Below are 57,671 nucleotides of genomic sequence, written 5' to 3' on the forward strand. Positions count from 1 at the left end.
TGGTTGTTGGTTACTTTAGCAGTGAATTCATCAACATTCCTGTTTCCATTGTAGCCGGAATAATAGCTATTTTCTTTATTATAATGGCAAGAAGAAGTAGTGCTGTCGATACAAGAAGTGTTATTAAAGGAGCACCATGGAATATTGTATTTTTCTCAATTGGTATGTATGTGGTTGTATACGGACTAGGGAATGCAGGACTTACAAGTGTTTTAGCTGGCGTTATAGAAGTAGCTGCAGAACAAGGACTATTCGTAGCTACGATGTCGATGGGCTTCATTGCAGCCTTCCTATCATCCCTAATGAATAACATGCCAACCGTTATGATAGATGCTTTAGCAATTGCTGAAACGAATACTTCCGGAACTATCCGAGAAGCACTTATTTATGCTAACGTGATTGGATCTGACTTGGGACCAAAAATCACTCCAATCGGTTCACTTGCAACGCTAGTATGGCTTTATGTTTTATCCCAAAAAGGCGTAAAAATTTCATGGGGTACTTATTTTAAAACAGGTATTGTCTTAACAGTCCCTATTCTATTCATTACATTATTAGGTCTATATATTTCGTTATTGTTTTTCTAGTATGAGCAATCAATTAATGTAACTCTAAATAAACTAGTACTTTTTATAAAGTTGAAACCAAAGGAGATTTCTAACTATGTCAAAAAAAACACTTTACTTTTTATGTACAGGAAATTCATGCAGAAGCCAAATGGCAGAAGCTTGGGGGAAAAAATACTTGAGCGACGAGTGGGAAGTTCTCAGTGCAGGAATTGAGGCACATGGCTTGAACCCTAATGCTGTTAAAGCAATGAATGAGGCTGGAATAGATATTTCTAATCAGACTTCAGATATCATTGATATGGAAACATTAAATAATGCAGATTTTGTAGTTACACTTTGTGGGGATGCTGCAGATAAATGCCCAATGACACCACCTCATGTGAAACGCGATCACTGGGGTTTTGACGACCCTGCAAAAGCTCAAGGAACTGGTGAAGAGAAATGGGCCACTTTCCAAAGAGTTCGTGATGAAATTGCAGAGAGAATTAAGCATTTTGCTGAGACAGGTGAATGATTTAAGTACCAATGGAAAATGAAAGGTAACTGAACTCAATGCACAGATTTATTCAGTACCATTATTTAATGAGGTTAGAGCTATATTGAGTTATTTGAAAGAACTCATAAGCTGCGAATCTCGGTAATCCCAAAAGCAATAAACTCCTCTGGTGACCAGAGGGGTTTATTGCTTTTTTAAAGCCACATTTGAAATTGCAATTGATTTTCCCTGCTTTAAATATGAGGTTGACCAAAGAATTGCTAAGAATAAAAATAAAATTGACCCTCCCCAGTAGATGTAGGAGAAACCATATTCCAATCCTATGATCAAAAAACTAATAAATGGACCAATGGATGCCCCGAGATCCTGAGCCATTGAATATGTAGTAAGAAATGAAACTACATTTGAGTTCTTTGAAATGTCTAAGGCAATTGCATCAACTATTGTCGTAAGCGAAGTTGCCGCAAACAAGACAAGAAAAGTAAAGAAAATCAATACAAGAATTGGTAGTTCATTAGAAATGAAACCATACGTCAAACTTGCAAAAATTAATGAGATAATTAATACAGGTACTCTTCCTTTTTTCCCATCAGACCAAGTTCCAAAACGTACTCCTAAAAATGGTCCCCATACCCATTGAATCGATAAGATAATACCTGCTAGAAAAGTTGCACTGATCACAGTACCGAACAAGATGACACTTTCTCCATGGTTTTGCTCTATTACAGAACTTAATGTCGATATAAATATCCCTTGAAATAATAAAGTGATACAGAAACCAGTAAAAACAATTCTTCCTCTGCCTTGTTTGAGACTGTTTATAAATGAATTAACTTTAAAAATAACCTTCTTCGTATTATCTTGCTCATGATCTTTTAAAGGAGTGGTTTTAACATATAAGAAAATCAAAGGTAGAGCTAACAGAGTAAGACTCCCGAAAATAAACGAAACAATACTTAAACCCAATATTGGCACCAGTAACCCTCCTGCTAACATGCCTACCAAGCTTCCTAATCGATATAGTCCATTGAATAGACCAATTGATTTTCCCCTATTATTTTCTTCCGTATTAAAGGCCACAATCGATAAACCCCCAATCCTCAAAAAGGACCATGCTATACCCCATACCCCGCGGAGAATAATCCATGCTATAAATCCATTTAATATTCCATAGCCTAATGTCGTAATACTACCTAAAATGATTGCAATTACTAAACCTGTTTTTAGAGATATCCTACTATATATCCATCCAACAATCGGATTGAAGGGCAGACGGATAAAGCGGTTAATAGACAGGAGTACTCCAACTTGCCAAATCGAGTCGAGACCTACTTCTTTCCAATATAAGGGCAAGGCAATGTATAACATTGAATCGCCAAACAAACTTATTGCAGTGATCAAGGCAACAATCACAATTACAGACGGTTTACTTTCAGCTTTACTCGATTCGGACAATACTATCACTCCTAACTCAGCCATGAATTAACTTAAGATTCTTACTTGTAAGGGTATGCTAATTTCTTGTAAATTGCAACTAAATATTAAATGGAATTTTTGTTTACTTTCGCTTGTGCCATTAGCCTGTAGGATATTTGAACAAGAAAAATCTCGCTTTTTTAAGGAGTATTATTATTTTGGGGTATTGTTTACACTAAAAAAATGATTGCATTTTACAAATAAATAAAGTATAAATGTTTTAAGAGAAAAAATTCCGTCTTATTAAACATCTAAGTATTTTCCAAAATGGTGTAGCTTAAATAATGCACATGATATATTTTTTCTCTAAATTTACTTCTATTTTACAAATAAAAGGGGGTGTTAGGGTGAAAGGAATACTCGATACAATAGTCATTGGAGGGGGCCAGGCAGGCCTTACTTCGGGTTATCACTTACAAAAGAGAGGACTTAGATTTCTAATATTGGAGGCAAGTGCTCAGGAAGGTGGTTCTTGGCCACTATACTACGACAGTCTTAAACTTTTCTCACCAGCAGGATTTTCATCACTTTCAGGATTAAAATTTCCCGGAGAGAAAAATCGTTATCCTAATAGAGATGAAGTAGTTCAGTATTTAAAGGATTATAGGAGACATTTTCAATTGCCAGTTCGAACCAACCAACGCGTAGAAACCGTTGAAAAAGGTGGTGAAGGTTTTATTGTTCGTACGATGACAGGAGATATTTTTCAGGCGAGAACCATCATTAATGCGACCGGCTCGTTTAATAATCCATTCATACCAAGTATAGCGGGGCAAGAAGAGTTTAAAGGATTAACACTTCATTCCTCCGAATACAAAAACTCGTCGCGATTTGACAATCAAAGAGTGGTGATTGTAGGACGTGGAAATTCGGCAATACAAATTGCTGTTGAACTGTCCGATGTGAGTCAGACATCATTAGCCGTGCTTCGCCCTGTCCAGTTTGTCAAACAACGGATATGGGGTCAGGATTTGCATTTTTGGATAAAACTAATTGGCTTTGACACATTTCCATTTTGGAGATTTAAGAAAACTGCACCGAGTTCAAGTGCTGTAAACGATACCGGTAATTACAAAGAGAGATTAGAGGCTGGAAAACCGGATCAACAACCGATGTTTAAGTCCTTTTATCAAGATGGTGTTATTTGGTCAAATGGGGTAAAAGAACCGGTGGATACAATAATCTATGCAACTGGATACAGACCACAATTTCCATATCTTGAAAAGATTGGAGCGTTGGATAATGAAGGAACGCCTACACATAAAGCAGGTATAAGCAACATTCCTGGGCTTTATTATGTAGGGTTGGAAGGACAGCGTTCCTTTGCTTCTGCTACTTTAAGAGGGGTAGGACCTGACGCACAGTATGTTGTGAAAAAAATATTGCATTATCTTTATCATTGAAATTAAATGGCAAAGTGTTAAAACACTTCAATAAATGATTGAAGTGTACGGTTGATTGATATTAAATTGTTTCGTTTTTCTTAAGTTCTTCTACTAACTTATTAAGTCTGTCTATTTCTTTTTTATCTTTTCTAGCTCTGTTACTTTGGATATCATTTGATAATGAAATGAACAGTAGTGCAAGTGAATACAATGTCATAAAAGTTTGTATTTCCACAGCAGTCATTATTGATTTTGTTGTAAAGGTTACAGCAGCCATGTAAATTGATATCGGAACCGAAAATAATATTAACATTTTTGCTGAAAACCGTAGAAGCTTCAATATAGTCTTATTAAATCTATTCGGACTTGTAATTTTAATCTCGTCAAATATGTCGCTCAACATTACAGAAATAGCAAATATAGAAGCAAATACAGTTAATCCAACCATAATACCAATTGGAACTTCAATTCGTAAGATTGCCAGAGTAAAGAAACCCGCACCAATTGATCCTAACAAAATATTTGATTTTGGCATCTAAATTCAATCCAATCATTTTCTTCTAATGTTACCACTATTATCAAATGAAGTTATAGTAAGATTTTAGTAAAAATAATAGAATTCAATTGATCAAACTAATAGTGAAAATGGTTTTTAATGAAATTTTAATGTTATTTGTTGCACGTTGCAAGTAAATGGTGTATACCTTATATAAGAGGTGAGATCATGGAAAACAAACGTGAGCTATTTCAAGTACTTACTCGTAGGTTCGGACTCCTTAATAAAAATTGTTGTTCAATTGGAGCCGTGGATATATCATCCGTACAAAGTCACATTCTTTATGAAATAGATAAACAAACATCACCATCCATGCAACAAATTGCAGAGGCGATAGCAATGGATATAACGACTTTTAGTCGACAAATACAGACGCTCATTAAAATGGAATTAGTAAAGAAAACACCTTCCTCAGCAGACAAAAGGGTATCTATTTTATCTCTTACAGTACAAGGTAAATTTGTTGCTACGACCATTGACGAATCGATGAATGCTTATTTAGAGGAAGTATTCTCGCATATGAACGAATTTGAAAGAGAAACAGTTATTCGTTCTATAAAATTATTAAATCAAGCTATGTCCAAATCAAGTGTTTGCTGTACGCCTTTACTTTAAGCAAGAGTATGTCTTGCTTAAAAAAATACTAATTACTTGCATAATGCAATTAATTAGAACATTAATACTGGTAATACAACAACAAAATTTTATGGAGGTATTAGTATGAATACTATTGAATTGAAACAAGTAAAGACTGGCGGTTGCTGTGTACCTGCTGCAAAGACAAATATAGATTTTGTAAAATCTACAAACAAGGAATTACCGATAGCAATTATAGGTGCTGGCCCTGTAGGTTTAGCAGCGGCTGCCCATCTAGCTAATATTGATGAACGTTTTATACTACTTGAGTCTGGTGATCGTGTTGGAAGTAATATTCTAAACTGGGGACATGTGCGGTTATTTTCACCATGGCAATACAACATCGATAAGATTGCGAAAAAAATTCTAGAAAAACACAGCTGGAATGCACCATCCTTGGATCAATTACCTTTAGGTAAAGAGTTAGTTAATGAATATTTGGAGCCTTTATCGAAATTACCTGAAATAAAACCTTTTTTATCACTGAATACAAAAGTTGTTTCCATAAGTAAAAAAGGTTTAGATAAAATGAAAACTGCTAATCGTGACAATTCCCCCTTTGTTTTGTACCTTGAACAAAATGGGTTATCAAAAAGAATAGAAGTAAGGGCAGTTATAGATGCGACTGGAACTTGGTCCCACCCTAATCCAATTAATGCTGATAGTATTTGGACAAAAGAAGAAATTGAATTAAAACAACATGTTTATTATGGTATTCCTAATATTGAGGGGGAGCATAAAGAAAGATACAAAGGCAAACGAGTTGCTGTTGTAGGTGGTGGTCATTCAGCAATTAACACGATATTAGAATTATCACAGCTTGATAATATAGATATTACATGGATTATTCGAAAGAAAAATGTAGAGGATGCATACGGTGGAGAAGATAAAGATGCTCTTAAAGCAAGAGGTGAGTTAGGCAGCCGTATACATCAATTAGTTGATGCTGGTCAAATCAAAGTATATACTCCTTTTCATATTCACCAACTAACAAAGACCAACGATGGTATTGGAATAACTGGAGACTCGAATGGTAGCAAAATTACTCTACCTCCAGTAGATGAAATCATTGCAAATACAGGTAGCCGTCCTGACTTTTCATTTATAAGAGAAATCAGACTAAGTATAGATAGTGCTACAGAAAGCGTTGAAGCTCTTGCTCCTTTAATTGATCCAAACCTTCACAGTTGCGGAACAGTACGACCTCATGGTGAAGAAGTATTAAGACAACCTGAAAAAGATTATTATATTGTTGGAATGAAAAGTTATGGTAGGGCTCCAACATTCTTAATGGCGACTGGTTATGAACAAGTTAGATCCATTGTGGCTCATCTTTCGGGTGATTTTGAATCAGCAAATAAGGTAGAACTTGAATTGCCTGAAACTGGTGTATGTAGTATTAATTTAACTCAACAAAATTCTAATCAATCATGTTGCGGAATGGAAGCATCTAAATGTTAGAGGTGAAGCAACGTGACTGTAAATAATAGTGCTAATTTATCTAAAGAATACTTTATTTCCTACCTAAAACTGGTTATGGAATCCAGATCTTATTCTCTAGAACAAGCGCAAACTTATATGTTTAACAACTTTTTTAGAAAAAGTAATGACATTTACGGCAAAGACAGTTACCGCAATTTCTTGCAGTCAATTGAGGTATTAAAGGAAGAAAGAGTTTCTCAGCCAATGCAAAGATAAAAGTGACAGTATATAATATTATTAGGCTATGTTAAAGGTAAAGGGTGAATTAAATATTCGAATTATAAAATGAGCTTGGAAATGTATCTCCAAGCTCATTGTATTTTGTTGTCCTTTTTTTACTAAAGCACCCGTTAGCTTAATAAAGATCCTTCTGTAATTCCATTCGTTACTCTTTATTTGGAAAAAGAAATTGTTTTATTTACATATGATGTATCCTTTATCTCCTTTAATAAAAGATACAGGGTCTATAACATTTTTATATGGCGGTTTTATCTGCGTATTTAGACTTCCATGTTATTACTAGTAAAAATAAATATCAGTTTTCTTTGAGTCTTTTTTAACACGTTTAAAGCTTCTTTAAATAAAGCAATATACGGACAATGTGGTTTAAATGGAAGTTTCATTAACAATTCAAGGTCATGCTCAGAAACCTTGATCAACATAGGAACGTATTTATTTACGAAATATTCAAAATTACCCGATTATATTATTGGCATATCGAACATTCCTTTTCGTTTCGTTATGCGACCCTTGGTTCCGTTTTGCGATAAGTAAAAAGAACCCACCCAATATGGGAAGGTCCTTTGAATAATTCTTTTGAAGTCTAAAGATACTTGTACGAATCATTTTTTTTGCATTTCATTTGCAATCATCTTGCCAACAGAAGCTATATCACCTTTTACCTCTCTAATATATTCTGATAAAATTAGCTGTTTTCTTGGTAGATTAAAGAATTGTCTTTGGTTTGCTTCCAATCTTACTTTTTCGGCCGAAAATACTGCTTTTGGCATAGTTATTCCTCCTTAGCATAATTTTGAAAGAATTGATGATTAAACTCTGGACTAAAATAATGCTTACGTCTTATCCATACAAAACCATCTCCTTTAGTGATAACTGCTACATCAATGGGACCTCCAACCGTTTCCGCATCCATTGTGACTTTTCGTTTGAAAGATGTTAAGTTGACAAGTGCTTCAGCCATCGCAGCTAATTCTTCTTTAGGTAAAACATCTAAGATTTGCATTACAGGCTCTGTAAAATACTTTTCTTGAAAATCATTAAGACTTTCGGATATAGACATTAGTAAGGTATCGTGATGCTCTTCCTTAACTTTTTCCCAATCATCTACTTTTGATTCATCAATTAAATCGTCTATATAATCTAAATGTTGACTGATTCCTGCAGAAAAAAACTGTAAAATTGCATTACGTAATGAAGGTTCAATACCATTCATAAATGAATGAACCATTTCTTTTTGTGCAAATGGTCTCATAGCTGCAGTAATATGATTTTCGTCATTTACAGAACCAATTTTAATAGCTGGTCTTTCAATATACTTTAATTCTTGAAAAATAATTCCTTCAATATAGAATTCATAAAGACTTGGAAAGATCTCTTCTTCACCATATCCCGAAATAACTAACCCTGTAAATGAGTCAGAAAATATTTCCTTTTGAATTAACAAACCAGTATATGTACTCATTAAATTGATAAGATCCTCATCTATTTGGAAATTTACTGCCTCTTCAATAATTTCTTTAACAATAGAGTTGTAATTTTCTTGTATCTTTTCTAAGAAGCCGTCTTGTGTTATAGCATTCTTTTCAGTGTCAATCTTACTAATTTTTTGTCTTAATACATCTTTCAATACCTCAGATACATATGCTTCTTCAATTACTTCACCATTATTTATAAATCGATTTATTTCATTTGTTACTTCATTACCTAATATGTTGTTCAATGCGTTATTGCATATTCTTCCAACCAAAATTTGTTCTGCCGCATCATTGTAAAAACGAACATCACTTACAATAAAATCCAAAAAGTCATCGACATATTCTTTTATAGTATCAAATCTGTCTTTTTGAAGTTTTTTTCTGTAACTTTTTATTATTATTTCCCAAGGCACTCCCATAAATTCAGCACTACCGTATATCATTACCCCTACAGGATGATATTTGGAAAGCGAAAACAATTTATTAGCAGAGTTATACACTTTTTGATTAACGTCAGAACCGATTGTAACCGCACTATCTGCAGCTAAAGCTACACCCATTTTGTTTAAAATACCTATTTCTGCTGTCATTTACTCTACCCCTTTATAATTAAAATACAAATAATACTATTCGACCTTTTATTTTAGAATCCTTCCAAAATTAGAAAATTTATTAGTATTATTTGAGGGTTGTGTTATAAATGCAATTTTACGCAAATGCAATACATAAAAGCTTATAGTTAAAAAATGAAACGCCTTTCTATCTAGAGTATAATTAAATACCTACAGGAGGAATATCAAATGCAATTATTCGCATGTTAGCCTAAGTGAAAGGTTTTACAATATCTTTGCTCATACAAATTTACTTTACATATATTATTCCACAATCTGGCCAGATTGTTGAACACAAGTTAAGCAACACTCTTCAACTAACCTGCCGCGTTAGTTCAATAAGAAAAAGAGTTACCAATGGCAACCCCATGATTTTTTACTTTACATCTTCTTTATATTCTTCTCCATCTAAGTACGCTTGTTGTTTGGGCGAAGTAATGCTTAACATTTCCCTAATAGCTAGTGGTATTAGGGTAGTAGCATGCTTTATTGGATTGAAGCGGAAAGCGTCCGCCCTGCAGCGGAAATCCTAGCAGATACTTCATTCAACTCACTACCGCGCAGTTTCTCTATAAGCTATATAAAGAAAGACCATTTACAACTTTTTCAATTTTTAGCGGGAAACGCTTTCAAATTCTTAACTAGCTTCATAAGTTGGGGTATGATAAGATACTTCTTATGAAAAAATCAATAGTTAAAGAAGGAATGTAAATGGCAGTTCAAAAGAAGAAGGATTTAGGGGAAAAGTTAAGTCTATTTCATTTAACTTGGCCCATTTTTTTAGAAGTATTTTTATTTATGTTAATGGGAATTGCCGATACGTTTATGCTAAGCAGCCTATCAGATGATGCTGTATCTGGGGTAGGGGCGGCGAATCAGTATATTCATATCGCCATTTTAATATTAGAAGTAGTAGGAAATGGGGCAGCAATCGTTGTATCTCAGTATTTAGGCTCCAAGCGATTTCTCGAAGCTTCTAAAATTTCTGGTTTGGCGGTCACGTTGAATTTAGGAGTTGGAATTGTATTAAGTATTGGGTTTATACTGTTTTCTAAAAGTATGATGACGGCGATGAACTTGCAGGGAGACGTACTTGTTCATGCATATCAATATTTGTCCATAGTCGGAGGGGCCATTTTCCTTCAGGCAGTGATTAATGCATTGGCGGCAGTGATTAGAGTGCATGGTTACACGAAACAGACGATGCTAGTATCTTTAGGGATGAATATTATTCATGTAGTAGGTAACTATTTGTTGATTTTTGGGAAATTCGGTTTTCCAGAGTTAGGAGTGCAAGGGGCAGCTATTTCTTCAGTACTAAGTAGAGTGGTTGCATTACTTATTTTCTTCTGGCTGTTGTATCAAGTTATGGAATACCGTGTGAAAGTACGTTATTATTTCACAATATCCAAAGAATACATTGGTAAAATACTGCAAATAGGTCTACCATCTGCATTTGAACAGATTTTGTATCAAGGATGCCAAATCGTATTCCTTTATTACGTAACCTATTTAGGAGCAGAGTCTTTAGCGGCGAGACAATATGCAGTGAATATATCGATGTTCACTTATCTGTTTGCCATAGCAATTGGGATGGGAACGGCGATTATTGTTGGAAGACTTGTAGGAGCGAATGAGAAAGACGAGGCGTATAAGTCTGTATGGACAAGTGTGAAATGGGCGCTATTATTTACGCTAGTAATGGTTGCGATTGTTATGATATTCCGAATCCCACTGCTAAGCTTGTTTACGAGTAATGAAAAAGTTATTCAAATAGGTGCATCTGTATTAATCTTAAGTATTTTGCTAGAGACTGGGCGCACGATGAATATTGTCATTATTAATTCATTGCGAGCGGCTGGAGATGCAAAATTCCCTGTAGCTATGGGGGCATTGTCTATGGTAATGATGAGTTTGCCACTAGGTTATTTTTTAGTCTTTGTATTAGACTTAGGTCTTGTAGGAATTTGGTTAGCCATCGCAGCGGATGAATGGACCCGAGCTACTATTATGTACTTTAGATGGAAAGGCAGAAGATGGGAAAAGTTTGCCCTAGTAAAACCGATGGAAGAAAAAGAAAGACCAAGTGAAAGCTAAGTATACGCTTTCCTTGGTCTTTTTGTTCAATTATTCACTAATGTAGCACAATTTTCGAGATTTAATGTTTTTAACTGCTCTACTGCTTTTTTCAGTGTTTCAACATCTTGTACAAGCGCAACTCGTACGAAGCCAGCACCTTCTGATCCAAATACTGTGCCAGGTACAGTAACGACACCAGTTTGACGAATGACTTCAAAGGCAAATTCTTTGTCATCCATATCATAAGGATATTTAGCCCAAACGAACATACCACCATTAGAAGGTGCTACGGTCCAACCTAAATCCATTATGCCTTGCATTAACACTTGGTGGCGTTCTGCAAATAATTGTCGTAGACGATCCGTAATTTCCTCTGCGTTATTCAATGCCGTAATTCCTGCTTCTTGGATGGGACTGAAAATACCAAAGTCTAGATTAGATTTCAACTGCTTCATAATACTGATCATTTCCGCATTCCCTACGAGATAAGCAATACGAGTACCAGCTAAGCTAAAGCTTTTAGATAAAGAATTAATCTCCATTCCAACTTCCATTGCCCCAGGGGTAGTCAAAAAACTACTTGGTGCATCCCCAGAAAAATAAAATTCAGAATAAGCGGCATCATGCAAAATAATCACATTATACTTATTTGCAAAAGCGACTACTTTTCCGAAGAAAGCTTCATTAGGCATTGCTGGAACAGGATTCCCTGGCAGATTTAATATCATTAACTTCGCCTTATATGCGATTTCCTCAGGAATTGCATCTAAATCTGGTAAATAGCCGTTCTCTTCCGTTAGATTCATATAGTAGGGAACTGCACCTGCAAGCTTAATGCCAGCGTCATACGCAACGTATCCAGGGTTTGTTGTGAGCACAATGTCCCCTTCGTTGCAAAATGCAATTGGAAGATGAACTAGTCCTTCTTGGGAACCCATCGTTTGTAAAATCTCAGTTTGTGGATTTAAAGTAACGTTTACTCGTCGGTTATAATAATCTGCTACTGCTTCGTTAAAACGTTTTGTTCCACTCAGCATGTAGCCATATGAATGTTCAGAGAAACTTTGTTCAGATAGAACTTTTCTTATTTTTTCATCCGGAGGTAAGTCCGGACTACCTAAACTTAAATCGTATACTTCATAACCAGCTGCTTGTTTTGCCGCGGCGGCTGCTTTTAAATCACCGAAAATAGCAGGTTCAAATATGGACATTTTTTTAGATGGTTCGATATTCAATTAAAAGCACTCCTCGCGTAAGAAAATAATTTTATCATTCATTTTATCACAAGTTACAGCAGTATTGTGAAAAAGTTGAATGTAAATACTACCTATTTCGACTATTATGTTAATATAGTTTAGAAGTAGAGCCAAAACTAATATCCACAAGCGAGAAGTATAGATGTCTATAAGAAGAGATCAGTTTATCTTCCAATATTAAAAGAGCTACTAGGACTCTCAAAAGAGAGAACTAGTAGCTTTTAGTTGTTGGCTAATTCTATGAAAAATTGTTTATTGTTTTATTAAACTAAAGATCCACCATTTTTTAAATATTTTTCAATACCTTCGGCAGCACGGTATGCAAGTGCTCCAACCGTTCCTGTAGGGTTCATACCTGAATTGTGAGGAAAAGCATTAGCACCAGGTACAAATACATTTTCACAATCCCACATTTGAAGATAGTTATTTAATGCACTTGTTTCAGGGTCCGCACCCATAATAACTCCACCAGTATTATGAGTAGTTTGATATTTTGTCGTATCCCAATCACCTTGATCTCCAGGTGTGGTAATCATATCTGCACCCATTTCTTCAAGAATCTTCGTAGTTATTTCTCTTATATACTTTTGTTGATTTCGTTCATTATCTTTATAGTTAAATGTCATGCGAATTAAAGGATCTCCAAATTGATCTTTATAGGTAGGGTCTAGATCAATATAGTTTTCTTTATTTGGCATAACGGAGCCTTGAGATCCAACTGATAAGCTTCGATTAGCCCAAAAGATAGACTCATCTTTAAATTCTTTGCCCCAGCCTGGTGTTCCTTTAGGCACAGAATTGTTTGAGATAGGACGTTTTCCGTAATGGCCAAGTGCGATATTACCACCATGAATAAAGTTTAAATCAGTGTGATCAAAGTTATCACCATTAAAATCGTCGAGAACTCCCGCAAGTGCACCTGTGCCAGCATATAAATTGAATTCTTTGTCTTTAAAGAAACCAGTAGATGCAGCTGATGTCATTTGGTAGGCATAGTTCTTCCCAATGACTCCTGTTCCCGTTTCTGGATTATATGGACGGCCAAGTTTAGAGTTTAGCAGGATTCTAATGTTGTTAAGAACATATGCAGATACTACCACAACGTCTGCTTCTTGAATATATTCCTCACCAGTACGTGTATCAACATATAATACTCCAGTAGCTTTGCCATTTGTGTGTAGGACTTTACGAACCACACAGTGAGTTCTTACTTCAAAATTACCTGTTTCTTTTGCTACTGGTAGAACTGTTACTACCGGCGATGCTTTTGCCCCATACTCACAGCCAAAGCGCTCACAGAATCCACAATATTGACATGCTCCGCGCGAAATCCCATCTGGATTTGTATAGCTTTCAGAAAGTGTAGCTGCTGGCGCAATATAAGGATGATACCCTAAGTTTTTAGAGGCTTCTCTAAACATCTTCATAGAAGGTGTTTCTTTAAGAGGGACTGTAGGATATTTAACTTCTGGAACTTCGGGATGTGGATTAGCTTCCCCCGAAATACCGGCCATAGTTTCGAACTTTTCGAAGTAGGGTACTAATTCATCATATGTGATTCCCCAATCTTGAAGGGGCATATCTGCTGGTATTTTGTCTTTCCCATAACGTTCTACCGTTTTGGTGTAAATCTCAAAATCATATGGGAAAAAACGATACGTTAAACCGTTCCAGTGTTCTCCGGAACCGCCAACACCATCACCGATTAAGAAAGAACCGTGCTGACGATAAGGCAATGCTCTTTTTGTGCGGTCATGACGAACTGTTAATGTTTCTTTTGAAAGATCTTGCATCATTTCGTTTCTTTGCTGATATCTAAGCTCATCGTGAACCATTAAATAGTCTTCTGTTTTTCTTTCTTTTCCGCGTTCTAAACCTACTACTTTGTATCCTTTTCTAGTAAGTTCTGCAGCGATAATGCCACCTGTCCAGCCCACACCTGCCAAAACTATGTCTGTTTTCGGTAATTTTTTTGCCATGATTTATTTGCTTCCTCTCGATTAATGATTGTGTTGTGAATTTAAGCTCATTGGATCCATTTTTACAAATTCATCTTTTTCGATGATGTTCGCATAACTCATTTGATGGCCAGGGAAGTTTTTCATTTTCCAGCCTTCCATATTTTTATTGCCTCCGTAAAGAGGATCAGCATATACGCCTTCAATAGTCGCACTTTTTAATAATCTAAAAAAGAAGCCAGATGTTACCGCTCCGTTTAAGGTTACTTCGTCTGCTTCAAAAGCGGTTAAAATAGCAATTTGGTCGTCTTCATTTAGTGCAGCAAAGTTGTTATCATAATTCTTTTGGGCTTCCGCATTCAATGCCTCGATTCCTAAATTGAAGATTTGCTGTCTATTTAAATGCGTTTGATGACCAAACAAAGCAGTTGCTTCTGTCGGGAAGAAAGGTCCAGTCATGTATTCTTTCGCATTTAATCCCCAATTACTAGCTAGTTGGTGATCGATGAAATAAGCTACAAGTAGTTCTTTCGCACCCGGGCCTACATCTGTTTTAGGAAATATTTGTTCTGCTGCTGCTTCGATAGTATCGAATTGGGTTTTGTCAAAATACATCAATGCTTGGTTAAAGTTCACCGCAGTTGCTTCTGAGTGAACATGTGATTCAATTGTTTTAGTTTTTGTAGAATCCTTTCCTAAAAGACTACCAAGGGCACCGCCTAAAACAACCCCACCAACTGTTAATCCCGAATTTTTGATAAATGTACGTCTAGATGAGCGTTTATCTAAAATTGGAGTCTTTTTATCTTGTTCTGACATAATAAAACCTCCTAAATAAAATGAGTAAAAAATCTAATAATGTGTTTATCTAGCTAAATATAAAAAATTGTAATTTTGATTAATGAACAATTGAATGCCAATTATATACGATTGAAAATACAACGGTAAAAACTAATAAAGAGGCAATAAAGTATGTATGTTTTTTCCCAGTCCAGCAAAGAACTATGATAGCTAGACCAATACCAAATCCTAACAATGCAAACCAAGGAAAGGGATTGTTATAGAAAAAAAGACATAGTGCAAAATCGGCTACTATAAATAGTGCAAAAAATACTTGGTTCAGCATTTTCAGTTCTTCTATATTATATTGAGTCACACCAGATCTCCTTTCTTCCTAATAAAAATGAGTTTATTTTTCGAAAAAGATATCCTAAGATAACGATACAAAACAACAGAACCTATTCTACTCCTCTTGTTCATAAAATGTCCATTCTTTTTTGTGTCTTTCTAGAACCTTTTTACTATTTAATTTTTCTGAAAATACCTCATTAATGCTTATATTCCACACTTTTAACAAAGGAGCTTAATGCTAAATAATAGATAATTATTATTGTATTAAACAAGTGATTCGCCTTTTACTGTAAACCTGAAGAATGCTAAGCAGCATAAAAAGATAATGTACCTACTGTACTGGTAGAGTTTTATTCAGAACTTTGTGAGAGGGATGGAAGTGGATGTTGAATAAGGAGAGCTAGCTCGCTGCCTGCTTTTAATTATGCAAAACAAGGAAATGGATTATGATGTATTTACAAACTTCGACAAAGGAGTATAATATGTAGTTGATACAAAACAACCATAATTTATCAAAAAAACAACATTGCACCTAAAGCCAAGTGATTAATATATATTTAGTTATGAGGAGGAAAATACTATGCCAAATATCGGCATACCAGGTTTGATAATTATTTTAATAATTGCCTTAATCGTTTTTGGGCCAAAAAAATTACCTCAATTAGGTAGAGCAGTTGGACAAACTTTAAAAGAATTTAAAAATTCGACGAAAGACATTGTGGATGATGTAACGGAAGAATTTAAATTAGATGATAAAGAAGTAGATACAAAAAAGAAAATCTAATATAAAAAGCCAACTATTCTTTGTTAAATAGTTGGCTTTTCGCATATTTAGTAAATGCGAAATCAGACAATGGATTGCTGATTTTTTCTCTTCAAAAAAAATTAGCTTTTTACACGGAAAGAAGAGGGGATAGCAGGTTGTGCTCCCATTTGGGTAACAACGTATGCTGATATATTCGTTGCATATAAAATGCTGTCCTTTATGGAGCTCCCTTGGCATAGACCTACAGCTAAAGCGCCATTAAAAGCGTCCCCAGCACCAGTCGTATCTTTTGCAACCACTTTGTTTGCTTGAACATATCCATGCTCAAAGTGGTTCATGTAATAAGCCCCTTTAGCGCCTAGGGTTACTACCACTGCTCCTACACCTTTTTGTAATAGTGAAGAGCAAGCTTGAAACAGTTCCTCTTCCGTTTCTGTTTTCATCCCTGTTAGTATTGCTAATTCGGTTTCATTTGGTGTTAGTATAGAGATTTTACTCAATAATGAATCGCTAATTTGTTGAGCAGGAGCAGGATTTAAAATAATTGGTACGCCATTTTTGGAAGCAATGTTAGCAGCAGTTTCGACTGCTGACATAGGAATCTCCAATTGTAGAAGAAGGACTTCGCTCGAGACTATTCTTTCTGCATGTTGCTCTATCTGTTCTGGTGTGACGAGAAAGTTTGCACCTGGAAAAAGAATAATCGAGTTTTCGCCCGAATCTGCCAATTGGATAATTGCTTGTCCTGTAATACCTACGTTTTGCACTGCGGCAATATTTACACCTTTGTCTTGCAAATTTTGCTTTATCTGTTCACCAAAATCATCTGCACCAACATTGCCGATGAAGTGAACCTTTGCTCCTAGTTGACCCGCAGTTACAGCTTGATTTGCTCCTTTTCCACCGAAGAACAATTCATGTTTTGTGCTATGTAATGTTTCACCAGCTGCTACAATATGTGACACTAGATAGACAAGGTCGATATTGGTGCTTCCTACGACTGTGATGTTCATGTTTTTCTATTCCTTTCATGGACTACAAGGTACTTTAATCCGCACTCATTTGTTTTACAGCATGGAAAAATTGCTCAACAAACTTTTCTCTATTGATTGTATGCAATACCTTCACATTATGTGGAAGTCCAGTTTGTTGGGCATAATCTACAATTGTAGTTCCAGCGGTATATTTTCCTTCTAATTCAACTGCAACGTGACAGTTGTCCCCTTCAAAAAGCTCGGGTGTTAGTACATAAGACACTGCACACAAATCATGTAAGTGTATCTGGTTTTCAAAATTAGGTGCATGAAATGCAGTTTGCTTAGCTGAATGTATGTAAAAGCGAAGCATTTGACTAACTTTTGAAGCAAAGTCAGAGCCTATTGCTTCCATTTCATTTATCTCTTCTATTGTAACGTATGCTTTATGCGTCACATCCAAACCGCTCATGACAATTGGAATCCCTGAACGGAAGACAATATCTGCTGCATGTGGATCGACGTATACGTTAAATTCTGCAGTGGGAGACATATTTCCTCCAACAGCAGCCCCACCCATGTAGGAGATATACTTAATTTTCGATTTTACCTCTGGATGTGCTAATAGTAATGCACCGACATTTGTTAAAGGACCGGTTGCGATAAGTATTATTTGTTCATCGCTAGATAATAGAGTTTCTTTCATGGCTTCAATTGCTGGGCGATTACTTACTTGAATAGTTGGTTCTGGAAATTCGACATTGCCAAGTCCATTCTCGCCATGCACTTTATCGGCAATTTCAAGCTTGCGGAAAAATGGTTTATCGAGACCTCTTGCAATTTCTATATTTTTTTTCATATAGCTGGTAAAGGTAAGTGCATTGTGAATCGTTTTTTCTTGTGTTTGGTTGCCTGGCTCTGTTGTGATTAGTTTAATATCTAGTTCCGGATGTGCAAAAGCAAGCGTTAATGCCATTACGTCATCTATTCCTGGATCACAATCAATAATTACTGGTATTGTCATTTATCTACACCTCTTATTTAAAATGTTCCATGCTTTCACTGATTATAGTATGTTTAAAGACTACTTCTTCAGAAAATGTGCAATTTAGGTACAACTACAGAATCAATTACTAACCTAAATATTTAGAGTATTGCAGGCGATTACGTTTGTCAATTTATTTTCTGGTATTTTACAACCATAAAGAAGAACAGACCAATTCATTAAGAATTGGTCTTCTTTTTATAGCTGAACATTGGAATAGATAGTTTGTTCATATGGAAAGTAAGAGTGAGGAATCCATCTGAAGTTCGCAACTACAAATACTACGCCAAAAGCTGAATTCTATATTACTAATAAAAATTTACAAAATATTTACTTGACGTATTACTGACATATTCATTAGTTAAAGTATGTTTATCAGCAAGTTAGTTGATCTTTTTCAAAGCGTTTCAAATCTAATAAAAGGAGTGTATTCATGCCTATTCATACATCATTTAATCCGAATGGTAGACAAGAACTGAAATATGGCATCACATATATAGATTATATGTTATTAAAAAATAGACTGAAATATGTGATGAGTTTAGATACCCATTCTGGTCCAACAGGAAAATATTTAATTCGTTCGTGTTATTTTGATAACTTTGAAAACAAAGTAATGAACGAGAAAAAGGAAGGTTATTTAACTAGAGATAAATATCGTGTTCGTATTTATGGAAAAAGTGATGGGATTATTAATCTTGAACGGAAAAGTAAGCGTAATAATCTAACTTTTAAATCTAAGTGCAATATGACGAGGTCAGAATTTGAAAAAATTCGTATCGGTGATATTCAGTGGATGGAAAAAGATAATCGCCCGTTAATTTGTGATTTGTACTCAGAAATGACTAGAAACTTAATTAAACCTATGGCAGTAGTAGATTACGAAAGAGAGGCTTACGTTTATTTATACGGAAATGTAAGAGTGACGTTTGATAGTAAAGTGCAAACAAGCATACGGAATACGGATATGTTCAATAAGCATTTACCGATGGTAGACGTACTTGATCCGACAGAGGTCATTTTAGAAGTAAAGTTTGACGAGTACTTACCGGATGTTGTGAAAATGATGCTTCAAGGTATTAATACGAAACATGAGGCTTATTCCAAATATCAGTTAAGTCGTATGTATATATAAGGTAAATAATCAATCAGTTGGGGTTCTTCATCCCTAGCGAGATAAAATTAGGAGGAAATAAAATGGCAACTTCAACAACTTTTACAGATATTTTCAAATCAAGCTTTATAGAAAAAACAACTACCTTTTCATTAACTGATTCACTAATAGGTCTGATTTCAGCATTTCTATTGGGGATAGTTATTTATTTAGTTTATAAGAAAACATTTAATGGAGTAATTTACTCCCATACATTCAACATCTCACTGATGATTATGACAATGGCAACATCGCTAGTCATCATGGGTATCAGTCAAAATGTTCTATTATCACTTGGTATGGTCGGAGCGTTATCTATCGTTCGTTTCCGTACGCCGATTAAGGATCCAATGGATTTAGTCTACTTGTTTTGGTCGATAATTGTAGGGATTTTATGTGGTGCAGGTTTTATTCTGCTTGGAATTGTCGGCACAATCTTGATTAGTTTGGTTATTATCCTATTTGCAAATAAAATTGTAGTGGAAAATCCATATTTATTAGTTGTGAAATTTGCTAATGGTGAAGCAGCAGATTCTATTGATCAACTATTAAAAAATTCAACGAAGAAATATGCATTAAAATCAAAATCTCATATTTTAGAATATGAAACGGAAGTAACGTATGAAATACGTGTGAAAGAAAATGATACAAAAGTAGTTTCCGATATTTCACAAGTAAAAGGTGTTTCTTCAGCAGTAATGCTAAGCTACGATGGTAATTTTACAGCATAGTTGAAAACAAAGGTCTGTAAAATTACAGGCCTTTGTTTTATAGGAGGTAATAGGATGAAGAAAAAAATAGCACTACCGTTAATATTATCGGTAGTTTTGATTGCAAGCGGATGTAATGAAAAGAGGAATACAGAGAAATCTGTGGATACGGAAGCACTAATTTCCCAATATGTAGATTATGATACAGAAGATTACTACACTGCCTGGGAAGATGATATATTTACCAAAATAACTTTAAATAATGAGGCAACAACATTTGACGGCTCTGGTGGCGTTATTATAAATGGGCAAAATGTAGAGATTCATACATCTGGTACTTATGTATTAGAAGGAACCCTCTCTGATGGTCAAATTAAGGTTAATACAGAGGATACTGGAAATGTACGCTTAATATTAAATGGTGTAGAGATTACTTCATCTACTAATGCAACAATTGATATCGAGCAATCTGATAAAACGATTATCTCACTTGAAAAAGGTACAGAAAATAATTTAACGGATGCAACATCCTATGTTTATGAAGATGAAGCAAATACAGAAGTCGGGGCGGCTATTTTTAGTAAGGATGATTTAGTCATCAATGGTACTGGTACATTGACGGTTAATGGTCAATACAAAGATGGAATAACGAGCCGTGATGATTTGATTATTACAGGTGGTACTATTAATGTAACTGCAGTCGATGATGGTGTTATCGGTCGCGATGTATTTGCAATGTCTAATGCTACGGTTAATATAACTGCAGATGGCGATGGTGTAAAATCATCCAATGATGAGGATGAAGGTCGAGGAAATGTAGTTCTCGAAAGTGGTTATTTAACAGTGGTAGCACAGGGTGACGGTATACAAGCCGAAAAGGAAATTATAGTAATCGATGGGGAGTATTCCATTAAAACAGGTGATGGAAGTCCAGAGGTTGTGTCTTCATCAGAATCAGGCATGGGAATGGGCGGTGGCCCAGGTGCAGGAGCGATGCCAGAAATGGGGATGGATTTCAGTTCAATGACAGATGACGAAGTAGAGGCATTTGTTGAGAATATGGAAAGTATGAATCTCCCGATTGATATTTCAACTGAAATTGAAGGCATGACAACAGAGGAAATTCGAGCGTATTTAACAACGACTTTAGAATCTATGAGGCCTCCAGGCGGTGGTGGAATGGATCGGCAAAACTCAGGGGGTAGTGAATTACCTGAAGATGGACAACTTCCTGATGAAAGTGCTGAACAAAATACTCCACCAGAAAGAAATTCAGAAGATAATAACACCAGTACTTCGAGTGTTGATACTACCAGTCAAAAGGGAATAAAAGCAGGAACAAATTTAAATATTGTAGGTGGTTCAATCACAGTTGATACAGTGGAGGATGCACTGCATAGTAATGGAGATTTAACCATTCGAGGTGGAGAAGAAAATCTTTCAACGGGTGATGATGCTATACATGCAGACGGTAAGGTATTTATTGCTGGTGGTGATATTACAATATTAAAAAGCCTAGAGGGTATAGAAGGTACTAATATTGAGATTTCGGATGGTTCCATTCATCTTAAGGCAGCAGATGATGGTGTCAATGTAAATGGTGGTAGTAGTATGAATGAGATGTTTGGGGCTTTTGATCGAACCTCCACTACAACAGAGACTGAGGAAATAGAAGAAGATGACTCTTCAATAGAGAATGGCCAGCTTACGATTTCTGGAGGATATCTATACGTCGATGCAGATGGTGATGGATTAGATTCTAATACAAATATTACGATGACGGGTGGAACCGCTATCGTTTATGGTCCAACCGAGAATATGAATGGGACATTAGATTATGATGGAACATTTTTAATGCAAGGCGGAACATTAATAGCTTCTGGTAGTGCAGGAATGCCGTTAGGTGTATCTGATGGATCAACACAAAATACGATTATGATGACATTCGATGAGTCACTTAAAGCAAACACACCTGTTACTGTAACAAACAGTAATGGTGAACCGATTATCACGGTCGCACCTGAAAAAAATTATCAAATGATCGTAATTAGTTCTCCAGACTTAGAGCTAAATGAAGAAACAACTTTAAGTCACGGGGGTACTATAACAGGTGAAATTATTGATGGGGTCTATACAAACGCCACTACCACAGATCCAACAGGTAGTGTGACCTATTCTCCTACAACAGTCATGACTTATTTAAATAGTAGTGGAGTGACAGAAGAAGGCTCTTCTACGATGGGCGGTGGAATGAGAGGTAATATGCAAGGTGGAGGGGGTTTTGGTAGAGGCCAAGAGCGACAACAACCTGACAAAACGGAGGATGCTACAAATGAGTAGTTCAATGTAGGCTCAATTATGTAGATATAACGAAGTATACGAATGACTTCATGAGAAAACAGCCTTCCAAGTCGAAAACTTCGATTTGGGGGCTTTTCTTTTTAAGCTGCCAACATACGGAATTCAATGTATGTAAATCATTTAATTTGGTGAGATTCCGGCCGACATTTCTCTGACTTAAATAGGTGGTATAATGTAAGAAATTTAGAAACTCTCAGGTAAGGGTGTGCTAGGCGGATGAAAAAAATATTAATAGTCGAAGATGAGTTTGCCATTAGCCAAGTACTGAAAGCGTATTTAACGAAACAAAATTATGAAGTAGTACAGTGCTACACTGGGGGAGAAGCAATAGAGGTATTTGAAAAGGAATGTCCTGATCTAGTATTGTTAGATATAATGCTTCCTGGGAAAAACGGCTGGGTTATTTTAAAAGAAATTCGTTCTCTAGGGAGTTGCCCAGTTATTATGTTAACTGCATTAGGAGATGTTAACTATCGCCTAGAAGGCTTTGGCGAAGGTGCAGATGATTATATTACAAAACCATTTATTGCTGATGAAGTTGTCGCAAGAGTAAAGGCGGTATTGCGAAGGGTATCTAGTGAAGAACCATCAACTATCAACTTTGGTAAGCTTCATATAGATTTTATTGGTCATTCTGTATGGCTAGATGGAAAAGAAATATTTCTTACACCAAGGGATTTGTCAGTATTACTATTTTTGGCTAAGCAACCGAACCAAACATTTACTAGAGATCAGTTAATTGAACATATTTGGGGATGGGATTACGACGGAAGTGACCGAGCAGTTGATTTATCTATAAAGCGTCTGAGAAAAGCACTCGCTGATTGGTCGGAAGATGAAGGCGAGATTAGAACATTACGAGGATTGGGGTATCAATTCAATGTTAGACAAAAATAAGAGAGTGACTCTGTTGTCGTATTGGACAAGTAGATATTTATTAACATTAATAATAGGATTGTTAATAATCTCTTTTATTTCAGCACTATGGATACGACATACGACACTCGAAAATCGTTTAGAAATGATGGAGTTTATGGCAGAAGAGATGGTGAATCGGATTACTGATGTAAGTATGCCTGGAATTCCTCCAAATGAAAGAGTGCCAGATTTTGCTGAAGATCGGTTTAGGATGCAAAATATTAACCCATCCATGTACATAGTCAATACGGATGGAGAAGTAATATCAAGTAATTTTCCATTAAAACAAGGGGAGCAAAGGACATTTAGTCAATTAATAAGTGGAAAAGATGAAATTGAAACATTTATTTCTCCCGAAAACAATAAAAAATATTATTCGGTAAAAAGGAAAATTGAGATAGATGATGAGCTTGTTGGCTGGATATTGATGGTTGAGTCAAAAGAAAAATTAACGATGGTTAAACAAGAGTATGGCCAGCTAGCTATATTGATAGTTGGACTTGCATTGCTTGGCTGGTGGGCTATATATTTTCTGTCGAGGAGATTAGCGCATCCGATAAAACAAGTAGCAGAAGCAGCTAAGCAAGTGCAAAGTGGTAACTATGAAATCAATTTATCGGACCATATTAAGGAAAAAGAAGTATACGAGCTTGTTTCTTCATTTAAACAAATGGCAGGACGGTTAGAGCAATTAGAAAAAACAAGAACTGAATTATTAGCAGGTGTGACACATGAACTAAAAACGCCAGTAACGTCGATTAGTGGATTATTGCAAGCGGTAAATGATGATGTCGTCACTGGACAAGAAGCAGAAGAGTTTATTCGAATGGCGCTTGTTGAAACGACCAAGATGAAAACAATGGTCGGTGATTTACTAGCGTTCAATTCCTTTGCAGTAGGCGCGGTACCTGTGGAAATTTCTCGTCTAGATATTGATAACTTTATGAAAGAATTAACTACTCAGTGGAAAGCGATACAGGAGCAATCAAATGTAGTGGTGAACCTACAATTACTTCATAAAAAAGTAATGATTTCTGCTGATTTAGTTCGTTTACAACAAATCATGACCAATTTATTAACAAACGCAGAACAAGCAATATCCGGGATAGGTGAAATAACAATCTCGCTTTCTGAAAAAGGACAGTATGTATCTGTCCTCGTTAAAGATTCAGGATCAGGAATACAAATTGGAGAGCAAGCTTTTATCTTCGAGCGGTTCTTTAGAGGAGAAAATAAAAAGTACGGTATTCGCGGGCTTGGTCTAGGATTGCCTCTGAGTAAAATGATGGCACAATCGATTAAAGGTGATTTACATTTAGTTGAAAGTACAGAAAAAGGCACATGCTTTGAATTGCTACTATTAAAAGAAGGCTAACGAGATTCCGTAGCCTTCTTTCTTCATATTTACTTTTTTAATTTACATAATAATACATCAACCATTTAAAAAAACAAAACAGAAATCAGGAGAGAATAGTGCAAAAGGGGAGAAATATGGTATGATAAAATTAGTAACTGGTACTAATAATAGGTATAGTATATTAGCATAATAAAATGGAGGTTCATATGAAAGACTTAATCCAATTGAAAGATAAGAATATTGTAGTTATGGGAGTTGCCAACGAGCGTAGTATTGCATGGGGAGTAGCAAAATCTCTATTTGATGTTGGAGCAAATGTTATTTTCACGTACCGTAAAGAACGTTCTTTAGGAAAACTTGAGAAAGCATTAGCGAATAATAACTTTGAAGCAAAGTTAATCGTGGAATGTGATGTTAATAGCGATGAAAGCATTAAAACTGCTTTCGAAAAAATTGGAAACGAAGTAGGGGTAATTCACGGAGTTGTCCATTCTGTTGCGTTTGCCCATGCTGAAGATTTGAAAAATGATTTCCTTCAAACAACGAGAGATGGTTATGCATTTGCTCAAGATACAAGTGCTTACTCTCTAATCGCAGCAGCTCGTGAAGCAGCGCCATTTATGACAGAAGGTGGCTCTATTGTAACGATGACTTACTTAGGAGCAGAGCGCGTATTAGAGGGCTATAACGTAATGGGAATTGCGAAAGCATCATTAGAAGCATCTGTTAGATATTTGGCACTTGATCTAGGGAAACATAATATTCGCGTGAATGCTGTTTCAGCGGGAGCAGTACGCACACTAGCAGCAAAAGGAGTTTCTTCTTTTAATACAATCTTGCATAAAATCGAAGAAACTTCACCACTTAAACGAAATGTAACGGCGGAAGAAGTTGGCGACATGACAGTTGGACTTCTAGGAAACTTATCTCGTGGAGTAACAGGGGAAGTCGTTTACGTCGATTCCGGTTACAATATTATGGGATAACCATTAGAAATCTTTTATAGTTGAACTACCCCGTAAAGTTAGAAATTAATCTAATATTTACGGGGTTTTATGCTTTATAAAAATTATATAATTCTATAAAAAAAGTGGTTAACTTTTTAAATGTAACACAAGTAAGTTATGTCATTTTTTGATCGAGCGTAGTATAGAGAAACTGCGTCGTAAAAATCCTATAATACGTCCGCTAAGATTTCCGCTCTGGGCGGACGCTTACCGCGGGGCGGGCGGTGAGCCTCCTCGTCGCTAATGCTCCTGCGGGGTCTCACCTGTCCCGCTGATCCCGCAGGTGTCGCCGCCCTGCGCTTCAATCAATTGAACTTGCTGACTAATCAAAGGTTTTCACCCATAGAATATGCAACATAGTACTAGATTTAGTGCATCTATACAGAGTAAATAGTAAACTCTATTGGATTGTAGCGAAAGGGCGGCGACTCCAGCGGGAAAAGCGTCAGCCGAAGACCCTGGACTGAGCGTAGCGAGGGAAGCGGCTGAGGCAACGCCCGCGGAAAGCGTCCGCCCTTGCAGTGGAAATCCCAGCAGACACTTCATTCCACTCTCTACGACGCATTTTCTCTATTAAGTGCGGCACCCTATTAATATTTATCATAGGAAGAGATGGGTGCTTTAGCGCTTTGTTCTGGCTTAATTTATAGTGATTAAGAAAGAAGTATTAGTATTTATAAAGAAATAGTTGGCTTTTAATTTATAAGGTATATTCTATTTAATCAGTGGAACATCTCTTTTAAATATATGAATATTCATGAGCAGTAAGCTTAAAATCATCAATGGCAACCCAATTACTATTCCTAAATGAAAGGGTTCCTGTAAAAAGAAAATACCTAAAGCGATTGTGATAAAAGGACTGACAAACGTAACCATTGATGCAAGAATAGGTCCTCCAATTGAAATAATTTGATAAAAAATAACATAGCCAAGCCCAGCGCAAAGACAACCTAATACGAGAAGTGGTAATATTGTTTCCCATGTTCCTAAGTGTTTATATGCATACGGTTCCATAAAGGCACTAATAATCCCATTTACAATGGTTGAAATTAAAAGTGTCCAAAAACCTAGTAGAATTGTAGGGATGCTTGTATAATACTTTTTTATCCATATAGAATTTAATGCGTATGCCATTGTAACAGCGAACATAAGAAAAGCGTGGAAAATGGAAAACTGAACGCCAGTAGATTGACTAGAAAAAAGTATTAACACGGTAACTGCCACAAATCCTATTAACAGGCTGATTGTTTGGTTCCAAGAAGGCTTTGTTTTCAGAATAACTATGGAAAATAATAAAGCAAATAAAGGTGTAGTGGCATTTAATATTCCGCTTAAACTTGTATCAATTCCTTGAAGAGAGAAGGCCATAATATTCCAAGGGATGGCAGCACCTAAAGCTAGCACGAATACAAAAAATGGACGAATTTTCAGATGCATTCGATTTTTTTTGAGTAATATAAATGGTAAAAGAGCAACTAAACCAAATAAGCAACGAAAAAAAACAATAGTAGGGGGCTTAAAAACATCTAAAAGCTCTTTTGTCCACATGAATGCAGACCCCCATAAAAAACTGAGAACGATTAAATAGATGATCGACTTCATTATTTGTTTACTCGAAAAGAATGGGGAATAGTAGGTTGTGCACCCATTTGTGTAACAACAAATCCTGCAACTTTTGATGCATATAAAATGCTTTCTCGTAATGAGTTTCCTTGACGTAAACCTACTGCTAATGCACCGTTAAACGCATCACCCGCGCCTGTTGTATCTTTTACTTCTACTTGATTTGCTTGTACATATCCATGTTCATTGATATTCATATAATAGGAACCTTTTTCTCCTAATGTCACGACAACTGCCCCTACTCCTTTATGAATCAATAGAGAACAAGCTTGGAACAGACCCTCTTCTGTGTTAGTTTTTAACCCAGTTAGCATCTCTAACTCGGTTTCATTTGGTGTTAGTATGGAAATTTTACCTAGTAATGAATCACTTATTTGTTGGGCAGGTGCTGGATTTAAAATAATATGTATCCCTTTTTGTGAAGCGATGTCTGCAGCAGCCTCGACCACAGGTATAGGAATTTCCAATTGTAAGAGAAGAACGTCACTTGCTTCTATTTTGTCTTTTGCTGCGGATATTTGTTCTCTTGTAACAAGAAAATTTGCACCAGGAAATAGTACGATAGAATTTTCTCCTGAATCCGCTACTTGAATAATGGCTTGACCAGTCAATCCGATTTTTTGTACAGCCTCGGTCTTTACCCCTTTTACTTGTAAGTTTTGCTTTACTTGTTCCCCAAAATCATCTGCTCCGACGTTACCTATAAATTCGACATTAGCCCCTAATTGACTAGCAGTTACCGCTTGATTGGCACCTTTTCCTCCGAAAAACAGTTCATGTTCTGTGCTGTGTAATGTTTCTCCGGCTTTCACGATATGTGGTACCGTGTATACAAGGTCTATATTTGTACTGCCTACAACAGTAATGTTCACGTATTATTTCGCTCCTTTCATAAACTGTGCTGTGCTAAAATTGCTTCGATTAATTGCTGCTTTGATAAAATGCCTGGAGAGAAATCAAGTAATTTTGCCATTTGGGCAACAGCGGGAGGTTTTAACATACTTTTTTCTAAAACTTCCGTATTATAAAAGACTTTTTGTGCATTGTCATCGGCTACTAATTGTCGGTTTGCCATTACAATAATGCGTGTAAAATAGTCTGTTACAAACTCCATATCGTGCGTAATTGTAATAACAGATTTCTGCTTTTCTTCTAACACTTGAAGTAGATTCCCTAAAACTTGTAAACCAATTTTATCTTGTCCAGCAGTAGGTTCATCCAAAATGATAATATCTGAATCCATAGCTAATACCGATGCTATTGTTACAAACTTTCTAACAGAGTAGGGTAAGTTATAAGGATTTTCTTCTGCGAACTCAGAGATTCCACATAATTTCATCGCCCAATCAGTAAGTTCATTTACTCGTTCAGGTTCAAATCCCATGTTTTTGGGACCAAAACGAACTTCAGATTCTACATCATTATGGAATATTTGATCATCCGGATTTTGGAAAACATAGCCTACTTTTCTCGAAACTTGTGCTGTTGTGTGATTTTTTGTATCCCAATCTCCTACTAGAACAGAGCCTTCTGTAGGTTTTAATAATCCATTCATTAACTTGACTGCTGTCGTTTTTCCTGCCCCATTTTGTCCTACAATGGCTACACGTTCTCCAGATGTGACAGAGAGTGTAAGGTTTTCTAGCGCCTTTGTTCCATCTGGATATGAAAAGCTAACATTAGTTAGATGAAGTTCAGTCATGTGCAGCTACCTCCGTTCTATTTAAAGCATCGGCTAGTTCTTCATCACGAATTGGTAGGAAAGTAAGGGGGATACCTGATTGCTGTAATTGAAGAGCAATTTCTGTAACATGTGGATATTGAATTTGATATTTTTCAAACTCAGGATCCGCAAATACTTCACGAACAGGACCTTGCATAACAAGTTCTCCTTTGTGCATAACAAGTAGATCATCCGCATATTCTGCGATCAGATCCATCTTATGTTCTACTAAAACAATTGTCTTTCCACGCTCTTTCATCAGCCGTATAATTTCAAATATTTGTTGTGTACCAATAGGATCGAGTTGAGAAGTTGGTTCATCTATTACTAAAATTTCTGGATCCATTACAATAATAGACGCAAGGGCTACTCTTTGCCTTTGCCCACCTGAAAGTTCAAATGGATTTTTGTCTCGTAAATATTCGATTTTGACAAGTTTTAGTACTTCTTCTACTCGAACTTTAATTTCTTCGACCGGAATGCCTAGGTTTTCTAAACCGTACGCTACTTCTTCAAATACATTGTCTTTTACTCCCGACACTTGAATGAATGGATTTTGAAATACATATCCTACTTTTTCTCCAAGTTGCCCTAATTGGTAATCTGTTATTTTTGTTTGATCGATTATTACTTCTCCATCTAATTCTCCCTTATAAAAGTGGGGGACAAAGCCTCGTATTGTATTACATAATGTTGTTTTTCCAGAGCCATTATTGCCGATAATTGCAGTGAATTTTCCTTTTTCAATTGAAAATGAAATATTTTTTAACACGGAGTCATCGCTGACTGGATAGCGGTAAGATACATTTTTTAAATCAATCATAGCTGTCATAAGAAAAACCTCCATACAATTAGACCAATAACAACCAATGCAAAGACAATTGGAAGAGCTCGGTCCATGTTACTTTTCGATAGTTGGTGTAAGCTTGTTTTTTTGACGGGAGCAGAAAATGCCCTAGATTCCAATGTAATTGCTCTCTCTTCTGTTCCTGCGATAGAAGATAATATAAGCGGAGTTAGCGTTGGTATAAAAGCTTTAGCACGTACAAATATGGAACCTTCCGTTTCGACACCACGTGTTTTTTGCGCTTCCATAATGGTATTTGCTTGGCGACGCATTTCTGGAATGATTTGAAGGGTTGATAATACGACATATGCTCCCATCGGTGGCAATCCTATATCTTCTAATGATTTCACGAAATCACGTACTTCTGTCATTCGGAAAAATAGAATAAAAGCAGATCCAATTGCAAGAATCCGGGATGTGAGTAATAGACCATATTTTATTCCTTCTTGTTTTATTTCAAAGATGCCCCATTCCCAAAGCACATTTTCCCCAGGATAGAAAAACATTTGCATAATGAAGATGAAGATTAAAACAGTAACCAAAGCTTTAATAACGATATTGAGGAACTCTTTTGCAACACCGGCAAGCATTGCTATTAGTATTAAAATAGGGAAGATGGCAAAAGAAAATATATATCCAGGCGATATGAGCACTACCGCAAAGATAAAGAGAGTGAAAAAGAACTTTGTCATTGGATGAAGTTGAAGTAATATATTTTGTTTCAAGTTACATACGCCCCTTATAAAAATAATTTCTTCCCGTTCAAGAAATGAATAGTTAAACGGGAAGAATAAGAATTATTTTCTGTTATTTCGTTTCATGTACAAGTCCCCATAATTCATCTTGGATAAATAACGATCTGACATGGCTTTTACGATAAAGTAAACGATTAAAACAGAAACAACTTTGTCTGCAACCTCTGTGATAAAGCTAGAAGAGAAGACTGCGGACCATAATTCCTGTCCTGACGCTAAGAAAGCTGCAGTAATAAGGGATGAAGTATTTCCTGTTACTCCACCAAAGACAAACACCGTGATAGGTGCTGAAACAATAACTGCTATAAAAGTAATAATGATTCCAGAAATAATTGTTTTTGGTACACTTTTGAAAAAACCGTATTTAGAAAGGTAACCTGCACCAACCCCAATTGCTATAGAAGTTAATGCGTAAGGAAAATAAACAGGATTAAAAATACCGTTAATTAAATTTGTAATAAGTCCTGTAAGTAGAGCAACCCAAGGGCCTGCAATAACCCCAACTATAATTGTGCCAATCGTATCTAAGAATATTGGTAAGCGAAGTACATTAGCTAACTGAAATCCTACTAGGTTCACTGCTACTGCAATCGGAATTAACAGCATTGCCATCATATTAAAATCATCTTTAAAGCTGCGTTTCATGAATTTTCCCCCTTTGCTTTTTTTAGCCGATTTGTCGGCTCATTGTTTGAACGGCACTCAGAAATTGTTCAACAAACTTCTCTCTATGAACCGTATGTAATACTTTCACATTATGCGGAAGCCCAGTTCGTTGTGCATAATCTACAACAGTTGTTCCGGCTGTCAACTTGCCTTCTAGCTCGATTGCCACATAACAGTCATCGCCTTCAAATAATTCAGGTGTTAATACATAAGACACTGCGCATAGATCATGTAAACGTATATGACTTTCAAAACCCTCCTCATGAAATGCTGTCTGTTTAGCTGTGTGTACATAAAAACGAAGCATCTGAACAACCTTATGTGCAAAATCAGTACCAATTGCTTCGATTTGGTTTAATTCTTCTTTTGTAACGTATGCTTTATGGGTTACGTCTAATCCGCTCATGATGATTGGAATGCCAGAACGAAAGACAATGTCTGCAGCGTGTGGATCGACATATACGTTAAATTCTGAAGTAGGAGTCATATTTCCACCTACTGCAGCCCCACCCATATAAGAGATATATTTAATTTTTGATTTTACTTCTGGGTGCGCCAGTAGAAGGGCACCGACATTTGTCAAAGGTCCTGTCGCAATGAGTACGATTTGTTCGTCACTAGATAAGAGTGTTTCTTTCATTGCTTCTATTGCGGTTCTATTACTTAATTGGATAGTTGGTTCTGGAAAATGGACATCCCCAAGTCCATTGTCTCCATGTACTTCATCGGCGATTTCAAGCTGACGGAAAAAAGGATTATCTAAACCTCTAGCAATCTCGATATCTTTTTTCATATAACTAGTAAAAGCAAGTGCGTTGTGAATTGTTTTTGCTTGTGTTTGGTTTCCTGGTTCTGTTGTGATGAGTCTGATGTCTAGTTCGGGATGAGCAAAGGCGAGTGTTAGCGCCATTACGTCATCTATTCCTGGATCACAATCGATAATTACTGGTACTGTCATGTGTTTACACCTCATTGTAATTTTTTTGTGCTTTCTCTGATTATTAAAGTAGGTTCAAATATTACACCTTCCGAAATCTCACCTTCTATTTTGTTAATAAGTAGGTCTATTGCTTTTCTTCCCATTTCATAAGTATCTTGTCTAACCGTAGTTAACTTTGGGATTAATGCGGTTACTAATGGAATATCATCAAAACCAACGATGGATAGTTGATCAGGTATTTGAATTCCCATTTCATGTGCAGCTTGGTAGATTCCACAGGCCATTAAGTCATTACTAGCAAAAATAGCGGTCACCGTATTATCCCGTAGAAACTTTTTTGCTACACGATAAGCAGTATCCATTTGAAAGTCGCCAACTAAAATGGAGGATGCAGGAAGATCTACAGTAGCTTCCTTTAGAGCTCGTTGAAACCCAGAAAGTCTTTGTTTGGAATTTTGAATTTCTCTTGGTCCCGTCATACAGGCAATTTGAAAGTGACCTAAATCTGTCAGGTGTTTCCCTGCTAGGTAACCACCTTTTTCATTGTCTAAAAAGACACCTGAATAATCGGTTCCATCTTCTCCACGGTCAAATAGTACATAAGGAATTTTGCCATTTTGTAACTGATTTTTACTAGTCTTTGATAAACGATCCTTACTAGAAAGTAATATGCCATCTACTTGTTGTTCTTTTAACAAGCGTATATAATTTTCTTCTTTCCCGGATTGATCGTCTGAATTACAAATAATGAGACTATATTGCCTATTGTTTGCTTCATCTTCTGCACCCCTACAAAGTTCAGGAAAGTAGGGATTGGTAATATTTGGGACTATTAATCCGAGCATATTGGAGCGTTTTGTTACTAAACCACGAGCTAACTTATTTGGTTGGTAATTTAGCTCTTTCATTACTTTCAGGACTTTCTCCCGAGTTTTTTGGGTCATTCCATCTTCCTTATTGTTTAATACTCGTGAAACTGTTGTGATTGAAACACCTGCCTCCCTAGCTATATCCTTGATTGTTAACTTTTCCATCTATAATCACCTGTTCCTACTTGTTAGGAAAACGTTTTACGAAAACGTTTTCTCTAATTGTTATTCAGAATATTGCAAACGGTTTCATTTGTCAATTGAATTTTCGAAAATATTAAAATAAAACAATCTATTGTATTAGATAAAGGCAGTTTCTAATGATAGAAATAGTATCTTAGCATAATAAAAAATAGATCAAAATCAAGAGTACATTATGAAAGGGGAGTTCCGTTGTAACGATGACTTACTTAGGGAATGCAATAATGTAGGGGAATGCAAATAAGCTATCTCCGGAAATTTTTTCACGGAAATAGCTTTAGAGTATGCAAATTCTTTTCTTTTTTATTATATTCTTTCCTCTAATTATTTTACTAGATTTCTATTTTGATCTTCTTCCAGTGCAGATTGCGCTAGCTTTTTTATCGTCATATCATCCATTGGTGGATTATGTAATCCAGCTCGAACGTCTCGGTAATAGCGCTGTAATGGATTTGTTCGTTGCAAACTTTTTGCTCCTACTAGGCGCATTGCTTTATCAACAATTGTGATAGCTGAGTTGGTTACGATATGCTTTGCAACGGAGATTTCATTAGATATAAGATCTCGTGAGGATACATTGTCATATGCGGAAGCGGCTCCGTAAATAACAAATCGTGCTTTCGTAAGCTCCAAATCAATTTCACCGATTAGCTGTTGGACGTTTGGTAGCTGAGCAATTGTTCCATTTAAACTATTAGGAGAATGCGTGTTGGCAAAATGAACAGCATAATCACGAGCTGCTTGTGCCACACCTAAATAAGTAGCAGGAATATGGAGTAACCAGCCGTTCACTTTACCGCCACTTACTAATTCAGGAAGCTCCACTAAATCAGTCTCATGCACGACTACATTTGTAAGTACTAGATCATTACTACTTGTGCCGCGCATAGAAATAACATCCCATGTTTCTTCTATGGAAACTCCTTCTATATCACGGTGAATAAGAAAAAATCCAACTTTTTCTTTTTCTTCAATCCATGCAGAAGTTAAAAAGTAAGTGAGTACTGGAGAAGCTGTCGTGAAAATTTTACGTCCATTCAGTACCCAAGTGTCCCCATTTTTTACAGCTGTAGTTCCTGGACGTCCACCACGTGTTGGGCTTCCCATTTGTGCTTCGCTAACAGATCGGTTTATGAGCGCGCCATTCAAAATTTCTTTAGAAAAGAAATCCAACTTTTCTTTAGTCCAAAGCTTTTTCTCAAAAAGGTCACCGACTACACCCAAGCTCCAGCCAATTGATAATGCAGTGTTTGCATCATAGCTTGCTAACGTCTCTTGTAGAAGCACCATATCATACACAGAAAGTCCCTCGCCGCCAAATTCTTTAGGCAATGTTATGCTCGTATAACCAAGCTTCCTTAAATCTTCTATATTTTCTTTTGGGAAAATGGAAAGTTCGTCAATTTCAGCTGCTTTACTTGTGAAATTTTCTTCTAATCTTGCCAAATTATTGAGCCAATCTTGTTGTTTCTTATTTTGCACAAACAACCTTTTCATAATTGCTAATCTCCTTTTAAATTTAATCCTATTTATGTATGTATTAAACTTATCGATTACATTGAAATGAGTCTACCTTTATCAGAAAAAGAAGTCAATTATAATACTTATTATTTTAGTAGGATTTATATGATATGTGAAACCTTTTGCAGATATTACCTCGCATTTTCACCTAATTTTCTATAAATCTCTCACTTTTTAGTCGAAAAATGTTTTTAAAAAGAGCCATAGGGTAGTAGTAATACAGAGGATTAGTAGCAAATAAAGAGGAGGAACCAGCTTGGATAAAAAAGTGAATGCAAACAGCAAAAATGAACAATTAGAACAGTTTCGTGTGGATGATAAAGACAAAGCAATGACTACGAATCAAGGTCTAAAAGTTTCAGAGGATGAATTTTCTTTAAAAAACGGTGAACGAGGTCCTACTCTCTTAGAGGATTTTCATTTTCGTGAAAAAATGACCCATTTTGACCATGAACGTATTCCGGAACGAGTAGTACATGCACGAGGATATGCTGCTCATGGAGAATTTGAATTATATGAATCAATGCAAGCTTATACAAAAGCGAAATTCTTGCAAAGCCCAGGAACGAAAACACCGGTTTTTGTAAGGTTTTCAACCGTAATGGGTTCACGTGGATCTGGGGAGCTCGCACGTGATGCACGTGGATTTGCGACAAAGTTTTATACGGAAGAAGGTAACTACGATTTAGTAGGAAATAATATTCCCGTTTTTTTCATACAAGATGGTATTAAGTTTCCAGATTTAGTCCATGCAATGAAACCAGAGCCACACAATGAAATTCCACAAGCTGCAACCGCACATGATACTTTTTGGGACTTCATAGCTAACAATCAAGAATCTGCCCATATGATCATGTGGGCAATGTCTGATCGGGCAATTCCAAGGAGCTTTCGAATGATGGAAGGATTCGGGGTTAATACTTTCCGATTCGTTAATGCAGAAGGTAAGTCTCATTTTGTAAAGTTTCATTGGAAGCCTGTTTTAGGCGTACACTCAGTTGTTTGGGATGAAGCACAAAAATTAAATGGTAAAAATCCTGATTTCCATAGACAGGACTTATACGAGGCTATAGCAGGCGGAAATTTTCCGGAGTTTGAATTAGGTGTTCAAATGATTGAGGAAAAAGATGAATTTCAATTTGATTTTGATATTTTAGACGCTACGAAACTATGGCCAGAGGAAGAAGTCCCAGTAAAAATTATTGGAAAAATGACATTGAATAGAAATGTAGACAATGTTTTTGCTGAAACGGAACAAGTGGCATTTCATCCAGGAAACGTAGTCCCAGGTATTGATTTTTCAAATGATCCACTACTACAGGGCAGATTGTTCTCTTATACAGACACACAGCTAATTCGACTTGGAGGTCCAAACTTCCATGAGCTACCGATCAACCGACCAGTGTGCCCATTCCATAACAATCAACGAGATGGATATGGCAGACAAACGATAAATGTTGGACAAGTCAGCTACCACAAAAACTCACTTGCGGGTAATACACCGACTCCGGTTAGTGAGGAAGAAGGTGGTTATGTACATTATCAGGAGAAAGTCGATGGTCACAAGGTTCGTGCCCGAAGCGAAAGCTTTAAGGATCATTTCTCCCAAGCGACAATGTTCTGGAACAGTATGAGTAATCCCGAGAAGCTGCATATTATCAATGCCTTCAGTTTCGAGCTTGGGAAATGTAAGGAAAAGAGCGTGCGCGAGCAAGTTGTAGAAATGCTTTTGAATATAGATGTAGATTTAGCAAATAAGGTAGCTAAAAACTTAGGTATTACTGTGCAGGCTACTAATACACCAACTAATAGCAAGGTCTCTCCAGCATTAAGCCAATTAAATTCAGCTAAGAAACCAGATACACGCAAAATTGCTGTACTCGTTTCGGAAGGATTTGATGGAGAACTGATCGCTATGTTAGATGCCCTAAAGGCGAAAGGGACAATGATTGAGACAGTAAGTGATCATCTAGGGGCGATTAAAGGTGCTGACGGAACCTTATTGGAAGCAAACCATACGTTCTCTACTGCAGATTCCGTATTATTTGACGCAGTGTATGTTGTAAGCCCACAAGGTACAACACCGACATATCAAAAAGAAGCCGCGTATTTTGTGAAAGAAGCATATGCTCATTTCAAGCCGATTGCTGCTTCGTTTCATGGAGACCAATTGCTGGATGAGCTCGGGTTTACAGGGCAAGCCGGTGTAGTAACAAAAGAGACAGGAAACAGCTTTGTAGAAAGTTTTACTAATGCAATTGCTGAGCATCGTTTTTGGAATAGAGTAGTATAAAATAGTTAAAAGGGATGCCCCTTCACGCAGGGGCATCCCTTTTACTTAGTTTTTGAGAGTCGTGGCCATATAAAGTAAGAAATGGAGATGACAAAGTCAATTCCAAGAATCAGTCCCCAAAGTTTTAATGTTCCCCATAAAACCTCAGATTTTGAGGTGTCATCCATGATGTAAATTAAAATGAGTAATATGATTCCCCCAATGATGTAAGCAAGTAAATGCTGAAAAGATCCTTTTAATGACTCTCGTGCAAACTCCATTCCCGTTTTACGTACAGGTTTAGTGCCTTCTTTTTGAACATAATATCGAAACCGTACATCTGCCCAGCGAATCATGCTCTTTCCAAAGGCAATCGAAGAACCGAGATAGACAGCTGCGATAGCATGTGCAAGCGTTGCAGTTGCCCCGTTATATAAATCTATAGATGTAATTGCAAGTAAAATTAGATCGATCACTGGCGTTAATGCAAGAAAAAATAAACCAAGACGTTCTTTTTTTAATATATATCTAGTTATGAGGCCTAGTAAAATAACTACCCAAAAGCCAACTTCACAAGCGATTATCGTCCATGCAATAAAATTCAAAACAACACCCCTTTCAAGGAAAAATTGCTATTTATTAAGTTTTTCAAAAACAGTCATCCTACTTCAGGCTCTAGTAAAGAGGTCAACTTCTTAAACATTAAAAAGTCCTCATTCGAAAAATCATCTAGCTTAGTTAAAAGCTTCTCATACTCCACTGAGTCCAATTTTTTGTGATATTCATAAACTATTTTTCCCTTTTCCGATAGTTCGAGGATGACTTCTCGATTATCTTTAGGGTTTTTATTTTTAATAATCATCCCTTTTTTGGTTAATTTATCTACCATTTGAGAGATTGCACCTTTTGTTTTTTTAGTGAGTTCTGTAAGTTCTGTGGAAGTGGTTTGTATTTTGTTCCCAATCAGATTAATTGTATGTGCTTCTACCATATAAAGTTCATCTTCCGTACCGTACTTCCTAGGCACGCTTTCATACGAAGCAATTTTCCTAGAAATCTCATAAAGTGATTCCATTAGTTCACTGAACACTTCTTCTCTAGACATTTTTTCCCCTCCCCAAGATTTTCGAAATTACCCTGTAACGTATTATGGCTATTGTAACATGAGAGTAATTTAACAAGTAGGTTAGATACGACAAAAATAAATTATCTGATTAGTTAAAAAATATAATTGACGTTATATTGTTTAGGTGCTAAACTACTTTTAAGTCAGTGACTGTTAGCAATATTAGGATAAGAAAGGGGTAATTGAAGTGAGATATAACTTTGATGAAATCGTAAACCGAAGAGGAACTTACTCTCTTAAATGGGATGGAGGCGAAATGATTAAGGAAATGGGATTGACTGAAAGATACGATGAGAAAACAATTCCTTTATTCACTGCAGACATGGATCTACCGGTACCACAACCCTTAATAGATGCCCTGCACAAAACGGTTGATCATAAAATATTTGGTTACTCTGTACTCCCAAATAAGTATTATGAATCGATTCAGCATTGGTTCAAAAAGAGACATGACTGGGAGATAAAAAAAGAGGAAATCGTTTATAGTCCAGGCACTGTTCATGCTTTAAATGTTGCTGTGAAAGCGTTTACTAATCCAGGGGATGGTGTTATCATTCAACGTCCAGTGTATCCGCCGTTTACTTCAGCGATAGAGGGAAATGGAAGAAAAGTTGTGAATAACGCGTTAAAATGCGACGAGGAAGGTTATTATTCCATTGATTTTAAGGATTTTGAAGCGAAAGCAAAGGAAGAAAATACGAAGCTATTCATCTTATGTAACCCTCATAATCCAGCAGGAAGAGTTTTTAATAGAGAAGAGCTTCAAAAACTTTCTGTTATATGTGCAGAAAATAATGTGTTAATAATCGCAGACGAGATTCATGGAGATTTAATGAGACGTGATCAAACATTTCTACCAATAGCAAAAGTAGTTGAGGATGTAGGTCATATTATTACATGTACCGCTATTAACAAAACATTTAACGTAGCAGGGCTTCATTGTACTAATGTGATTATTTCAAATCCAGAGCTTCGAAACACATTTAGTGAAGTAATGGGCTTTCAACTTGCATCGCCATTTACGATAGCTGCACTTATAGCGGTATATAACGAGGGAGAAGATTGGTTAGAGCAATTGAAAGAGTATATCGATGAGACAATCGAGTGGGTAGTCAATTTCTTAGCTGAAAAAATGCCGCAAGTAAAAGTGAGAATTCCAGAAGGTACGTATGTTATGTGGATGGACTTTAGCTCTTACGGACTTTCGCCGAAAGAAGTGCATGATCGAATTTACAATAGGGCTAATGTACTTCTAGAGGATGGAAGTATGTTCGGAGAAGAAGGTTTATCGTATCAAAGAATTTGTCTTCCGTCGCCAAGGTCAGTTATTAAAGAAGCATTTGAAAGAATTGCAAAGGAATTTGAGGATGTTCATGTAGATGTGAGAGTGAAAAGTGTAATCTCTTAAAATACAAAGTTAAAACTATAAAATGCAGCTTTCACAAAGGGGTGTAATATATGGCGAATCAAGAGGCAAATTTAAAGAAGGTACTAGGTCTAGGAGATGTAATGAGTATCGGTGCAGGACAAATTATCGGTGCTGGAGTCATGGCGTTAACAGGTATTGCAATAGGAATGACAGGTAGCGGGGTAACTTTAGCGTTTGTTATTTCTTCAGTCTTTACGTTATTTATGGTGTTACCAATAGCTGTTATGGGTCAGCTATTCCAACAACAGGGGGATTATATAGGTATACTAGCAGACTTTTATCTCCTAAAATAGGATTCTTTTGGCTAACGTTATTTATACTTGCGCAACTTACACTTGCGATGTATTCCATATCATTTGCAGAATACGTTCAAGGCTTGGTTCCGTCTGCTCCACTTAAGTTAGTGGCATTTACACTTCTTACTGTGTTTTTTATAGCGAATCTGGTAGGAGTAAAATTTGCAGCACTTGTAGAAAAATTTATGGTAATTATTTTGCTTCTCGCATTAATAGTTTTTGTTGTATGGGGTATGCCAGAAGTAAATTATGCTGTTTTTAATACGGGAGAAATGTTCTCGGGTGGATTTGTAGGATTCTTTATGGCGGTAGGTTTACTTTCATTTGCTACAGGCGGTGCACAAGTTGTAGCGGAGCTTGGTGGAGAAATGAAGAACCCAGGAAGAGATATACCGTTAACCATTATTGTAACTACATTGGCTATAGGGTTGTTATACGCATTTATGGCTACTATTGCAGTAGGTGTATTACCTATTGCGGATGTCGCTAATATGCCTTTAACAGATGTTGCAAGAACAATACTCCCAGGGCCACTATTCATTTTCTTTATGGTTGGTGGAGCTATGTTTGCACTAGCAACGACCTTAAATGCGACGCTTTCATGGGTTACGAAAGGGATAATGATTGCATGTGAAGATGGATGGTTACCAAAATCATTAGGAAAAGTGAATAAAAGATTTGGGACACCACACTGGTTGTTAACTCTATTTTATATTATTGGTGTTATACCAATAGTTACTGGGTTATCCCTTGGATTAATATCCGCATTAGGCACCGGAGTTTTTCTACTTTCCAATATTATTCCTGTATTTGCAGCAACTAAATTACCGAAGAAATATCCAGAACTTTATAAAAGGGCGCCATTTAAATTATCGCCTCTGGTTTTAAATACAATTGTATATATCGGAGTAGCTTTGTTATTATTCCAAGGATATTTATTAATGTCTTCCCTCTCTTACAAGATTATTATTGGAGCAGTCGTTTATATGGCTGCGGCAGCGATTTATGTAACTATTGTTGGAAATAGTCCGAAGTATGGACTTAATAAAACGCTTCATTTTGAAAACGCTTCGGACAGTAATGTTGGAAATGATTCGAATGTTAAGCTAGAGACAGCTGCAACTTTAGGAGAAGCTATTCCAATAGCAAAGCCTAATACACAACTGGATTAATAATGTATGATTTGCAAATCTAAATAATGGAGGCTATAAAATGACAATGGATAGTTTATATGTAAAATCTAATGCTAAACGATTAACAGAATTAGGAAAGCACGCTCCAGATACATTTAAAGCATTTGTAGCATTCGACCAATTAGCTTTAGCAGAAGGACTTATTCCAAAAAGAACGAAGGAATTAATTGCTATTGCAGTTGCTCATGTGACAGGCTGCCCTTACTGTATCGAAGCTCATGTAACTGCAGCAAAAAAATTAGAAGCATCTAAAGAAGAGATACTAGAAGCGGTGATGGTTGCTACTGCATTAAAAGCTGGTTCCGCACTCGCTCATGGATTGAATGGACTAAATGCGTTTGACGGTACACACGATGATGAACTTTACAAAAGATCGAATATGGTAAGATTTAAAGAATTGGGTGGAGCCAACCCAGACGCTTTCAAAGCATTCAATAAATTTGATATGGAAGCGATGAAACCTGGATTAATAAGTCAAAAAGATAAAGAACTAATGGCTATTGCCGTGGCACATGTAACAGGTTGTGCGTACTGCATTGAAGCGCATACGCAAAAAGCAAAACAATTAGGCATCTCTTTAGAAGAAATCACAGAATCTATTTTTGTAGCAACAGCTTTAAAGGCAGGATCGGCCTTGGCTCATAGTGTAAATGCTTTAAATGCATATGAAGGGTGAAAATAATTCGTCTGGAAAAAGCTCTGTCCTTCTGTGTTAGTTGTAAAATTCGTTTTAATTGGAAATCGTAACTTTTGTAGTGATTTCGTTGTTGACTATTTAAAACTTTTTGCATATACTAAACAAAATAATTTATGAAGCGTTAACAAGCGAAGAAAAGGACATGAATCATTATCATTTCTTATTAGAGAATAGGGTCAACGGCTGAGAGCCCTTAAGAAAAACGAATGATTTACCACCTTGGAGCTATTGCGGGGAAAGCAAAAGCAAACTATGCGATTATCCACAATCGGGAAAACCGTTATCTATTTATGAGCGCAATACAATTCTTTGTGTTGCAAAATTAGGGTGGAACCACGACCACACTCGTCCCTTTACCGGGGGATGGGTGTGTTTTTTTTGTATTCAAAATTAAATAATTTGGCTGAGAAAAGGACATGAATCATTATCATTTCTTATTAGAGAATAGGGTCATAGGCTGGGAGCCCTTAAGAAAAACGAATGATTTACCACCTTGGAGCTATTGTGGGGAAAGCAACTTTGCAATTATCCACAATCGGGAGAACCGTTATCTTTTTATGAGCGTAGTACAATTTTTAGTGCTACAAAATTAGGGTGGAACCACGACCACACTCGTCCCTTACCAGGGATGGGTGTGGTCTTTTTTTATTTCATTTTTAAAATTAGGAGGAATTTACATGTCAATTAAAGCAAAAGAAAGAATAAGTCATCAGAAGTTAGGTCAACAATTGGAGCTATTTATGTCCAGTGAAGAGGCACCAGGTATGCCGTTTTATTTACCAAAGGGAATGGTATTACGAAATGAACTGGAGAACCTTTGGAAAGTAAAGCACCAACGAGCGGGTTACCAGGAGATTAAAACACCTATCATGATGAAGCAAGAGCTTTGGGAGCAGTCAGGCCACTGGGATCATTATCATGAAAATATGTATTTTGCTAATGTGGATGAACAAAAGTATGCGATAAAACCGATGAGTTGTCCGGGGGCAGTACTTATCTTCAACAGCAAAAAGAGAAGTTACAGAGAACTTCCGATTCGCTACGCTGAGCTCGGGTTAGTTCACCGTCACGAGTTATCAGGTTCCTTAAATGGACTTTTACGAGTTCGAGCATTTACACAAGATGATGCCCATTTATTCGTACGAGAAGATCAAATAGAAATGGAAATCGAGAAAGTGCTCGATTTGGTGGATGAATTTTATTCTGAGTTTGGTTTTAGTTATAAAATCGAATTGTCAACTCGTCCGGAAGATTTTATGGGTTCTGTTGAAGCTTGGGACCAAGCAGAAGATGCGCTTGAAGCAGTGTTAAAGAAAAAACAAGTAGCATATCAAGTAAATGAGGGAGATGGAGCATTCTATGGTCCGAAAATCGATTTTCATATTTTAGATTCTCTTGGCCGCAGCTGGCAATGTGGAACAGTACAACTTGATTTCCAAATGCCAGAAAAATTTGACTGCAAGTATATCGATGAGGACAATCAGCTTAGACAACCAATAATGATTCACCGTGCAATTTATGGTTCTATCGAGCGCTTTATAGCTATTCTTCTAGAGCATTTTCAAGGTAGCTTTCCACTTTGGTTAGCACCTGTTCAAGTGAAGATTTTACCAATAGCAGACGCTCATGTTTCATATGCAGAAGATGTGAAGCAACAACTTGAACAAGAAGGTTACCGTGTGGAAATCGATGATCGTGTGGAAAAAATAGGACTAAAAATCCGAGAAGCGGCCTTACAAAAACATCCATATATGCTTATTGTGGGTGATCAAGAAATAGAGGATGGCAAGCTCTCCGTAAGAAAGCATAAAGTTGGAGTTATTGGTGAAATGAGTATGGATGAATTGCTGGAGCAATTAAAAAGCGAGTGATAACTGCATAACAAACCCTTCCTACAAAGGATTTTCGACTATTCTTCACGAATAAATCTTGTAGGAGGGGATTCTATGAAAACTTTAAATGATTTTCCGTATTTAGAAACAGAACGTTTTATATTGCGACCAATAGAAGTGAAGGATGCCGAGGAAGTATTCCATTATTTCTCGCAAGATGAAGTGACAAGATATTATGATTTGGATACATTTCAGGATAGCAAAGAAGCGATTCAGTTAATTAAAAACTGGCAAAAGCGATTTGCAGATAACGAGGGTATCCGATGGGGAATTGCGACGAAGGATAACGATAAAGTAATCGGTAGCTGTGGTTATCATAATTGGGAAAAAGAGCACTTCAAAGCGGAAGTGGGATTTGAAGTGACACCGGAGTATTGGCAAAAAGGAGTCATGACGGAAGTACTAAAGCATGTACTGCAATACGGCTTTGAGAAAATGGGACTCTTCCGAATTGAAGCCCTTTATGACCCTGAAAATACAGCTTCTAAAAATACGCTTGAAAAAGCTGGATTTATATATGAGGGGATATTACGAAAATCATCCTTTGAAAAAGGACGGTTTTGCGATGCCGCTATATGTTCTATTTTGAAGGAAGAGTATATGGATAAGGAGCTATGATTGTGGGTAGTCAAATGCCGAGGCATGTTCAAAGTTTTATGCAGAACTATGTAGAGCTGTTAAATAAGCACTTACCTTCGGACTTAGTAGAAGGCGTATACATATACGGATCGATTGCTCTCGGGGCATTCGATGAAGCGAAGAGTGATATAGATTTTATTGTTTTATTGAGAAGGGCAGTAAATGAACAAGAACTTGCGATGCTTCAAGATATTCATGTACAGATGAACAAATACGCATTTGGAAAAAGAATGGATGGGTTATACACCCAGGCTAGTATGATAGGCAAAACAAATGAAGAATTACTTGCGTATCCATATTGTACAGACGGAATAGTAGAAGTAGGTTATTGGGATGTTAATCATATTACTTGGTGGGTTTTAAAGGAGCATGGTATTACATTGCAAGGCATACCAATTGGAGACTTAAATATTCCTACAAAGTGGGACGATGTTTTAAAAACATTGGCATACAATATGAACAATTATTGGTTTAATAAATCGAAAAAGACCTATTTATTTTTATCTGACAGAATGGTCGAGTTTGCAGCTTGTACAATCAGCAGGATAATTTGTTCGCTTGAGCTAAGAGCTATTTTATCAAAGGACGAGGCAGTTAGGCTATGTATAGACTTGCTACCAGAAAGATGGCATCTCCTTTTAAAGGAAGGTTCTCGTATTCGGTTAAAAGCAAATACAAAATCATTGTACAAAAGCAAATTAAAAAGAGCCAAGGGTTGTAGAGATTTCATATTATATACACATCAATTATGCAATGAAAAATTTTTTATAAGGGGAGCAAGGAATGGAAATTAAATTATTAACGCCAATTGATGCAAGTGCATACTGGGAATTGAGGCTAGAAGCATTACAGCAAAGCCCGGAAGCATTTGCAACAAGTTACGAGGAAGCGATACAAAGAACCAATCCAATTGAACAAGTAGAAAAAAATCTACAAACAGAAGGCAACTACACTTTAGGGGCATTTCAGCAGGGTAAGCTAGTTGGGATGGTTACACTGTCTCAAGAAAGCTACCTTAAAATGAAGCACAGAGCAAATATTTTTGCGATGTATGTGAGCCCACAAGCTCGTGGATTAGGAGCAGGAAAAGCGTTGCTTATAGAAGCAATTGATAAAGCGAAATCCATAGAAAAAATCGAAAAGATAAATTTGTCTGTCGTGTCAACAAATGAGACAGCAAAGAACCTATATAGCCAATTGGGATTTAAAGTTTTTGGTATAGAGGAAAAAGCATTGAAAGTTGCTGATACATATTACGATGAAGATCATATGGTACTTAGTTTGAAGTAGAAGGATATACGTGAGAAGTGTCGAAGTAGTTATGGAATTATACAAAGGAGGTAAAAGGCTATAGAAACAGATAAGTTAGTTGATAGCTCAAATGTAAATGATAAGCAAGTGGTCTACCATTCTCCTATTCGGTCTATATTCGATAAATTCTCTCGCACCAAAGATGCTTCATTGGTTTATGGAGAGCCGATTGAACTCGAAGATAAACGCATACTCCCCGTTGCAAAAGTTAATTATTATGTTGGGGGTGGCGGTGGTTACTCCGATGCGAGTGAAAATACCGCTACTGCCCAAGGTGAAGGTGGAGGGGGCCATTTTGCTATTAAACCAATAGGAGTCTTTGAAATCACACCTGAAAAAGTGAAGTTTAAACCAGTCATTAATATTTATTTCATTTTAACGATTTTTAGTGTGGTTACGCTTGGACTTGGGTTTTTATTGAAAAGATCTCGAAAATAAATAATAGAAAGAACATCCGCTGAAGAACTAAGATTTAGCGGATTTTCTTCGTTTTCTTCTGACGTAAGTTAATAAAAGAAGTGCGGTAATGGCGCCAGCAGTATCCAGTATTACATCTTGAGCAGAAGCCGTGCGTCCACTTGTAAAAGATTGATGCAGCTCATCCGCTACTGCAAAGAGCATTGTGAGAACAATAGCTGTAATTGTTCGAAATTTACGAGTAGGTAAAGCAGCAAAGATTGCAAGTGCAATCACACCGAAATATAAGAAATGCGTCCCTTTTCGAATCAAAAACTCGACGAATGCATAGTATCCTCGTTCTTCAATGGAAACTAGAATGCCCCAGTAAGGGATTTGAAATAAGGATAGAAAAGACTCCAAAGGTTTACCTGGTAACCATTTCTCAAGCACTGGAATGAGAGATTGCTGCTCGGCTGTTTGTCCAGACGAAATGAAAACAACGATAAGTAAAAAAAGTAAAGGAATAATTTTTTTCATACCAAAACAGTAACATAAAAACAAGAAGTTTTCATAGGCCTGTTTAAATAAGCTATAGTAATTAGAGAAAAATAAAAACTGGAGGTATGGAACGACATGTCTAAACTTACACCATTTCTAATGTTCGAAGGTCGAGCAGAAGAAGCGATTAATTTTTACACATCCGTTTTCAAGGAATCGAAGATCATTCGTTTAGCTCATTACGGAGCGGAAGGACCAGGAGAAGAAGGAGAAGTATCGCAAGCGGTATTTTCCATTAATGGACAAGAATTTCTTTGTCATGATAGCTCTATTCAACACCAATTCACGTTTACACCTTCTATTTCATTATTTGTAGAATGTGATTCTGAGGAAGAACTCGATCATGCATATGCGCAGCTTTTGGAAGGTGGACAAGCCTTAATGCCGATTAACAATTATGGCTTCAGCAAAAAGTTCGGCTGGGTGCAAGATAAGTTTGGAGTTTCATGGCAATTAAATTTATCAAATTAAAGCATTTAAAAAAACCCGAAGAGCAACGAAATGCTCTTCGGGTTTCCTTTTACTTAATCGGTATCCAGATTTCTGAATAATAATCCTCGCTCGAAGCATTCCCATTTGAATACACTTCTAACTCAGGAGTTCCAGCAGGGACATACGGATTAGAAGGGAACCATTCGGAATAGATTTGTTTCCATGTATCCTGCATCGCATGGGGCATGGCGCCGTGTACTTCAAAAATAACCCATTTTGAAGCAGGAATTTCTAATGATGATAAATTTTCTGGAACATCTCCCACATGCGCAGAAGCAATCCAGTAGTCCATTAGGCCGCTATCTTTCCGACTCTCATCCACAACACATACACCGAGTACGCCTTCAATTACCCCATTGTTTAATTGGAAAAGCAGGTCATCTGTGCCGTTTGTGTTTACCTCATCCCAAAATAGCGGGATATTTTTCAAATTTTCACCTGTTTTACAGTTATACGTTCTTTTTACTCCAACAACTTGGAAACTTTCTTTTTCCACAATCTTATACTTCATTGGTTCTGCTCCTTTCAACCTCACCTGGATGACCAGGCGATTGTATGATTGTAAATTACCTAGTTTCTTTCGTGCATCACTCGGCGTCACGCCATGCTGCTTTCGAAAGGCCTTCGTAAAGGCTTCGGGAGTGTCGTAGCCATATTTATAGGATAGGTCGATGATTTTACTATCGCTATTTATTAATTCCTGCGCTGCTAATGTCAATCTTCTACGACGAATATAATCGGCGATAGACATATCAGTTAAAATGGAAAACGTTCGTTGAAAATGAAAGACCGATGAATTTGCCACTTTAGCAATTTGTTCCATCGTCAACTCATCCAGTAAGTTTGCTTCTATATAATTGATTGTTCTTTGTATCGATTCAACCCATCCTATGACCCTCACCTCTTATACATCATAAATAATAACTGCTACAGAATCCTGTCATCAAATGCTCACTTTGGACAGTTTTCATTTAGCTAAAAGATGATCCACAATCACTTTTGGGCGAACATCTAATGAAGGGAGATCATCCATATCAACCCAGATTGGTTCATATAGCCCTCTTTGAACAGAAGTGTGAGAGTATTCTTCGCCTGTACCCGTTCCAAATTTGCCACCAATAATATCAGCAAGGAAAAAGTGCTGCCTTCCGTTATACTCTAATACTTTAAAAGGACGTTGAATACGTACATGTACCCCTAGCTCTTCATACGTTTCTCGGATTGCCGCTTCCTCTGGTGTTTCCCCATCCTCAATACCTCCGCCTGGAAATACATAATAGGTTTTATGTGGTTTCGTTCTTTTGATCAAGGCAATTCGACCATTTTCAATAATGACAGTTGCTCCTCTGTTTCTTATATAAATACACCTTCCAATCTAATGATAGTAGACAGAACATTCGAACTCATACTAGTATTATTATATATCAAACTAAAGGGTGAGAGTTAATATGGAGATATTCGAAATTCAACAAAGGCCTGAATTCTTTAATGAAGCTGTGAAAGTATTTTGGGAACAATGGGGAAATGAAAGTAACTATAAATTTTACGAAGATTGTATGATTCATTCAGGTAAAGCACCCAATTCTCTGCCGAGATTTTATGTGGCGATCGAAAATGATGCCATTATTGGTACCTATGCATTGCTTCGAAATGATATTAATAGTCGCCAAGATTTGTTTCCATGGTTGGCCTGTCTATATGTAAATCCAGCTTTTAGAGGGAATTCTATAGGTGAACAGCTTTTAGAACATGGACTACAAGTGACTGCGAGGCTAGGGCATGAAAAACTATATTTATCCAGTGACTTAGAGGGATATTATGAGCAATATGGTTGGACAAATTCTACCAAAACCTATGGTCCTTTTGGTGGCTCGATCAAGGTGTATGAAAAAGTGGCTGACTAAGATAGGAGGATGAAAATGATTCACGTATTATTTGTTTGTCTAGGGAACATTTGTCGATCTCCTATGGCGGAGGCAGTTTTTAGAAAACTAATAGAGAAAGAGAAGTTAAGTGATCAAATTAAAGTGGACTCTGCTGCGACGAGTGCTTGGCACATAGGAGACCCGCCTCATCGAGGAACAATTACGAAGCTGGAGGAATATAATATTTCTACGGAAGGAATGACTGGACGACAATTACAAAAAGAGGACTTTCAGAAATTTGATTATATTATAGGGATGGATCACAGTAATGTAACCAATATTCGACAAATACTTGGACAGCCAGATCATCCAAAAGTTATGCGTTTCTTAGATTTAACTGAACATGAAAAAGATGTGCCAGACCCTTACTATACAGGAGATTTTCAAGAGACATATGATCTTGTAATAGAAGGTTGCCAAGCATTATTAGACAAAGTGAAAAGAGAACATAAAGAGCTGTCAAGATGATGGCTCTTTTTCATTAATGAAATTGTCTCATACAAGTTAGAAAGTGTTGAAAATGCGAGAGTGAGGAGACATTGAATTGAACTTATTTGTCATTGGGGATGTGCATGGCTGTTATGTAACATTTTTGAAGATGATAGATCGATGGGATAAAGAAACGGAAATACTGATTCAGCTGGGAGATTTAATAGACCGAGGAAACGGATCCCCGGAAGTTGTAAAACTGGCAAGGCACTTAAAGAAAACATACAGAGACCAAGCAGTTTTTATAAAAGGTAACCATGAATATGAGATGATAGAACATATAACAAATCCTCCAAATAATAATTGGTTAAAGCAAGGTGGTTCGGAAACATTGCACCAATACTTGGCGACTGGCCAAGACATTAAAGATGACGTAAGCTGGTTGCGGACTATGCCTTTGTATTGGGGGAATGATCACGTCTTTATAAGCCATGCGGGTATTTCTGAAACAGCAAATAATCCATTCAATGAAACGAGTGAATACGGTATTTTGTGGAATAGAGGTCCATTGAAAAATATACAAAAACTGCAGATTATCGGCCATACCCCAGGTGATTGGCCTATATATGATAGGCAAAGTAATTCTTGGAATATTGACACAGCCGCCGTCTTTGGCAATCAGTTAACTGGAATGAAATTAAAGCAATCTGGGGAATTAATTGATTGGATACACATTAATACAGACAAGAGGGATATGAGGAAAAGGAGATAAAAGGGGACAAGGGAGATGCCTAAAATTATTCATGAAACATATATGGAGGCGCCAATAGTAAAATGTTTTGACCTTGCTCGCAGCGTGGAAACACATATAGAAACAACTTCAAATACAAACGAAAAAGCAGTTGCAGGGGTCACAACAGGACTATTGCAACTAGGAGATAGTGTTACGTGGGAAGCAATTCATTTTGGTGTAAAACTAAAACTAACGGCAAAAATCGTAGCTATGGATGCACCGCAAACTTTTACGGATGTAATGGTTCGAGGGGCTTTTCATTCTTTTACGCATATCCATATATTTACTGAAAGTAAGGAAGGGACACTTATGAAAGACGTATTTACGTATAGAGCCCCTTTCGGAGTGTTAGGAAAGATAGCAGATTATTTATTTTTAGAAAAATACATGGAGAATTTTATTGTTTCTAGAGCTAGCGAATTAAAGAAAATAGCAGAAAAGAATATAGAAGAAACCTTTTAAAGGAGAACAAATAGATGGTATATATATATTATCAAGAGATACCGAAGACTCATGTACTTAATGGTATTATGGAACTTCATAAGCATGTTTTTGAAGGGGCAGAGCTAAAATTAGAAGAACTAACTGATAAGAAGAACCTATTAATATTTGTAGCAGTAGACAGTAATCGCATCGTGGGGTTCAAAATCGGATATGAGTATAATGAACAAACGTTTTATAGCTGGCTAGGAGGGGTACATTCAGACTATCGAGGGAAACGCATTGCATCTGAACTTATGCGACAGCAACATGAGAAAGTAAAATCTCTTGGCTTTTCTAAGGTTCGAACTATATCTCGAAACAAAAGGCGAGCTATGTTATTGCTAAACATTAAATTTGGCTTCGATATAGTAGAAACGTTTATGAGTGAAAAAGGGACACATAAAATTGTATTAGAGAAAGAACTTTCTTAATGAAGAGGCGTTCTGTAGGAGTCAGAGAGCCTCTGTATATATTTTACAAAAGATGAAAAGAGTTTTAATAACACATTGAAAGAAATACTGTATAATGATTTGAACACTCGACGAAAGCCACGGTATTACGTTAGAAAGAGGTGGAAGTAAATATGGAGATCATATTGCTTATTATTGTTATTAATGTTGTATATATGACATTAACTACTTTACGTTTGATATTAGTTATTAAAGGTTACAGAGTAGTAGCATCGTTCTTGTCTATGGCAGAAGTGTTTGTCTATTTAATGGGATTAACGATGGTTCTTGATAATCTGGACGAGCCTTTAAATATTGTTGCTTATTGTGCTGGATGGGGTCTTGGCGTGTATTGTGGAAGTATTATTGAAAATCGATTAGCACTAGGCTATGTCGTATTTGACGTAATCGTCGACTCATTAGAAATAGAAATTCCAATTCAAGTTCGTGCAAAAGGCTATGGTGTCACATCGTGGGTGGCGGATGGAAAAGACGGAAAACGTCTTTGTATGAAAGTACTAGCTAAGAGAAAAAACGAATTAAAGCTAAGAGACTACATTCTGTCGTTATCGCCGAAAGCGTTTATCATTTCATATGAACCAACTAGATTTAACGGTGGTTTCTTAATCAGACCATCTAAATAGAAAAAGAACGAGCTATTTTTCGAGGAATCGAGAAAGGCTCGTTTTTAGTAATAAAGAAATTCGTCAATAATGTTAATTGCCTGTAAAATAAGAGTAATATGCTAAAGGGGATGTTAACATGGCGAAATACGAAGCAAAGATGAAAGAAACAGAAAGCAGTGTCATTGAATTTATTGAAACTGTGGATAGTCCTAAAAAGAGGGAAGATGCCTATAAGTTGCTAGAAATTTTCAGTGAAGCAACTGGCTATGAGGCGAAAATGTGGGGACCAAGTATTATTGGTTTTGGATCGTATCATTATAAATATGCGACAGGTCATGAAGGAGATGCGCCGCTTGTTGGTTTCTCTCCCCGTAAAGCAAAAATCAGTTTGTATTTCGCGACTGGGGATACGGAACGTGAAATTATCCTAGAGAGATTTGGCAAGCATACGACTGGAAAAGCATGCGTGTATATTAATAAAGTAGCGGATATTGATGTAGAGGTGTTAAAAGAATTAATCAACAGATCTATTACGTTTTTGCAAGAAACATATGGAAGTTAATGTATTTATTTTGCTAAGGGATAAACAATTAATGTATAATACTTAAAGTAGGAAAATGAATCGAAAGAGAGTGGGACTTTATGGGTCGTAAATGGAATAATATTAAAGAAAAAAAAAGCTTCCAAAGACGCGAATACTAGCCGTATCTATGCAAAATTTGGACGTGAAATATACGTAGCTGCAAGACAAGGTGAACCTGATCCTACTTCTAACCAAGCATTAAAAGTAGTATTAGAACGTGCGAAAACATACAGTGTGCCAAAGCATATTATTGATAAAGCAATTGAAAAAGCAAAAGGCGGATCGGAAGAAAGCTATGACGAGCTTCGTTACGAAGGTTTCGGTCCAAACGGTTCAATGGTAATCGTCGATGCGTTAACTAACAACGTAAACCGAACAGCATCCGATGTGCGCGCAGCATTCGGTAAAAATGGTGGGAACATGGGTGTCAGTGGTTCGGTTGCGTATATGTTTGATGCAACTGCTGTCATTGGGATCGAAGGCAAGACAGCTGACGAAGTATTGGAGCTTTTGATGGAAGCAGATGTAGACGCTCGTGATATTATAGAAGAAGAGGATTCTGTTATCGTTTATGCTGAACCAGATCAATTCCATGCAGTGCAAGAAGCATTAAGAGCGGCTGGAATCGAAGAGTTTACAGTTGCAGAGCTATCAATGCTTGCACAAAACGACATTTCCTTGGAAGCAGATGCACAAGTACAATTCGAAAAAATGATCGATGCAATAGAAGATTTAGAAGACGTTCAACAAGTTTACCATAACGTAGATTTAGGAGAATAATAGAGAAAAAGGTTGTCTCATCAGTAGTTATACTACTAATGAGGCAACCTTTTTCTTTTTTTAGAATTGGAAAAGTGAAATTTTGAGTTTAGTTGGAAAAATAACAAATTTAGTTGGAATAATAGCAGGTTTAGTTGGAAAATTGAACTGCTTAGTTGGAATAGCAATATTCAAGGAGGAACTTTCGACGTGAATAAAGGGGGGATTAATAATGAAAAAATGGCCTCTATTTCTTGTAAGCATTTTCGTTTGTATATTAATGGGCTGTAGTGAGAATGAAAGGGAAGAAGTAGGAAAACTAACAAGAGTTGATGTTTTTAAAGTTAATGATGAGGTAATGATTATCGCAGACCAGGATAACATTGATGTATTAAGTCAGGTATTTGAAGAGATTAAATGGGAACAAAATGTAAAAGCAGAAATGTCGAGAAAAGAAGATGGTAAAGTTGTTTTGTTCATGGAAATAGATAAGAATATGCCAGAGCGTTTGAATACTTTATCCCGCATTAACGGGCAGTAAGACTCTTACTTCAAGATGTAAGAAAAGCGAAAAGATAAGTGGGAGATCAACTGCTGGCATGCGCCCGATTGAATGATCGCAGACTAAGTACGCAACATCGTGTTGCTCCTGCGCAAAGCTCGTCGCAAAATAAAAGAGCGTTTGCAACATCTGTGTGACCCACATCGTGTGGGGCTCAACTAACAATCAGTGGGGGATGACGGGGACTAAAAGCGCGACGTCCATGTTGCAACATCCTCACTAGCACGTCCTGTGCGTCGAAAACCCCCACTGATTGAAGTTTCACTTTATCTGGTTTGAAGGAAATGGAACAGCCATTATTTATGAACAGGAACGAAAACTCTCTTGCAAAACTAGAGGAAAAAAGCACCAACATATTAAAGAGTAATATTAACTTTGAGTAAAACAGCCAAACTGAAAATCAGTAGGCTGTTTTATTATTATGTTGCTGATTTTTTCCGACGATAATTCCATTGCTGATATTGAAAACGTACAAAGCAACCAATACAAAAACCAAGAATTGCAATGAGTGCAGCTAAACCAACCATGATTGTAGCTACATTAAATAATATAGACCAATTGAATAAAAAACTGACAGTTGCAATGAATAAGAAGCCTACTGCTAGCCACTGGTTAAACCTTAGTTGGGCATAATCTTCTTGAATATATTCATTTAAAGGTTTAGATAAAAACCGTTTTACAATTACTAAAATAGGATGAAACCCAGTTAATAAGCTAGAGAGATTTGCAATTAGAGGGAGGAATAGGATCCATGCTGATTGTGTAATAAGCGCAATGATTACGGACAAAACAATTGTCCATTGATTTACCATGACTAGAGGTTTTGGAATTGTTTTCATCTTAAAACCTACTTTACATATTGGATTTATTATATTATATGTTAGGTTTAGTTAAATGTAAATACAAATAAACTAATTACAGGTAGTAGAAAAATCGAAGGGGCTATCCCGGATTAGCTTGAAAGTGCTAGATAGTGAAGCGTGGCAATAAGAGAAGGAGGTATTCATAAACAGTAATAAGCCTTACTCAATTAAGAGTGAGGCTTATTACTGTAGACAAATTGGTCAAATGTATATGAGAAAAGTGAGGGGAGAGAATTCTTTGACACTTCTTGAGAGCAATTGTTGCGATCTCAAGATTTTTTTTCAAATTCACAAATATCAATCCATTTCTGTAAAGAAACAATCACTTCCTTGAAGGCAAAACCTTTTGCAGTAAGCTCATATTCTACTTTTTTGGTAGAGGATTCAAGTAGTTTTTTATTGACTAAGTTGGCATCAACTAAATCATTTAGTCTTTCAGAAAGTAATCGGTCAGAAATACCGGGGATGCTTGAAAGAATTTCGTTATAACGTTTTGATCCCGATAGCAATGTGTAAATAATCATCCCCATCCAACGTTTACCGATAAATTCAATGGCCTGATGATAGTTACTACAATAGCTATTATTTATATTGGTATCATTCGTTTTATCCAATAACAAAACCTCCATTAAATCATTCGTTTTCTTTTATTGTAGCATATAGTTCTTTTTTATTGACGAATAAACTTACTAATGGTAAGCTCTTTTAGTACAAAAACTTACTAATAGTAAGTTTCGGGAGGAAATAATATGTCGACAGAAAAAGATTCAAATCTATATACAATTATGCATGCTAGAAAATCAGTTAGAGTTTACGATCCCAATTTTAAAGTTTCACAACATGCGTTAGAGGAAATTATTAAAGAAGCAACCTCTGCACCGTCTTCGAGTAATCTTCAAGCTTGGAAATTCCTTGTCATTCAAGATGACAAAACAAAAGTAGAACTTCGCGCTATAGCGAATAACCAAGAACAAGTAGAAACTTCATCGGCAGTTATTGCAGTATTAGGAAATGCTGAAATGTATAAAAATGTCGAACAAATATATACACAAAATGTAGCTGAAGGCTATATGGATGAGGCTACAAAGGATTTAATGATTAACAATACAAATCGTACTTATCCTTTTGCTTCATTGGAAACGAGAAAAAATATTGCTACTTTTGATGCTGGTCTTATTGCAATGCAATTGATGTTAGTTGCAAAAGAAAAAGGATTAGATACGGTGACAATGGGTGGATTCGATAAAGTGAAGTTTGCAGAAAGATTCCAATTACCTGAGCATATTTTCCCTATTGTACTCATTGCCATTGGTAAAGCAGCTGCACCAGCATACGGGTCATCCCGTCTACCACTAAGTGAAATTGTTCAATTTACTTAATGTATCCAATTAACCTTTACATCTATTTTGTAGACTATTTTTTGTAGGATTTATAGGCTGTATACCAAACGATTAAACAGGTTGGTATACAGTTTTTTTTGTATGAGAAGCAGAATCCGACATAGAAATGTGTTATCTATATAAAAACATATAGTAATATTTTATAAGGCATACGACAGATGTCATTCATATATTTCCTGGGAAATTGACAAAAATCGATGCTTTACTACAAGTATGTTACTGGTGCAAGGCACCAGTAACATATCTGTAATCATTTTTTCTTTAGTTCATTGATTTGTTTAGTTAATGCTATAAACTGTTGATCCAACTCGTTATATTTGGCATCTTTTTTCTGCAAGTAGCTTAATTGTCCTAGCACTGCTTGTCGTTCGGTTTCTAATTTTAATAACTCTTTTTCACGTACAGATTCATTCTTTTTATGCATCCACTCGCTATAGCCCATTTCTACTTTCCGAATCGTTTTATTTTCAAAGACGAGTAGTTTATTCGTTAGCTTTTCTAAAAAATAACGGTCATGTGTGACTAATAAAATTGTTCCAGGATAAGACGACAAGGTTTTCTCGAGTTGTTCACGGGATGGAAGATCCAAATGATTTGTTGGTTCATCTAATAGTAAAACGTCTTTTTGGTCTAATATGAATTCCATTAGCTTTAATTTTACTCTTTCTCCCATACTCATTGTGCTAATCGGACGGAACCAGTGATCCTTCGAAAACCCTAAATTCATCATGAGGGTTTGGATTTGGCCACGTGTTTCAAAATCTGTAGGTCCAAAAAACTCAAATGGTGTTTTTTCTTCCGGTAAATCAAATACAGTTTGACGTAGGTAGCCTATATTCATCGCTTCTGACTTCCAAAGTTCTCCTTGGCCGTTTTCTTCGCCTAACAATATGCGGAAAAATGTCGACTTTCCACTCCCATTAGAGCCTAAAATGCCAATTCTTTCTTGAGATTGGACGGTAAAAGTGGCATTTTGGAACAACAATTGATCTTCAATTGTTTTACTCAAGCGTTTGGCTTCTATTACTCGCTTTCCTTTTTTCTTATTTCCTTCAATAGAGAAGGTCACATCTTTTTCTGCCTCCGGTTGATCGATAGTGTTTTTAGAAAGCTCGAGTTCTAAGCGTTTCTTTTTAGAGCGAATTTGCACATCCATTTTCTTTGCTTTCACTCGGTAATATTCTTTATTGAATTCATGTTTAGTTGAATCTGCATGTGCTTTAGCTGACCAGTTTTGTAGCGCAGCCATTTGCTTTTCCACTTGTTTGATCTTTGATTGTTGAGCATCATACATTCGCTGCTTTGTGAGTCTCATTTCTTCTTTCTTTTGACGAAAAGATGTATAGTTACCTGCGTAAACTATTAACTTTTTATTTTCCACTTCCCAAATCCAATTGGCTACTTCGTCTAAAAAATAACGATCATGAGATACTAAAATAATTGTTCCGTGGTAGGACTGAATCTGTTGTTTTAAGAAAGACAAGCTTTCTTGGTCTAAATGATTCGTCGGCTCATCCAATAATAGAAGCTGCGAATTTTCCGCAAATACTCGGGAAAGTCGTCTTTTCATCTTTTCTCCTCCACTTAAATCGTCATACTCTCTATGCACGGGGACAGACCATTTACTGAAATATGACTGCTCCTCATCTGCAAAATCATCGTTCTTAAATTGATCCTCCTCTTGTTTAAAATAGCTGATAGTAGGTGTA

The 57,671-nt window shown here is 36.5% G+C and carries 60 protein-coding genes, 2 pseudogenes and 1 other annotated feature (2 of these 63 running past the window's edge); of the genes and pseudogenes, 35 read left to right on the top strand and 27 right to left on the bottom strand.

What is annotated here, in order from left to right:
- Positions 1–587: pseudogene (locus OR571_RS01500) on the top strand (arsenic transporter) (it extends 723 nt beyond the left edge of the window).
- A 76-nt stretch (positions 588–663) separates the two neighbouring features.
- Positions 664–1,083: an arsenate reductase (thioredoxin) gene (gene arsC, locus OR571_RS01505; RefSeq protein WP_282241101.1), complete on the top strand. Its 420-nt coding sequence runs from the start codon at positions 664–666 to the stop codon at positions 1,081–1,083.
- A 165-nt stretch (positions 1,084–1,248) separates the two neighbouring features.
- Here arsC and OR571_RS01510 read toward each other — a convergent pair whose 3' ends face one another.
- A complete protein-coding gene (locus tag OR571_RS01510) occupies positions 1,249–2,544 on the bottom strand; it encodes an MFS transporter (RefSeq protein WP_282241102.1) in 1,296 nt (431 codons plus the stop codon).
- Positions 2,545–2,888: 344 nt separating this feature from the next.
- Here OR571_RS01510 and OR571_RS01515 point away from each other — a divergent pair, with 344 nt between their 5' ends.
- Complete coding sequence (locus OR571_RS01515; protein WP_282241103.1) at positions 2,889–3,944, top strand: flavin-containing monooxygenase; 1,056 nt, start codon at positions 2,889–2,891, stop codon at positions 3,942–3,944.
- A gap of 61 nt (positions 3,945–4,005) precedes the next feature.
- Here the strand turns inward: OR571_RS01515 and OR571_RS01520 are convergent, their stop codons facing one another.
- Complete coding sequence (locus OR571_RS01520; protein WP_282241104.1) at positions 4,006–4,461, bottom strand: hypothetical protein; 456 nt, start codon at positions 4,459–4,461, stop codon at positions 4,006–4,008.
- Between the two features lie 189 nt (positions 4,462–4,650).
- On the opposite strand from OR571_RS01520, the gene OR571_RS01525 reads away from it, so the two are divergent.
- The 3 genes from OR571_RS01525 (at position 4,651) to OR571_RS01535 (ending at position 6,816) form a co-directional block, all read left to right on the top strand.
- Complete coding sequence (locus OR571_RS01525) at positions 4,651–5,097, top strand: MarR family winged helix-turn-helix transcriptional regulator (RefSeq protein ID WP_282241105.1); 447 nt, start codon at positions 4,651–4,653, stop codon at positions 5,095–5,097.
- Between the two features lie 105 nt (positions 5,098–5,202).
- Entirely contained in the window at positions 5,203–6,579 is a 1,377-nt protein-coding gene (locus tag OR571_RS01530) for an NAD(P)-binding domain-containing protein (RefSeq protein ID WP_282241106.1), read from the top strand.
- Positions 6,580–6,591: 12 nt separating this feature from the next.
- Positions 6,592–6,816: a hypothetical protein gene (locus tag OR571_RS01535; protein ID WP_282241107.1), complete on the top strand. Its 225-nt coding sequence runs from the start codon at positions 6,592–6,594 to the stop codon at positions 6,814–6,816.
- 626 nt (positions 6,817–7,442) lie between these two features.
- Here OR571_RS01535 and OR571_RS01540 read toward each other — a convergent pair.
- Together OR571_RS01540 and OR571_RS01545 are read right to left on the bottom strand one after the other, a co-directional pair.
- Positions 7,443–7,610 (bottom strand): hypothetical protein, encoded by a 168-nt coding sequence (locus OR571_RS01540; protein ID WP_282241108.1) that lies wholly within the window; start codon positions 7,608–7,610, stop codon positions 7,443–7,445.
- A 2-nt stretch (positions 7,611–7,612) separates the two neighbouring features.
- Positions 7,613–8,905: an uL18 family ribosomal protein gene (locus OR571_RS01545; protein WP_282241109.1), complete on the bottom strand. Its 1,293-nt coding sequence runs from the start codon at positions 8,903–8,905 to the stop codon at positions 7,613–7,615.
- A gap of 732 nt (positions 8,906–9,637) precedes the next feature.
- On the opposite strand from OR571_RS01545, the gene OR571_RS01550 reads away from it, so the two are divergent.
- Positions 9,638–11,023, top strand: a complete 1,386-nt coding sequence (locus OR571_RS01550) for an MATE family efflux transporter (RefSeq protein WP_282241110.1) — start codon at positions 9,638–9,640, stop codon at positions 11,021–11,023.
- Positions 11,024–11,049: 26 nt separating this feature from the next.
- Here the strand turns inward: OR571_RS01550 and OR571_RS01555 are convergent, their stop codons facing one another.
- From OR571_RS01555 to OR571_RS01570, 4 genes are all read right to left on the bottom strand, one after another.
- The gene (locus tag OR571_RS01555; protein WP_282241112.1) at positions 11,050–12,240 is read right to left on the bottom strand and encodes an aminotransferase class I/II-fold pyridoxal phosphate-dependent enzyme; all 1,191 of its coding nucleotides are present in this window, start codon (positions 12,238–12,240) and stop codon (positions 11,050–11,052) included.
- 284 nt (positions 12,241–12,524) lie between these two features.
- Positions 12,525–14,240 carry a GMC family oxidoreductase gene (locus OR571_RS01560; protein WP_282241113.1) on the bottom strand — a complete coding sequence of 572 codons (1,716 nt, stop codon included), beginning with the start codon at positions 14,238–14,240 and terminating at the stop codon, positions 12,525–12,527.
- Between the two features lie 21 nt (positions 14,241–14,261).
- Positions 14,262–15,038: a gluconate 2-dehydrogenase subunit 3 family protein gene (locus tag OR571_RS01565; RefSeq protein ID WP_282241114.1), complete on the bottom strand. Its 777-nt coding sequence runs from the start codon at positions 15,036–15,038 to the stop codon at positions 14,262–14,264.
- 79 nt (positions 15,039–15,117) lie between these two features.
- Complete coding sequence (locus tag OR571_RS01570) at positions 15,118–15,375, bottom strand: hypothetical protein (RefSeq protein WP_282241115.1); 258 nt, start codon at positions 15,373–15,375, stop codon at positions 15,118–15,120.
- Between the two features lie 555 nt (positions 15,376–15,930).
- Between OR571_RS01570 and tatA the strand changes: the two genes are divergently transcribed.
- Positions 15,931–16,134, top strand: coding sequence for a twin-arginine translocase TatA/TatE family subunit (tatA, locus tag OR571_RS01575; protein WP_282241116.1), 204 nt, complete (start codon positions 15,931–15,933; stop codon positions 16,132–16,134).
- A 101-nt stretch (positions 16,135–16,235) separates the two neighbouring features.
- Here tatA and rbsK (OR571_RS01580) read toward each other — a convergent pair whose 3' ends face one another.
- Both rbsK (OR571_RS01580) and OR571_RS01585 read right to left on the bottom strand, forming a co-directional pair.
- Positions 16,236–17,129, bottom strand: a complete 894-nt coding sequence (gene rbsK, locus OR571_RS01580; protein WP_282241117.1) for a ribokinase — start codon at positions 17,127–17,129, stop codon at positions 16,236–16,238.
- Positions 17,130–17,163: 34 nt separating this feature from the next.
- Complete coding sequence (locus tag OR571_RS01585; protein WP_282241118.1) at positions 17,164–18,114, bottom strand: nucleoside hydrolase; 951 nt, start codon at positions 18,112–18,114, stop codon at positions 17,164–17,166.
- Positions 18,115–18,568: 454 nt separating this feature from the next.
- On the opposite strand from OR571_RS01585, the gene OR571_RS01590 reads away from it, so the two are divergent.
- From OR571_RS01590 to fabI, 6 genes are all read left to right on the top strand, one after another.
- A complete protein-coding gene (locus OR571_RS01590; RefSeq protein ID WP_282241119.1) occupies positions 18,569–19,270 on the top strand; it encodes a polyphosphate polymerase domain-containing protein in 702 nt (233 codons plus the stop codon).
- 62 nt (positions 19,271–19,332) lie between these two features.
- On the top strand, positions 19,333–20,019 hold the full coding sequence (locus tag OR571_RS01595; RefSeq protein WP_282241120.1) for a DUF4956 domain-containing protein: 687 nt from the start codon (positions 19,333–19,335) through the stop codon (positions 20,017–20,019).
- Between the two features lie 54 nt (positions 20,020–20,073).
- Positions 20,074–22,338, top strand: a complete 2,265-nt coding sequence (locus OR571_RS01600; protein ID WP_282241121.1) for a carbohydrate-binding domain-containing protein — start codon at positions 20,074–20,076, stop codon at positions 22,336–22,338.
- A gap of 237 nt (positions 22,339–22,575) precedes the next feature.
- The gene (locus OR571_RS01605) at positions 22,576–23,256 is read left to right on the top strand and encodes a response regulator transcription factor (protein ID WP_282241122.1); all 681 of its coding nucleotides are present in this window, start codon (positions 22,576–22,578) and stop codon (positions 23,254–23,256) included.
- Entirely contained in the window at positions 23,195–24,652 is a 1,458-nt protein-coding gene (locus tag OR571_RS01610; RefSeq protein ID WP_282241123.1) for a HAMP domain-containing sensor histidine kinase, read from the top strand. Before OR571_RS01605 ends, OR571_RS01610 begins: the two co-directional genes overlap by 62 nt.
- Positions 24,653–24,840: 188 nt before the next feature.
- The gene (fabI, locus tag OR571_RS01615; protein WP_282241124.1) at positions 24,841–25,620 is read left to right on the top strand and encodes an enoyl-ACP reductase FabI; all 780 of its coding nucleotides are present in this window, start codon (positions 24,841–24,843) and stop codon (positions 25,618–25,620) included.
- Between the two features lie 735 nt (positions 25,621–26,355).
- On the opposite strand, the gene OR571_RS01620 is transcribed toward fabI, so the two are convergent.
- The 9 genes from OR571_RS01620 to OR571_RS01660 form a co-directional block, all read right to left on the bottom strand.
- Positions 26,356–27,243, bottom strand: a complete 888-nt coding sequence (locus tag OR571_RS01620; protein WP_282241125.1) for a DMT family transporter — start codon at positions 27,241–27,243, stop codon at positions 26,356–26,358.
- Positions 27,243–28,136, bottom strand: a complete 894-nt coding sequence (gene rbsK, locus OR571_RS01625) for a ribokinase (protein WP_282241126.1) — start codon at positions 28,134–28,136, stop codon at positions 27,243–27,245. The genes OR571_RS01620 and rbsK (OR571_RS01625) overlap by 1 nt, the downstream gene beginning before the upstream one ends.
- A gap of 17 nt (positions 28,137–28,153) precedes the next feature.
- Positions 28,154–28,966, bottom strand: coding sequence for an energy-coupling factor ABC transporter ATP-binding protein (locus OR571_RS01630; protein WP_282241127.1), 813 nt, complete (start codon positions 28,964–28,966; stop codon positions 28,154–28,156).
- Positions 28,959–29,819 (bottom strand): energy-coupling factor ABC transporter ATP-binding protein, encoded by an 861-nt coding sequence (locus tag OR571_RS01635; RefSeq protein ID WP_282241128.1) that lies wholly within the window; start codon positions 29,817–29,819, stop codon positions 28,959–28,961. Before OR571_RS01635 ends, OR571_RS01630 begins: the two co-directional genes overlap by 8 nt.
- A complete protein-coding gene (locus tag OR571_RS01640; protein WP_282241129.1) occupies positions 29,816–30,559 on the bottom strand; it encodes an energy-coupling factor transporter transmembrane component T family protein in 744 nt (247 codons plus the stop codon). The genes OR571_RS01635 and OR571_RS01640 overlap by 4 nt, the downstream gene beginning before the upstream one ends.
- 72 nt (positions 30,560–30,631) lie before the next feature.
- Positions 30,632–31,234 (bottom strand): ECF transporter S component, encoded by a 603-nt coding sequence (locus tag OR571_RS01645; protein WP_142539282.1) that lies wholly within the window; start codon positions 31,232–31,234, stop codon positions 30,632–30,634.
- A 22-nt stretch (positions 31,235–31,256) separates the two neighbouring features.
- Entirely contained in the window at positions 31,257–32,213 is a 957-nt protein-coding gene (locus OR571_RS01650; RefSeq protein ID WP_282241130.1) for a nucleoside hydrolase, read from the bottom strand.
- A gap of 11 nt (positions 32,214–32,224) precedes the next feature.
- A complete protein-coding gene (locus tag OR571_RS01655; protein ID WP_282241131.1) occupies positions 32,225–33,229 on the bottom strand; it encodes a LacI family DNA-binding transcriptional regulator in 1,005 nt (334 codons plus the stop codon).
- Between the two features lie 360 nt (positions 33,230–33,589).
- The gene (locus OR571_RS01660) at positions 33,590–34,762 is read right to left on the bottom strand and encodes an acyl-CoA dehydrogenase family protein (RefSeq protein ID WP_282241132.1); all 1,173 of its coding nucleotides are present in this window, start codon (positions 34,760–34,762) and stop codon (positions 33,590–33,592) included.
- A gap of 280 nt (positions 34,763–35,042) precedes the next feature.
- Here OR571_RS01660 and OR571_RS01665 point away from each other — a divergent pair, with 280 nt between their 5' ends.
- A complete protein-coding gene (locus tag OR571_RS01665; RefSeq protein ID WP_282241133.1) occupies positions 35,043–37,079 on the top strand; it encodes a catalase in 2,037 nt (678 codons plus the stop codon).
- A 41-nt stretch (positions 37,080–37,120) separates the two neighbouring features.
- Here OR571_RS01665 and OR571_RS01670 read toward each other — a convergent pair whose 3' ends face one another.
- Both OR571_RS01670 and OR571_RS01675 read right to left on the bottom strand, forming a co-directional pair.
- The gene (locus OR571_RS01670; RefSeq protein WP_282241134.1) at positions 37,121–37,663 is read right to left on the bottom strand and encodes a hypothetical protein; all 543 of its coding nucleotides are present in this window, start codon (positions 37,661–37,663) and stop codon (positions 37,121–37,123) included.
- 53 nt (positions 37,664–37,716) lie between these two features.
- Complete coding sequence (locus OR571_RS01675; protein ID WP_282241135.1) at positions 37,717–38,163, bottom strand: MarR family winged helix-turn-helix transcriptional regulator; 447 nt, start codon at positions 38,161–38,163, stop codon at positions 37,717–37,719.
- Between the two features lie 208 nt (positions 38,164–38,371).
- Here OR571_RS01675 and OR571_RS01680 point away from each other — a divergent pair, with 208 nt between their 5' ends.
- The 9 genes from OR571_RS01680 (at position 38,372) to OR571_RS01720 (ending at position 46,079) form a co-directional block, all read left to right on the top strand.
- Positions 38,372–39,592 carry a MalY/PatB family protein gene (locus OR571_RS01680; protein ID WP_282241136.1) on the top strand — a complete coding sequence of 407 codons (1,221 nt, stop codon included), beginning with the start codon at positions 38,372–38,374 and terminating at the stop codon, positions 39,590–39,592.
- A gap of 50 nt (positions 39,593–39,642) precedes the next feature.
- Positions 39,643–39,906 (top strand): hypothetical protein, encoded by a 264-nt coding sequence (locus OR571_RS01685; RefSeq protein WP_282241137.1) that lies wholly within the window; start codon positions 39,643–39,645, stop codon positions 39,904–39,906.
- On the top strand, positions 39,849–41,081 hold the full coding sequence (locus OR571_RS01690; RefSeq protein WP_282241484.1) for an APC family permease: 1,233 nt from the start codon (positions 39,849–39,851) through the stop codon (positions 41,079–41,081). Before OR571_RS01685 ends, OR571_RS01690 begins: the two co-directional genes overlap by 58 nt.
- 40 nt (positions 41,082–41,121) lie before the next feature.
- Positions 41,122–41,778 carry a carboxymuconolactone decarboxylase family protein gene (locus OR571_RS01695; protein ID WP_282241138.1) on the top strand — a complete coding sequence of 219 codons (657 nt, stop codon included), beginning with the start codon at positions 41,122–41,124 and terminating at the stop codon, positions 41,776–41,778.
- Between the two features lie 417 nt (positions 41,779–42,195).
- Positions 42,196–42,422: a binding site (T-box leader), on the top strand.
- Between the two features lie 54 nt (positions 42,423–42,476).
- Positions 42,477–43,670, top strand: a complete 1,194-nt coding sequence (thrS, locus tag OR571_RS01700; protein WP_282241139.1) for a threonine--tRNA ligase — start codon at positions 42,477–42,479, stop codon at positions 43,668–43,670.
- A gap of 75 nt (positions 43,671–43,745) precedes the next feature.
- A complete protein-coding gene (locus OR571_RS01705; RefSeq protein ID WP_282241140.1) occupies positions 43,746–44,309 on the top strand; it encodes a GNAT family N-acetyltransferase in 564 nt (187 codons plus the stop codon).
- Between the two features lie 2 nt (positions 44,310–44,311).
- Entirely contained in the window at positions 44,312–45,124 is an 813-nt protein-coding gene (locus OR571_RS01710) for a nucleotidyltransferase domain-containing protein (protein WP_282241141.1), read from the top strand.
- A complete protein-coding gene (locus tag OR571_RS01715; protein WP_282241142.1) occupies positions 45,114–45,620 on the top strand; it encodes a GNAT family N-acetyltransferase in 507 nt (168 codons plus the stop codon). The genes OR571_RS01710 and OR571_RS01715 overlap by 11 nt, the downstream gene beginning before the upstream one ends.
- Positions 45,621–45,791: 171 nt before the next feature.
- Positions 45,792–46,079 (top strand): GerW family sporulation protein, encoded by a 288-nt coding sequence (locus OR571_RS01720; RefSeq protein WP_282241143.1) that lies wholly within the window; start codon positions 45,792–45,794, stop codon positions 46,077–46,079.
- A gap of 27 nt (positions 46,080–46,106) precedes the next feature.
- Here OR571_RS01720 and OR571_RS01725 read toward each other — a convergent pair whose 3' ends face one another.
- The gene (locus tag OR571_RS01725) at positions 46,107–46,577 is read right to left on the bottom strand and encodes a VanZ family protein (RefSeq protein ID WP_282241144.1); all 471 of its coding nucleotides are present in this window, start codon (positions 46,575–46,577) and stop codon (positions 46,107–46,109) included.
- Between the two features lie 96 nt (positions 46,578–46,673).
- Here OR571_RS01725 and OR571_RS01730 point away from each other — a divergent pair, with 96 nt between their 5' ends.
- Positions 46,674–47,069: a VOC family protein gene (locus OR571_RS01730; RefSeq protein ID WP_282241145.1), complete on the top strand. Its 396-nt coding sequence runs from the start codon at positions 46,674–46,676 to the stop codon at positions 47,067–47,069.
- Between the two features lie 49 nt (positions 47,070–47,118).
- Here the strand turns inward: OR571_RS01730 and OR571_RS01735 are convergent, their stop codons facing one another.
- Positions 47,119–47,982, bottom strand: a complete 864-nt coding sequence (locus OR571_RS01735; protein WP_282241485.1) for an AraC family transcriptional regulator — start codon at positions 47,980–47,982, stop codon at positions 47,119–47,121.
- 75 nt (positions 47,983–48,057) lie between these two features.
- Positions 48,058–48,447 (bottom strand): NUDIX hydrolase, encoded by a 390-nt coding sequence (locus OR571_RS01740; RefSeq protein ID WP_282241486.1) that lies wholly within the window; start codon positions 48,445–48,447, stop codon positions 48,058–48,060.
- A 91-nt stretch (positions 48,448–48,538) separates the two neighbouring features.
- Here OR571_RS01740 and OR571_RS01745 point away from each other — a divergent pair, with 91 nt between their 5' ends.
- The 9 genes and pseudogenes from OR571_RS01745 (at position 48,539) to OR571_RS01785 (ending at position 53,678) form a co-directional block, all read left to right on the top strand.
- The gene (locus tag OR571_RS01745) at positions 48,539–48,994 is read left to right on the top strand and encodes a GNAT family N-acetyltransferase (RefSeq protein ID WP_282241146.1); all 456 of its coding nucleotides are present in this window, start codon (positions 48,539–48,541) and stop codon (positions 48,992–48,994) included.
- 15 nt (positions 48,995–49,009) lie between these two features.
- The gene (locus OR571_RS01750) at positions 49,010–49,483 is read left to right on the top strand and encodes a low molecular weight protein-tyrosine-phosphatase (protein WP_282241147.1); all 474 of its coding nucleotides are present in this window, start codon (positions 49,010–49,012) and stop codon (positions 49,481–49,483) included.
- A gap of 76 nt (positions 49,484–49,559) precedes the next feature.
- Positions 49,560–50,216, top strand: coding sequence for a metallophosphoesterase family protein (locus tag OR571_RS01755; RefSeq protein ID WP_282241148.1), 657 nt, complete (start codon positions 49,560–49,562; stop codon positions 50,214–50,216).
- A gap of 15 nt (positions 50,217–50,231) precedes the next feature.
- Positions 50,232–50,699, top strand: coding sequence for an SRPBCC family protein (locus OR571_RS01760; RefSeq protein WP_282241149.1), 468 nt, complete (start codon positions 50,232–50,234; stop codon positions 50,697–50,699).
- Between the two features lie 14 nt (positions 50,700–50,713).
- Positions 50,714–51,151 (top strand): GNAT family N-acetyltransferase, encoded by a 438-nt coding sequence (locus OR571_RS01765; RefSeq protein ID WP_282241150.1) that lies wholly within the window; start codon positions 50,714–50,716, stop codon positions 51,149–51,151.
- A gap of 152 nt (positions 51,152–51,303) precedes the next feature.
- On the top strand, positions 51,304–51,813 hold the full coding sequence (locus OR571_RS01770) for a DUF2179 domain-containing protein (RefSeq protein WP_282241151.1): 510 nt from the start codon (positions 51,304–51,306) through the stop codon (positions 51,811–51,813).
- A 118-nt stretch (positions 51,814–51,931) separates the two neighbouring features.
- Positions 51,932–52,357 (top strand): DUF1801 domain-containing protein, encoded by a 426-nt coding sequence (locus OR571_RS01775; protein ID WP_282241152.1) that lies wholly within the window; start codon positions 51,932–51,934, stop codon positions 52,355–52,357.
- Positions 52,358–52,437: 80 nt separating this feature from the next.
- Positions 52,438–53,158 (top strand): annotated as a pseudogene (locus OR571_RS01780) (YebC/PmpR family DNA-binding transcriptional regulator).
- A 211-nt stretch (positions 53,159–53,369) separates the two neighbouring features.
- A complete protein-coding gene (locus tag OR571_RS01785; protein WP_282241153.1) occupies positions 53,370–53,678 on the top strand; it encodes a hypothetical protein in 309 nt (102 codons plus the stop codon).
- 440 nt (positions 53,679–54,118) lie between these two features.
- Here OR571_RS01785 and OR571_RS01790 read toward each other — a convergent pair whose 3' ends face one another.
- Positions 54,119–54,538, bottom strand: a complete 420-nt coding sequence (locus tag OR571_RS01790) for a DUF4395 domain-containing protein (protein WP_282241154.1) — start codon at positions 54,536–54,538, stop codon at positions 54,119–54,121.
- Positions 54,539–54,831: 293 nt separating this feature from the next.
- On the bottom strand, positions 54,832–55,191 hold the full coding sequence (locus OR571_RS01795; RefSeq protein ID WP_282241155.1) for a winged helix-turn-helix transcriptional regulator: 360 nt from the start codon (positions 55,189–55,191) through the stop codon (positions 54,832–54,834).
- Between the two features lie 120 nt (positions 55,192–55,311).
- On the opposite strand from OR571_RS01795, the gene OR571_RS01800 reads away from it, so the two are divergent.
- The gene (locus OR571_RS01800; RefSeq protein WP_282241156.1) at positions 55,312–55,941 is read left to right on the top strand and encodes a nitroreductase family protein; all 630 of its coding nucleotides are present in this window, start codon (positions 55,312–55,314) and stop codon (positions 55,939–55,941) included.
- Positions 55,942–56,212: 271 nt separating this feature from the next.
- Here the strand turns inward: OR571_RS01800 and abc-f are convergent, their stop codons facing one another.
- Positions 56,213–57,671, bottom strand: partial view of a ribosomal protection-like ABC-F family protein gene (gene abc-f, locus OR571_RS01805; protein WP_282241157.1) — the 3' portion only. The gene runs 197 nt beyond the window's last position; only the last 1,459 of its 1,656 coding nucleotides appear in the window; the start codon falls outside the window, past its right edge; the stop codon is at positions 56,213–56,215.

The sequence above is a fragment of the Psychrobacillus sp. NEAU-3TGS genome, assembly GCF_029955155.1.
Lineage (GTDB): Bacteria > Bacillota > Bacilli > Bacillales_A > Planococcaceae > Psychrobacillus.

What these genes read in the sequence shown, in the direction of transcription:
- arsC (WP_282241101.1), top strand. Translation starts at nt 664, where the DNA reads ATGTCAAAAAAAACACTTTACTTTTTATGTACAGGAAATTCATGCAGA.
- OR571_RS01510 (WP_282241102.1), bottom strand. Translation starts at nt 2,544, where the DNA reads ATGGCTGAGTTAGGAGTGATAGTATTGTCCGAATCGAGTAAAGCTGAA.
- OR571_RS01520 (WP_282241104.1), bottom strand. Translation starts at nt 4,461, where the DNA reads ATGCCAAAATCAAATATTTTGTTAGGATCAATTGGTGCGGGTTTCTTT.
- OR571_RS01525 (WP_282241105.1), top strand. Translation starts at nt 4,651, where the DNA reads ATGGAAAACAAACGTGAGCTATTTCAAGTACTTACTCGTAGGTTCGGA.
- OR571_RS01530 (WP_282241106.1), top strand. Translation starts at nt 5,203, where the DNA reads ATGAATACTATTGAATTGAAACAAGTAAAGACTGGCGGTTGCTGTGTA.
- OR571_RS01540 (WP_282241108.1), bottom strand. Translation starts at nt 7,610, where the DNA reads ATGCCAAAAGCAGTATTTTCGGCCGAAAAAGTAAGATTGGAAGCAAAC.
- OR571_RS01545 (WP_282241109.1), bottom strand. Translation starts at nt 8,905, where the DNA reads ATGACAGCAGAAATAGGTATTTTAAACAAAATGGGTGTAGCTTTAGCT.
- OR571_RS01550 (WP_282241110.1), top strand. Translation starts at nt 9,638, where the DNA reads ATGGCAGTTCAAAAGAAGAAGGATTTAGGGGAAAAGTTAAGTCTATTT.
- OR571_RS01560 (WP_282241113.1), bottom strand. Translation starts at nt 14,240, where the DNA reads ATGGCAAAAAAATTACCGAAAACAGACATAGTTTTGGCAGGTGTGGGC.
- OR571_RS01565 (WP_282241114.1), bottom strand. Translation starts at nt 15,038, where the DNA reads ATGTCAGAACAAGATAAAAAGACTCCAATTTTAGATAAACGCTCATCT.
- tatA (WP_282241116.1), top strand. Translation starts at nt 15,931, where the DNA reads ATGCCAAATATCGGCATACCAGGTTTGATAATTATTTTAATAATTGCC.
- rbsK (WP_282241117.1), bottom strand. Translation starts at nt 17,129, where the DNA reads ATGAACATCACAGTCGTAGGAAGCACCAATATCGACCTTGTCTATCTA.
- OR571_RS01585 (WP_282241118.1), bottom strand. Translation starts at nt 18,114, where the DNA reads ATGACAATACCAGTAATTATTGATTGTGATCCAGGAATAGATGACGTA.
- OR571_RS01590 (WP_282241119.1), top strand. Translation starts at nt 18,569, where the DNA reads ATGCCTATTCATACATCATTTAATCCGAATGGTAGACAAGAACTGAAA.
- OR571_RS01595 (WP_282241120.1), top strand. Translation starts at nt 19,333, where the DNA reads ATGGCAACTTCAACAACTTTTACAGATATTTTCAAATCAAGCTTTATA.
- OR571_RS01600 (WP_282241121.1), top strand. Translation starts at nt 20,074, where the DNA reads ATGAAGAAAAAAATAGCACTACCGTTAATATTATCGGTAGTTTTGATT.
- OR571_RS01605 (WP_282241122.1), top strand. Translation starts at nt 22,576, where the DNA reads ATGAAAAAAATATTAATAGTCGAAGATGAGTTTGCCATTAGCCAAGTA.
- OR571_RS01610 (WP_282241123.1), top strand. Translation starts at nt 23,195, where the DNA reads ATGAAGGCGAGATTAGAACATTACGAGGATTGGGGTATCAATTCAATG.
- fabI (WP_282241124.1), top strand. Translation starts at nt 24,841, where the DNA reads ATGAAAGACTTAATCCAATTGAAAGATAAGAATATTGTAGTTATGGGA.
- OR571_RS01620 (WP_282241125.1), bottom strand. Translation starts at nt 27,243, where the DNA reads ATGAAGTCGATCATCTATTTAATCGTTCTCAGTTTTTTATGGGGGTCT.
- OR571_RS01630 (WP_282241127.1), bottom strand. Translation starts at nt 28,966, where the DNA reads ATGACTGAACTTCATCTAACTAATGTTAGCTTTTCATATCCAGATGGA.
- OR571_RS01635 (WP_282241128.1), bottom strand. Translation starts at nt 29,819, where the DNA reads ATGACAGCTATGATTGATTTAAAAAATGTATCTTACCGCTATCCAGTC.
- OR571_RS01645 (WP_142539282.1), bottom strand. Translation starts at nt 31,234, where the DNA reads ATGAAACGCAGCTTTAAAGATGATTTTAATATGATGGCAATGCTGTTA.
- OR571_RS01650 (WP_282241130.1), bottom strand. Translation starts at nt 32,213, where the DNA reads ATGACAGTACCAGTAATTATCGATTGTGATCCAGGAATAGATGACGTA.
- OR571_RS01655 (WP_282241131.1), bottom strand. Translation starts at nt 33,229, where the DNA reads ATGGAAAAGTTAACAATCAAGGATATAGCTAGGGAGGCAGGTGTTTCA.
- OR571_RS01660 (WP_282241132.1), bottom strand. Translation starts at nt 34,762, where the DNA reads ATGAAAAGGTTGTTTGTGCAAAATAAGAAACAACAAGATTGGCTCAAT.
- OR571_RS01675 (WP_282241135.1), bottom strand. Translation starts at nt 38,163, where the DNA reads ATGTCTAGAGAAGAAGTGTTCAGTGAACTAATGGAATCACTTTATGAG.
- OR571_RS01685 (WP_282241137.1), top strand. Translation starts at nt 39,643, where the DNA reads ATGGCGAATCAAGAGGCAAATTTAAAGAAGGTACTAGGTCTAGGAGAT.
- OR571_RS01695 (WP_282241138.1), top strand. Translation starts at nt 41,122, where the DNA reads ATGACAATGGATAGTTTATATGTAAAATCTAATGCTAAACGATTAACA.
- thrS (WP_282241139.1), top strand. Translation starts at nt 42,477, where the DNA reads ATGTCAATTAAAGCAAAAGAAAGAATAAGTCATCAGAAGTTAGGTCAA.
- OR571_RS01705 (WP_282241140.1), top strand. Translation starts at nt 43,746, where the DNA reads ATGAAAACTTTAAATGATTTTCCGTATTTAGAAACAGAACGTTTTATA.
- OR571_RS01715 (WP_282241142.1), top strand. Translation starts at nt 45,114, where the DNA reads ATGGAAATTAAATTATTAACGCCAATTGATGCAAGTGCATACTGGGAA.
- OR571_RS01725 (WP_282241144.1), bottom strand. Translation starts at nt 46,577, where the DNA reads ATGAAAAAAATTATTCCTTTACTTTTTTTACTTATCGTTGTTTTCATT.
- OR571_RS01730 (WP_282241145.1), top strand. Translation starts at nt 46,674, where the DNA reads ATGTCTAAACTTACACCATTTCTAATGTTCGAAGGTCGAGCAGAAGAA.
- OR571_RS01745 (WP_282241146.1), top strand. Translation starts at nt 48,539, where the DNA reads ATGGAGATATTCGAAATTCAACAAAGGCCTGAATTCTTTAATGAAGCT.
- OR571_RS01750 (WP_282241147.1), top strand. Translation starts at nt 49,010, where the DNA reads ATGATTCACGTATTATTTGTTTGTCTAGGGAACATTTGTCGATCTCCT.
- OR571_RS01760 (WP_282241149.1), top strand. Translation starts at nt 50,232, where the DNA reads ATGCCTAAAATTATTCATGAAACATATATGGAGGCGCCAATAGTAAAA.
- OR571_RS01765 (WP_282241150.1), top strand. Translation starts at nt 50,714, where the DNA reads ATGGTATATATATATTATCAAGAGATACCGAAGACTCATGTACTTAAT.
- OR571_RS01770 (WP_282241151.1), top strand. Translation starts at nt 51,304, where the DNA reads ATGGAGATCATATTGCTTATTATTGTTATTAATGTTGTATATATGACA.
- OR571_RS01775 (WP_282241152.1), top strand. Translation starts at nt 51,932, where the DNA reads ATGGCGAAATACGAAGCAAAGATGAAAGAAACAGAAAGCAGTGTCATT.
- OR571_RS01785 (WP_282241153.1), top strand. Translation starts at nt 53,370, where the DNA reads ATGAAAAAATGGCCTCTATTTCTTGTAAGCATTTTCGTTTGTATATTA.
- OR571_RS01790 (WP_282241154.1), bottom strand. Translation starts at nt 54,538, where the DNA reads ATGAAAACAATTCCAAAACCTCTAGTCATGGTAAATCAATGGACAATT.
- OR571_RS01795 (WP_282241155.1), bottom strand. Translation starts at nt 55,191, where the DNA reads ATGGAGGTTTTGTTATTGGATAAAACGAATGATACCAATATAAATAAT.
- OR571_RS01800 (WP_282241156.1), top strand. Translation starts at nt 55,312, where the DNA reads ATGTCGACAGAAAAAGATTCAAATCTATATACAATTATGCATGCTAGA.